This is a genomic window from Lysobacterales bacterium (assembly GCA_019634735.1).
In the GTDB taxonomy this organism is placed as follows: Bacteria; Pseudomonadota; Gammaproteobacteria; order Xanthomonadales; family UBA2363; genus Pseudofulvimonas.
In genome coordinates this window covers 1-57,671 of record JAHCAT010000001.1, presented here as the reverse complement: position 1 = coordinate 57,671, position 57,671 = coordinate 1, and the positions used below count along the sequence as shown (strand labels likewise).

The 57,671-nt window shown below is 71.1% G+C and carries 45 protein-coding genes and 1 pseudogene (1 of these 46 running past the window's edge); 22 read left to right on the top strand and 24 right to left on the bottom strand.

The window, feature by feature from the left end; all coding sequences use genetic code 11:
* Positions 1–174, top strand: partial view of a hypothetical protein gene (locus KF823_00230; protein ID MBX3724329.1) — the end only. It extends 1,329 nt beyond the left edge of the window; the window shows 174 of its 1,503 coding nt (coding positions 1,330–1,503); its start codon lies beyond the left edge, outside the window; its stop codon occupies positions 172–174.
* A gap of 44 nt (positions 175–218) precedes the next feature.
* Positions 219–722, top strand: a complete 504-nt coding sequence (locus KF823_00225) for a hypothetical protein (GenBank protein MBX3724328.1) — start codon at positions 219–221, stop codon at positions 720–722.
* Positions 723–997: 275 nt separating this feature from the next.
* Here the strand turns inward: KF823_00225 and KF823_00220 are convergent, their stop codons facing one another.
* Positions 998–1,363, bottom strand: coding sequence for a TfoX/Sxy family protein (locus tag KF823_00220; GenBank protein MBX3724327.1), 366 nt, complete (start codon positions 1,361–1,363; stop codon positions 998–1,000).
* A 26-nt stretch (positions 1,364–1,389) separates the two neighbouring features.
* Complete coding sequence (locus tag KF823_00215; GenBank protein ID MBX3724326.1) at positions 1,390–1,875, bottom strand: GAF domain-containing protein; 486 nt, start codon at positions 1,873–1,875, stop codon at positions 1,390–1,392.
* A gap of 363 nt (positions 1,876–2,238) precedes the next feature.
* Between KF823_00215 and KF823_00210 the strand changes: the two genes are divergently transcribed.
* The 7 genes from KF823_00210 (at position 2,239) to KF823_00180 (ending at position 10,035) form a co-directional block, all read left to right on the top strand.
* Complete coding sequence (locus KF823_00210; GenBank protein MBX3724325.1) at positions 2,239–3,906, top strand: diguanylate cyclase; 1,668 nt, start codon at positions 2,239–2,241, stop codon at positions 3,904–3,906.
* Positions 3,903–5,558, top strand: coding sequence for a diguanylate cyclase (locus KF823_00205; protein ID MBX3724324.1), 1,656 nt, complete (start codon positions 3,903–3,905; stop codon positions 5,556–5,558). The genes KF823_00210 and KF823_00205 overlap by 4 nt, the downstream gene beginning before the upstream one ends.
* A gap of 303 nt (positions 5,559–5,861) precedes the next feature.
* Complete coding sequence (locus KF823_00200) at positions 5,862–6,605, top strand: DUF1211 domain-containing protein (protein MBX3724323.1); 744 nt, start codon at positions 5,862–5,864, stop codon at positions 6,603–6,605.
* Entirely contained in the window at positions 6,602–7,321 is a 720-nt protein-coding gene (gene bioD, locus KF823_00195; GenBank protein ID MBX3724322.1) for a dethiobiotin synthase, read from the top strand. Before KF823_00200 ends, bioD begins: the two co-directional genes overlap by 4 nt.
* 277 nt (positions 7,322–7,598) lie before the next feature.
* The gene (locus KF823_00190; protein ID MBX3724321.1) at positions 7,599–7,934 is read left to right on the top strand and encodes a hypothetical protein; all 336 of its coding nucleotides are present in this window, start codon (positions 7,599–7,601) and stop codon (positions 7,932–7,934) included.
* A gap of 910 nt (positions 7,935–8,844) precedes the next feature.
* Positions 8,845–9,138, top strand: a complete 294-nt coding sequence (locus KF823_00185; protein MBX3724320.1) for a hypothetical protein — start codon at positions 8,845–8,847, stop codon at positions 9,136–9,138.
* 30 nt (positions 9,139–9,168) lie between these two features.
* Positions 9,169–10,035 (top strand): hypothetical protein, encoded by an 867-nt coding sequence (locus KF823_00180; GenBank protein MBX3724319.1) that lies wholly within the window; start codon positions 9,169–9,171, stop codon positions 10,033–10,035.
* Positions 10,036–10,282: 247 nt separating this feature from the next.
* Here KF823_00180 and KF823_00175 read toward each other — a convergent pair whose 3' ends face one another.
* The 10 genes from KF823_00175 to KF823_00130 form a co-directional block, all read right to left on the bottom strand.
* Positions 10,283–13,042: a protein kinase gene (locus tag KF823_00175; protein ID MBX3724318.1), complete on the bottom strand. Its 2,760-nt coding sequence runs from the start codon at positions 13,040–13,042 to the stop codon at positions 10,283–10,285.
* The gene (locus KF823_00170) at positions 13,017–13,604 is read right to left on the bottom strand and encodes a sigma-70 family RNA polymerase sigma factor (protein MBX3724317.1); all 588 of its coding nucleotides are present in this window, start codon (positions 13,602–13,604) and stop codon (positions 13,017–13,019) included. The genes KF823_00175 and KF823_00170 overlap by 26 nt, the downstream gene beginning before the upstream one ends.
* Positions 13,605–13,686: 82 nt before the next feature.
* Positions 13,687–14,277: a hypothetical protein gene (locus tag KF823_00165; protein ID MBX3724316.1), complete on the bottom strand. Its 591-nt coding sequence runs from the start codon at positions 14,275–14,277 to the stop codon at positions 13,687–13,689.
* Positions 14,278–14,358: 81 nt separating this feature from the next.
* Positions 14,359–17,106 (bottom strand): phosphoenolpyruvate carboxylase, encoded by a 2,748-nt coding sequence (gene ppc, locus KF823_00160; GenBank protein ID MBX3724315.1) that lies wholly within the window; start codon positions 17,104–17,106, stop codon positions 14,359–14,361.
* Between the two features lie 140 nt (positions 17,107–17,246).
* Positions 17,247–18,017, bottom strand: a complete 771-nt coding sequence (locus tag KF823_00155; GenBank protein ID MBX3724314.1) for a YecA family protein — start codon at positions 18,015–18,017, stop codon at positions 17,247–17,249.
* 53 nt (positions 18,018–18,070) lie between these two features.
* Positions 18,071–19,429 carry a glutamate--cysteine ligase gene (locus KF823_00150; protein MBX3724313.1) on the bottom strand — a complete coding sequence of 453 codons (1,359 nt, stop codon included), beginning with the start codon at positions 19,427–19,429 and terminating at the stop codon, positions 18,071–18,073.
* A gap of 127 nt (positions 19,430–19,556) precedes the next feature.
* On the bottom strand, positions 19,557–22,490 hold the full coding sequence (locus KF823_00145) for a S8 family serine peptidase (GenBank protein ID MBX3724312.1): 2,934 nt from the start codon (positions 22,488–22,490) through the stop codon (positions 19,557–19,559).
* Between the two features lie 445 nt (positions 22,491–22,935).
* On the bottom strand, positions 22,936–24,060 hold the full coding sequence (locus tag KF823_00140; protein MBX3724311.1) for a hypothetical protein: 1,125 nt from the start codon (positions 24,058–24,060) through the stop codon (positions 22,936–22,938).
* A 213-nt stretch (positions 24,061–24,273) separates the two neighbouring features.
* Positions 24,274–27,423, bottom strand: coding sequence for an efflux RND transporter permease subunit (locus KF823_00135; GenBank protein MBX3724310.1), 3,150 nt, complete (start codon positions 27,421–27,423; stop codon positions 24,274–24,276).
* Between the two features lie 5 nt (positions 27,424–27,428).
* Positions 27,429–28,715 carry an efflux RND transporter periplasmic adaptor subunit gene (locus KF823_00130; GenBank protein MBX3724309.1) on the bottom strand — a complete coding sequence of 429 codons (1,287 nt, stop codon included), beginning with the start codon at positions 28,713–28,715 and terminating at the stop codon, positions 27,429–27,431.
* 158 nt (positions 28,716–28,873) lie between these two features.
* Here KF823_00130 and mnmE point away from each other — a divergent pair, with 158 nt between their 5' ends.
* Positions 28,874–30,232, top strand: a complete 1,359-nt coding sequence (gene mnmE / locus KF823_00125; protein MBX3724308.1) for a tRNA uridine-5-carboxymethylaminomethyl(34) synthesis GTPase MnmE — start codon at positions 28,874–28,876, stop codon at positions 30,230–30,232.
* Positions 30,233–30,308: 76 nt separating this feature from the next.
* On the opposite strand, the pseudogene KF823_00120 reads toward mnmE, so the two are convergent.
* A pseudogene (locus KF823_00120) lies at positions 30,309–30,383 on the bottom strand (VIT family protein).
* 84 nt (positions 30,384–30,467) lie between these two features.
* On the opposite strand from KF823_00120, the gene KF823_00115 reads away from it, so the two are divergent.
* The 3 genes from KF823_00115 (at position 30,468) to KF823_00105 (ending at position 32,666) form a co-directional block, all read left to right on the top strand.
* The gene (locus KF823_00115; GenBank protein MBX3724307.1) at positions 30,468–31,151 is read left to right on the top strand and encodes a Crp/Fnr family transcriptional regulator; all 684 of its coding nucleotides are present in this window, start codon (positions 30,468–30,470) and stop codon (positions 31,149–31,151) included.
* A gap of 92 nt (positions 31,152–31,243) precedes the next feature.
* Positions 31,244–31,432 carry a DUF2892 domain-containing protein gene (locus KF823_00110; GenBank protein ID MBX3724306.1) on the top strand — a complete coding sequence of 63 codons (189 nt, stop codon included), beginning with the start codon at positions 31,244–31,246 and terminating at the stop codon, positions 31,430–31,432.
* Between the two features lie 13 nt (positions 31,433–31,445).
* A complete protein-coding gene (locus tag KF823_00105; protein MBX3724305.1) occupies positions 31,446–32,666 on the top strand; it encodes a hypothetical protein in 1,221 nt (406 codons plus the stop codon).
* A 44-nt stretch (positions 32,667–32,710) separates the two neighbouring features.
* Here the strand turns inward: KF823_00105 and KF823_00100 are convergent, their stop codons facing one another.
* A complete protein-coding gene (locus KF823_00100; protein ID MBX3724304.1) occupies positions 32,711–32,881 on the bottom strand; it encodes a hypothetical protein in 171 nt (56 codons plus the stop codon).
* Between the two features lie 235 nt (positions 32,882–33,116).
* Between KF823_00100 and KF823_00095 the strand changes: the two genes are divergently transcribed.
* Positions 33,117–34,790: a hypothetical protein gene (locus KF823_00095; protein MBX3724303.1), complete on the top strand. Its 1,674-nt coding sequence runs from the start codon at positions 33,117–33,119 to the stop codon at positions 34,788–34,790.
* A 105-nt stretch (positions 34,791–34,895) separates the two neighbouring features.
* Here KF823_00095 and KF823_00090 read toward each other — a convergent pair whose 3' ends face one another.
* The 5 genes from KF823_00090 to KF823_00070 form a co-directional block, all read right to left on the bottom strand.
* On the bottom strand, positions 34,896–36,077 hold the full coding sequence (locus tag KF823_00090) for an ABC transporter permease (protein ID MBX3724302.1): 1,182 nt from the start codon (positions 36,075–36,077) through the stop codon (positions 34,896–34,898).
* Positions 36,074–36,805: an ATP-binding cassette domain-containing protein gene (locus tag KF823_00085; GenBank protein ID MBX3724301.1), complete on the bottom strand. Its 732-nt coding sequence runs from the start codon at positions 36,803–36,805 to the stop codon at positions 36,074–36,076. The genes KF823_00090 and KF823_00085 overlap by 4 nt, the downstream gene beginning before the upstream one ends.
* A gap of 16 nt (positions 36,806–36,821) precedes the next feature.
* A complete protein-coding gene (locus KF823_00080) occupies positions 36,822–38,282 on the bottom strand; it encodes an alpha/beta hydrolase (GenBank protein ID MBX3724300.1) in 1,461 nt (486 codons plus the stop codon).
* A gap of 13 nt (positions 38,283–38,295) precedes the next feature.
* Positions 38,296–39,471, bottom strand: coding sequence for a hypothetical protein (locus KF823_00075; protein ID MBX3724299.1), 1,176 nt, complete (start codon positions 39,469–39,471; stop codon positions 38,296–38,298).
* 298 nt (positions 39,472–39,769) lie between these two features.
* A complete protein-coding gene (locus KF823_00070; protein MBX3724298.1) occupies positions 39,770–40,543 on the bottom strand; it encodes a ferredoxin--NADP reductase in 774 nt (257 codons plus the stop codon).
* Between the two features lie 119 nt (positions 40,544–40,662).
* On the opposite strand from KF823_00070, the gene KF823_00065 reads away from it, so the two are divergent.
* On the top strand, positions 40,663–41,610 hold the full coding sequence (locus KF823_00065; protein MBX3724297.1) for an ABC transporter ATP-binding protein: 948 nt from the start codon (positions 40,663–40,665) through the stop codon (positions 41,608–41,610).
* Positions 41,607–42,410: an ABC transporter permease gene (locus KF823_00060; GenBank protein MBX3724296.1), complete on the top strand. Its 804-nt coding sequence runs from the start codon at positions 41,607–41,609 to the stop codon at positions 42,408–42,410. The genes KF823_00065 and KF823_00060 overlap by 4 nt, the downstream gene beginning before the upstream one ends.
* Before the next feature lie 45 nt (positions 42,411–42,455).
* Here the strand turns inward: KF823_00060 and KF823_00055 are convergent, their stop codons facing one another.
* Complete coding sequence (locus tag KF823_00055; protein MBX3724295.1) at positions 42,456–43,997, bottom strand: TerC family protein; 1,542 nt, start codon at positions 43,995–43,997, stop codon at positions 42,456–42,458.
* A 74-nt stretch (positions 43,998–44,071) separates the two neighbouring features.
* Positions 44,072–44,881: a TatD family hydrolase gene (locus tag KF823_00050; GenBank protein ID MBX3724294.1), complete on the bottom strand. Its 810-nt coding sequence runs from the start codon at positions 44,879–44,881 to the stop codon at positions 44,072–44,074.
* Between the two features lie 112 nt (positions 44,882–44,993).
* On the opposite strand from KF823_00050, the gene KF823_00045 reads away from it, so the two are divergent.
* Positions 44,994–46,043, top strand: a complete 1,050-nt coding sequence (locus tag KF823_00045) for a hypothetical protein (GenBank protein ID MBX3724293.1) — start codon at positions 44,994–44,996, stop codon at positions 46,041–46,043.
* A 219-nt stretch (positions 46,044–46,262) separates the two neighbouring features.
* On the top strand, positions 46,263–48,767 hold the full coding sequence (gene hrpB, locus KF823_00040; GenBank protein ID MBX3724292.1) for an ATP-dependent helicase HrpB: 2,505 nt from the start codon (positions 46,263–46,265) through the stop codon (positions 48,765–48,767).
* A 51-nt stretch (positions 48,768–48,818) separates the two neighbouring features.
* On the opposite strand, the gene yidC is transcribed toward hrpB, so the two are convergent.
* From yidC to rpmH, 3 genes are all read right to left on the bottom strand, one after another.
* Positions 48,819–50,507 carry a membrane protein insertase YidC gene (gene yidC, locus KF823_00035; protein ID MBX3724291.1) on the bottom strand — a complete coding sequence of 563 codons (1,689 nt, stop codon included), beginning with the start codon at positions 50,505–50,507 and terminating at the stop codon, positions 48,819–48,821.
* A gap of 88 nt (positions 50,508–50,595) precedes the next feature.
* Positions 50,596–50,946: a ribonuclease P protein component gene (gene rnpA / locus KF823_00030; protein ID MBX3724290.1), complete on the bottom strand. Its 351-nt coding sequence runs from the start codon at positions 50,944–50,946 to the stop codon at positions 50,596–50,598.
* Between the two features lie 14 nt (positions 50,947–50,960).
* Entirely contained in the window at positions 50,961–51,095 is a 135-nt protein-coding gene (rpmH, locus tag KF823_00025) for a 50S ribosomal protein L34 (protein MBX3724289.1), read from the bottom strand.
* A 142-nt stretch (positions 51,096–51,237) separates the two neighbouring features.
* Here rpmH and dnaA point away from each other — a divergent pair, with 142 nt between their 5' ends.
* From dnaA to gyrB, 4 genes are all read left to right on the top strand, one after another.
* Positions 51,238–52,581 (top strand): chromosomal replication initiator protein DnaA, encoded by a 1,344-nt coding sequence (gene dnaA / locus KF823_00020; GenBank protein ID MBX3724288.1) that lies wholly within the window; start codon positions 51,238–51,240, stop codon positions 52,579–52,581.
* Positions 52,582–52,787: 206 nt separating this feature from the next.
* Positions 52,788–53,888, top strand: a complete 1,101-nt coding sequence (dnaN, locus tag KF823_00015) for a DNA polymerase III subunit beta (GenBank protein ID MBX3724287.1) — start codon at positions 52,788–52,790, stop codon at positions 53,886–53,888.
* Between the two features lie 37 nt (positions 53,889–53,925).
* A complete protein-coding gene (recF, locus tag KF823_00010) occupies positions 53,926–55,038 on the top strand; it encodes a DNA replication/repair protein RecF (protein MBX3724286.1) in 1,113 nt (370 codons plus the stop codon).
* 211 nt (positions 55,039–55,249) lie between these two features.
* The gene (gene gyrB / locus KF823_00005) at positions 55,250–57,658 is read left to right on the top strand and encodes a DNA topoisomerase (ATP-hydrolyzing) subunit B (GenBank protein MBX3724285.1); all 2,409 of its coding nucleotides are present in this window, start codon (positions 55,250–55,252) and stop codon (positions 57,656–57,658) included.
* The last annotated feature ends 13 nt before the right edge of the window (positions 57,659–57,671 follow it).

The window sequence follows — 57,671 nt, the reverse complement described above, 5'->3', positions numbered from 1 at the left end:
GAACGGCCGACCAACCTGATGGGCGCGAGCCGGCTGGCGGCCGGTCGCTACCTGCTGGCCGGCACCACGCGTTTCCCTGATGACGCCTGGGTGTCGCCGCTGCTGCGCGGCCGCTACCAGTACGCGACCCTGCAGGTGCGCGCCGACCGTCTGCATGGCGATGGCTTCGATTGACGCGCCGGTTGGCGTTCAGACGCCACCTCGATGGGAGAACCACCATGGACATGAAACCCCGGGCGGCCTGGTGCCGTGCCCTGTTCCCCGCCACCGTGATGGCGCTGACCTGCGACGGCACCGCGTCGGCGCAGTCCTGCCAGACGCCACTGCCGATCATCACCGGCATCGTCCAAGGCCTCGACACCTGCCAGTCGGCCAACCACCTGCCCGCCTTCGGTCCGGTGCCCAGCCCGCATCCGGACATCGTCCATGTGTTCGAGGCCTCACGGGGGCTGCAGGGCGGCATCCAGGTCTGGAGCCAGGCGGGTGCCCCGCCCCTGGCGGTGGTGCTGCTGGCCGGCACCTGCAGTGCAGCAACGGCGCCGCTGGCCGCCTGGGACCTGGCAGGTGGACCGGCGCAGATTCCCGCATCCGGCTGGCCAGCCGGCCCGGTCTATCTGGTGGTGACGGGTGATCCCGGCCTGCCGGGGTCAGTCTGCGGGGCCTACCAGCTCACCGCCGAAGGGCTGCTGGTGGACCGCATCTTCCGCACGCGTTTCGAGTAGCGACGCGACTCGTGGGCTGGCGTGCTGGCCGACCTTCATGCGCTGGAACGGCGACCCTCTCCCCCGCCCCTCCCCCGCCTGCGGGGGAGGGGAGAAGTGGCGTGTCCCGGCAAGCAGCCACGTTCTTCGCACACGTGCCGGCTCGCTTTGTCCGGTCTGCTTCACCCCGATCCCCGATCCCCGATCCCGATCCCGATCCCGCTTCCTGCTTCCCGCTTCCCGGGTCCCGCGTCCCGGGTCCCGGGTCCCGGCTCCCGGCTCCCGGCTCCCAAGACTCAATCGTCGAAGCGCAGCGGACTGGGCTCATCGTCTTCCGGCGGCGGGCCATCGTAGTCCTCGCCGGCGATGGTGGTCACCGGGCGCGGCGGGCCACCCCACTTCGGCTTGCCAGCGATGCCCAGGGATTCCTCGGTGGCGTGCAGTTCGGCGACCAGGGCCTCGCGCTTCTCGGTGCCGAGCTGCTGCCAGTGGCAGTCCTCCAGCGCACCAGCCAGGGCGTAGAGCAGGTTCAGGCTGGGCTTGAAGCCGGCCTTCCTGACCTTGAGGAAGGCACCGATCGCGCCATGCTGCTGCAGGTCGGCCAGGGTGCGGATGCCGACCTGGCGCAGCCAGGCCGCCGACTTGCCGCCGACGTTGCGCATCTTGCCGTCGTCGCTCTTCGCGTCGCTCATGAGATCGTCTCCAGGTAGACCGCGCACAGCGCCTCCAGGCCGGCGCGGTCCTCGTCGTCGAAGCGGCCGGGCGAGGGCGAGTCGACGTCGAACACCCCAAGCAGGCTGCCGTCGCCGCGCAACAGGGGCACCACGATTTCCGAGCGCGAGGCGGCATCGCAGGCGATGTGCCCGGGAAAGGCGTGCACATCGGGGACCACCTGGGTGGCGCCGGTCGCCGCGGCGGTGCCGCACACACCCCGGCCGATCGGGATACGCACGCAGGCCGGCAGACCCTGGAACGGACCGACCACCAGTTCGCGGCCGTCGTGGAAGTAGAAGCCCGCCCAGTTCAGGTCGGGCAGGCCGTGGAAGACCAGGGCCGAGAAGTTGGCGGCATTGGCGATGCGGTCCGGCTCGCCGGCCAGCAGGCCGCGGGCCTGCTCGACCAGGGCACTGTAGACCTCCGCCTTGCTGCCGGAGGGGACGGTTGCTGTGAACATGCGCACAGTCTAGCGGGCCCGGCGCGCCGGGGGAGTCGCCGGCATGGCCGGCCTCGCGCCCCTTTCCGGCCGGGGACTTCCCGGGCGATGATGGCCGGGACTGCCGTCGGAAACCCCCATGCGTCACCGCCCCGCTGATGCCGACGACGGGATCCTGCCCGACCGTTTTCGCCACCGCGGCCGCGGGAGGACACACGTGGAGGGATTCGTTTACACCCCCTTACGCCTGCGCGGTCACGCAGCCGGTGTCCGGACCGTGCCGCATCGATCACCTGCCGGGCCAGTGAGCACTGCGTCTTTCGCGGCCGGATCCGACAGCCCCGGTGGTCTTTGCTGGTTGCGCCAACGAGAACGATGGAGACCATGAACCGGCAACACGCAGTGCTCGTTGTTCTCCTGCTGCTGGCCTTCCTGGGCGCCGGACGCGCGCAGGCCCAGGCCGCAGGGTGGACAATCGAGTTCCATGCCGCCGCGGATCTCGACTGCACCAGCCTCGACGCGGCGCAGCAGCGCGCCGTGTGGGACGCACGCGAGGCGGATGCGTCAGGCCTGGCCGCGTCCCGGAGCTTGTGGATGCGCTTGATGCCCCATGCCCCCGGGGCGCCGGCCGTCGTCGTCGCTCGCAAGCAGATCCGGTCGGAGTGGTACGACTATCGCGACCCGACCCGGCCGCGGCGCAGCAATGTGCGCATCGATCCGGACGGATCCGCGCCGGGCCTGCAGGGCCTGCTGCTTCCGGAAGCGGGAGAGTGGTGGGCGATCGGTCGTCCGTTGTACCTGTGCCTCCACGAGCGACTGCTGACCGCCAAGGCGCTGCATCCCTCCGCCATCACGGTGCTTCCGGCCGAGCAGTTCCGGGCGGCCCAGCACCGGAGCCTGGCCTCGCTGGCCATCGCGATCGGCACCATGCTGGCGATGGCGGCGCTCGCGCTCGCCTTCCGAGTGGGACTGCGCGAGCGCATGTTCCTGGACTACAGCATCTACGTGGTCGGCTTTGCCGCCTATGCCCTGCAGATCACCGATGTCCTGGCCTGGTTGCTGCCGATGGACTGGCGGGAGGGCCCGGCGCCACGTCTGCTGGCGAACCTGGCCATGCTGCTGATGCTGCACTTCGGCCTGCGCTTCACCCTGAGCTACACCGATGTGGCCACCGCCTGGCCACGCCTGGCCCGCCGCAGCCTCCAGCTCGCTTGGATCGCATCCGCCGCGATGCTGGTCAGTGCCCTGGCCTTCCTGCTGGGCGACGGCTGGAGCGCGATACGACGCCTGGCCGACGTCGGCTTCAACGCGCTGGTGGGCCTGATCATCGTGATGTGCACCTTCGCGGTGATCAGCCAGGCGCTGCAGGGACGTCGGGAAGCCCGCATCTACCTGCTGGGCTGGCTGGCGCCGATGGTTCTGCTGCTGGCTTCCATCCTGCGCTTCCTGGGCATCACGCCAGACTCCCTGCGGCCGTCTCCGGTGTTCCTTGCCTACGCCGCTGCGCTGGAGTCGCTGGTGCTGGGCTGGGGTATCGCCGAGCGCGCGCACCAGTATCGCCGGTCGCGGGACGAGGCCCTGCACGTCGCCGAACATGATGCGCTGACCGGCGTGCTGAATCGGGATGCGCTGAGCCCCCGGCTGAGCTCGGCGATGGCACATCCCGGGCCCTCGACGCTGCTGTATCTGGATGTCGACCACTTCAAGTCGATCAACGACCAGCACGGCCATGGCGTCGGCGACCAGGTCCTGCGGCGCCTGGCGGAGCGCTGCCGCGGGGAACTGCGCGGCGTGGACACCCTGGCCCGGTTGGGCGGCGAGGAATTCGTCGCCTTGCTGAGCGGCCTGCGCGCCGATGAGGCACAGGTCGTGGCCGAACGCATCCGCCTGGCGATCGAGGGCGATCCGGCGGCCGTGGTGCCGGTCACGATCAGCATCGGCGTCGCGGTACGCGAGGCGGGCGAGTCGATCGATGCCTGGATGCAGCGCGCCGACCAGGCGCTGTACGCCGCGAAGCATGCCGGTCGCAATCGGGTGGTGCTGGCATCATGACTCGACCTCCGCTGCCGACCCTCGCCACCGCCGGATGGCCGCATGGGCTGCTATGGCTGGTGCTGGTGCTGTTGAGCCCGGCCGGGGCGGCCGCGTCCGGCTGGGTCATGGATTTCCATGTCGAGGGTGGCGTCGGATGCCGGGACCTCGACGGGGCGCAGGCGCTGCCTGAGGCGGCCTGGCGCCCGCGGGTCGCGATTCCCGGCACACGGACGCGGGTGGCCGGACGCGTGCTCTGGGTGCGACTGCAGGCGCAGTCGCCGCCGCCGTTGCCACCGACGAGGCTGGTGCTGCGTTGGGAGCACAACGCCCGGCTGTTCGACTGGCAGGACCCGACGCAGGCCCGGCTCCAGCACGAGCCGGGGCATGCCCCGGGCTTCACCGTGGTGCGACTGCCGCAGCTGCGCGACGTGCCCCTGTACCTGTGTCTGGTCGCGCCGGCCCCGCGCGTCGAGGCCTTCGAGCTGATGTCGCCGCCACAGTTGCAGGCGGCCGAGCGCGCGGTGGTCATGTGGATGTCCTTGCTGATCGGGCTGGTGCTGGCGGTCAGCGTGCTGGGCGTTGCACTGAATCTGCGGCTGCGCGAGCCGATGTTCGGCTGGTATTCGCTGTTCTCGCTCAGCCTGCTCGGCTTCCTGCTCGGTGGGCTGGGCGTCCTGGACGGATGGCTGCCGACAGCCGTGCAGGCCTCGAACCTGGGATACGCCTTGACGGTCGCGCTCGGCGGCTTCAGCACCGCTGCGGGGGTGCACTTCTCGCTGCGCTATACCCGGATCGGGGAGTCGCGACCGCGGGTGGCCCGGATCCTGAGGGGGCTGGCAGTGTGGACCCTGTTGAGCGTCGCGCTGATCCTGCTCAACGTCGCTCCGCTGGCACTGTGGCCTTCGGTCGGACATACGGTTCTGGTGGCACACAACCTGGGGATTGCGGCGGTCATCCTGTTGTTGCTTCCGACCGTTGGCCTGGCGGCCTGGCAGGGCCAGCGCGAAGCCCGGAGCTTCCTGCTCGGCTGGTTGCCCCTGATGTCGCTGCTGGTGGTCTCGGTGCTGGTCACGCTGGGCGTGCTGCCCACCCACCTGCGGCCCTCGCCGCTGTGGCTGCTGGGGGGCACGGCACTGGCCAGCCTGGTGCTGGCCTGGGGCTTGATCGACCGGGCCCGCCGCGACCGGATGGAGCGTGACGCGGCCACCGCGCGCGCCCGGCGCGATCCGCTCACTGGCGCCTGCAGCCGGGCGGCCGTCGCACCGCGCCTGGAGGCTGCCGGAGCGGGCAGCGTGCTGCTCTACCTGGATATCGACCATTTCAAGACGATCAACGACCGCTACGGCCATGCCGTCGGCGATCGCTGCCTGCAGCGCTTCGCGCGGCTGTGCCGGGAACAGCTGCGCGGTGTGGATGTCTTCGCCCGCCAGGGTGGCGAGGAGTTTCTGGCCCTGCTGCCGGAGATCACGCTGCCGGAGGCGCTGCGCGTCGCCGAGCGCATTCGCATCGCGGTGGCCATGGCAGCCGGGGAGGAGCCTGTCTTCACGGTCAGCATCGGGGTGGCGCGACGCGGCGAGGGCGAGCCCGTATCGGCGTGGATATCGCGCGCCGACCAGGCGCTGTACCGCGCCAAGGCGGGTGGCCGGGATCGGGTCGACGTTGGCGACTGATCGGACTGGGGCCCGCCGGCCTGGTGGATGCCACCCGTCCGTGACAGGCTTCCTGGAGCTCGCCAAGCCGGATCGGGATGCGACGCGGGCGCCGCTCGATCGGCACCGCCATGTTCGACCCGGACGTTCGAGGCGGACGCGAAGTCCTCCGGCCTGCTGCAAGTGCGGTCGCTCGCTGTGACCCTGTGCGCGGGCTTGCAGGCCCGGCGCTGGCGGACCGTCGCATGTGGCAGCCGCGCCGCACCCCTTCCCGCCCGGCGAGCTCCCGGGCGATGATGGCCGGGACCGCTCAAGGGAATCCCCATGCGCCACCGCAACGCCGATGCCGATGCCGAAGTCCTGCCGGATGGCTTCCGCCACCGCGGCCGGGAGATGACGCGCCTGGAGGCCTTCGTGGACGCCGCCTTCGCCTTCGCGGTCACCCTGCTGGTGATCTCGATCGACGCCATCCCGGACAGCATCGACGGCCTGGTCGACGCGCTGAAGGGCATCCCGGCGTTCGCCACCAGCTTTGCCATGGTCGCGCTGTTCTGGTCGGCCCATGCCCGCTGGAGCCGGCGCTACGGACTGGACGACGCCACCACCACGGTGCTCAGCCTCGTGCTGGTGTTCCTGGTGCTGATCTATGTGTATCCGTTGAAGCTGCTGTTCGGTTCTTTCTTCGCCAGCATCACCGGCGGCTGGCTGCCCTGGCCGCTGGCGCGGATCTCGAGCTACGACGATATCCGCTTCATGTTCGCGGTCTATGCGCTGGCGTTCGCGACCCTGTCGCTGGTGTTGATGGCCCTGTACGGCCATGCCTGGCGTCGCCGCGCGCTGCTCGGGCTGTCGACCGACGAACAGGCCCTGACCGCCGGGCACATCGCCATCTTCGCGTTGTTCGTCGCCGTCGGCCTGCTCTCGCTGCTGGCCAGCGCGCTGGTTCCCGAGCGGCCCTCGCACTGGCTGGGCTCGTTGCCGGGCTGGCTCTATTTCCTGCTGTTCCTGACCGGCCCTGCCGAAGTCTGGGCACGGCGCCGGGTGCTGCGGCGGGCCGGTCTGCCGTGAGCCGGGGGCTGTTCGTCACCGGCACCGATACCGGCATCGGCAAGACCGTGGTCACCGCCGCCCTGGTGCGCGCGCTGCGCGCCGAGGGCATGGCCGCCGGCGCCATGAAGCCGGTCGCCAGCGGCTGCGCGGCCGGTGCCGAGGGCCTGCGCAACGACGACGCGTTGGCGCTGCTGTCGGCCGCGGGTCTGGACCTGGACCACTATGACCTGGTGAATCCGCTGGCCCTGGCGACACCGGCCTCGCCGCACATCGCGGCCGCGCGCGAGCGTCGCCGCATTGCCCTGGGGCCCGTGCTGGCCGCGCAGCGGACGCTGGCCGCGCGCTTCGATCCGCTGCTGGTCGAGGGCGTCGGCGGCTGGATGGTGCCGCTGGCGACCCCTGAGCAACGCGACGACGGCGGGGACGGCTGGCTGCTGCAGGCCGACCTGGTGCGCGCGCTGGGCCTGCCGGTGGTGCTGGTGGTCGGGTTGCGGCTGGGCGGCATCAGCCACGCCCTGCTCACCGCCCGCGCGGTGCAGGCGGACGGCTGCGCGCTGCTCGGCTGGATCGCCAACCACCTGGCGCCGGACTGGGACCAGGCCGGAGAGATGCAGGCCACGCTGGAGGCACTGCTGCCCGCACCGCTGCTGGGCTGGGTCGGGTACGGAGGCCGTCCCTCGCCCGGCATTGGCGGACACCTGCTGGCAGTCCTGGGGGCGCCGCCATCGGGCTGACCCGGAGATTTCATGGGGATGCGTAGCGAGGTCGTCTGGCTCGCACCACGGTGCAGGCAGCGGACCGTTGGACCGCGACGGCCCAGCCGACGTCACGTCGAACCGGCGAACGGGGACAGCCCGCGCCCCGGCGCGACGATCGGCGCCCGCAACAGCGGCTACAGGAAACATCCGGGCTAAGCTTCATCCACGCGCTTCCCCGTTGCAGGACCGTTGGGGAAGCGCAGGGCACCCTGACAGCAGTCCCGCCCACCCCACGCTCCGGAGGTACCCGACCATGCCGACCTACCTGCTCACCCTCCCGGATGCCGAAAAGGCCCGGGCGCACGACTCGGCGTTCGCCTTCACCAGCGCCAGTCCGGATGGCCTCGCCGCCGAGCTGGAGCACGCCCTGCGAGGCGATGCCCTCTACCAGCGCTGGCTGGCCACCCAGGACGACCCGGACGCGGTGCCGCCGGCCTACGCCCAGGTCGACCCGGGCGCCACCGTCGCCGGCAGCCAGCGCAACCTGAAGGTGCTGCTGGAGGCGCGCACGACCCTGTCCGCCGAAGTGCTGCGCCATCGGCTGAACCTGCTGGCCGGTCACCACTGGACGCTCAACGACGTCCGCTGAGAACGTTCCGCTCGACAGCGACGGTTGCCGGAGCGTTGCGGGACTGTGCCCGGATGATCTGACTTGTGCCGTCTCTCAGCCGTTCCCATAGCCAGGCCACCCCGCCGCCAGACGCGTGCCGCCGGTGCGACGCTCCCGCACCTCTCCGCTCTCCCGCGTGGCTGCGTGGCTGCGTGGCTGCGTGGCTGCGTGGCTGCGTGGGCCAGCGCGCACCTGGACCGGCAACCGGGCAGGTCATGGCAAGCGCCGGCCCTACCTGGGAGCCTCCATGCATACAATGGCCAATCGTCGCTTTTGGGGGGCTGCAGATGTCGCTCCCGGACGTGATTGGTGTCGGGACCCAACCCGCTGCCAGGCGGCGTGTCGCCAGTGCGACGGCACAGCACCTCTCCCCCGCTCGCGGAGGAGGGGGAAAGGGAGCACAGCGCGCTCCGCTCATCGAACACCGAGTCCCGGCCCTTGGTCCCCGATTCGGAGCTGACCGGACGCCAATCAGCTCTCCCGGAGGAAGCGGGGGGCTGATCGTCCTCCGCTCACCGGGCTCCGATCCCCGCGCCGCGCTCCCTGCTTGCCCCTTAATTCTCCCTGGTCCTCTTTCCCCGATCCCTGGCCCCGGATCATCTGGGTTTCAAAGCTGATCAGGCGCCGATGAGGGACGCATGCGCCTGAGCTGGGAGGCCGAGAGGGGAACTGTGGCCGACGTCGAGGCACCGATTCGGGCCACGTTCGGGCTGAACCGTCGCCAGCCCGGGCTGGGCGCCTGACCATCCGGCAGTGGGGTACCCGCGTGGGACGGTGTGACCGCGCCGGGGGATGTTCGGATTCCCGCTTGTGCTGCGTTCAAGACTGAGAGGGTGCCCCGATCCGGGGCATCCGGCCCAGACCGTGCCGGTCCCTCCTGGAGCCCCACATGAGCGCATCTCTTGCCCTGCTGCTGGTGTCCCTCAACGCCCCGTTGCTTGCGGCCGGCGAGACGGCCGGGGCGCCGCGCTTCGCACTGCTCAAGGAGGCCATCGGCGCGGGCAGCGACAGCGTGGGCGGCAGTGCCCGCTTCCGATTGCTCGCGACCGTGGCCGAGGTCGGCGCTTCGTCATCGGCATCCGGCCGCTTCACGCTGACCGGTGGCTTCCATCCGACCCGGCATGGTCTTGGGCAGGTCGATGTCATCTTTTGCAACGGCTTCGAAGCCCTTGCCTGTCCCTGAGTCCAGGTCCGCCCAACGGGAGTCCCGACCATGACCGCGATCCGCCTGCTGACCGCACTCGGCCTGCTTCTGGCCGCCCTGCTCACCGCCCCCGTTGCCCGCGCCATGGGCAGCGCCTTCAGCTACCAAGGAACCCTGGAGGACGGCGGCCAGCCCGCCCACGGTCTGTACGACTTCCGGTTCCGGTTGGTGAACTCGGACTTCAACGGGATCGGCACGGTCACCCTGGATGCCGTGCCGGTCAGCGCCGGGGTGTTCACCGTCGAGCTGGATTTCGGTCCCAGCCCATCGCTCTACCCCGGCACCTTCGTTCGCTATCTGGAGATCGGCATCCGGGACGCCGGCTCCACCGATCCGTTCGAGATCCTCGCGCCGATAACGCAGTTGCACCCGGTGCCCTACGCCCGTCGCGCGCAGACCGTAGTCCCCAATGCGATCAACGATGCCGCGCTGGCCGATTCCGCGGTAAACAACCGGGTACTCGCCATCAATGCCGTGCAGACAGTCAACATCCAGAACGGCGCCGTCAGCGCCGCAAAGCTCGCTGCCAATGCTGTGCAGAATGCCAGCATTCAGAACGGCGCCGTCGACAATGCCAAGATCGCCAGCAACACCATCACCCTGACGCGAATGGCGGGGGCCCGTGTGGCGGGGGTCCTCGGCAACCTCACGCTCCCGGGCAACACCTGTCACGATTTCAACGTCGGCATTGCCGGCGCAGAGCTCGACGATGCGCCCTTCGTCGCCGTGCGCAGCAGCGCGACGCTGCCGGCAGACATGAGCCTGACGGCGGTGCGGGTGGTCAGTGTCGGCGTCGTGCAGCTCCGAGCCTGCAACCACAGCAGCTTCACCCGAAGCTGGAGCAGCCTGCCGACGGTCTTCTTCACCTTGCGCTAGCGCGGACGCCCGTCAGGGCTGTAACGGCAGCCACCGGCCCTCGCAGGGACGACGGGACGCCGCATGTGCTGCGCGTGGGCCGGGTGCCACCGCAGCGCAGTTGCCAGTCGGCCATGCCGGTCGTCGGTCGCGTCCCCGCGGGTGGACTGGCCTCAGCAGTGGGTCGGACCGGGGGAGGGCGGGCGAGGAGAAGGGACCTTGGCCGGGTACGCGGGTGCATGGCAACCACCCCCTCGACAGCGGCCGCTCAGTCGTCGCCCAGCGCCAGGCGAGCCGCCTCCCTGTGGCGCTGCTCGCGCGCGAAGCCCGAGGCCGGCAGCGCCGCAAGCTGGCGCAGGTGCGAGGATCGGCGTGCGGCATCGCCCAGCCGGGCGGCCAGCGCGGCCTGGTGCCACAGCAGGTCGTAGCGCGAGAGCTCCCCGGCTTCGCCATAGCCTTCCAGCAAGGCGCCCACCGCCGCGAGATCCTCACCGGCCCGGGCCAGGTCGTCGTCGTGTCCGCGCGCAATGCGCAGCTCGGCCTCGGTCATCGCCGCGGCCAGGGTGGCCGGGCTGTCGGGGCCATAGATGCCGGCCAGGGTGGACCGGCAGCGCGCGATCCAGGCCACCGCGTCATCCAGGTCGCCGGCCAGCTCGGCGATCCGCGCCTGGGTGAACTGCGCCACCGCCAGGTCGAGATGGCGGCCCTCGTTGTGGGCCTGCAGGCGCGGCAGCAGCGGCTGCAACACCTGGTTGGCGGCATCGCCGTCGCCCGCCTCGGCCAGGGTCCGGGCCAGGGCGACGCCGGCATTGAGGGTCATGGCACCCTCCTCGCCCCAGGCCTGACGGGCATGGGCCAGACCTTGCCGATGCAGTTCGATCGCCGCCGGCCAATCCTCGCGGGCACGTGCGACGCGACCCCGGAAGGCGAGGATCTGGGCCAGCTGGTCGATGCGGTCGGCGGCGCCCGCGAGTGCCGCTGCGGTCTCCAGCACCCGGTCGGCCTCATCCAGCCGGCCGAGTCGGCGCAGCATGTCGGCCTGGCGGGCGTAGACACCGGCGAGCAGGGGATGGTCGGGGCCGAGGTGGCCGAGCGCGAGATCGAGCGATCGCTGGTAGGCGGTGACCGCGCCCTGATAGTCGCGCAGACGGCGCAGCAGGTCGCCGCGCGTGGTCTCGATGGAGAACAGCGCCGGATGCCCTTCGCCCAGCGCGGCGATCAGCGCGGTACGGGCCTGTTCGATGGCCTGCAGGGCCGGTTGCACGCGATCGGCGTGTTCCAGTGCCACCGCCAGTTCCTGCCAGCGGCGCGCCGTATCGACGTGGGCCGGACCGGTCAGTGCCTGCTGGCGCTCGACCAGGCCGCGGGCCAGGGCGATCGCCTCGTCGATGCCGCCGGCGTGCAGCATCGGCAGCACCCGCATCGCCTGGGCGCGCAGGCTGTCGGGGTGGTCGGGGCCCAGTGCCTCGAGCAGGGCTGCGGCCGCCTCGTCGGCAAGCGCGCCTGCTGCCTGATGGCGGCCGCGCAAGCGCGCCAGATGCGCGGCGACCATCGCCGAACGCGCCAGATCCGGATGCCCGGGCGGCAGCTGGCCCCGACGCAGCGACAAGGCTTCCTGGACCAGGTGCTCGGCGCGATCCAGGTCGCCGAGATTGGCCAGCAGCTCGGCGAGGTCGGTGTAGGTACGTGCGAGCTGCGCCGGGTCGCCCGCCATCTGCGTGGCGGCGCGTTCGGCGGCCTCGACCAGAAGTTGCGCCGGTCGCGCCTGCTCCAGACGGGCCCGACTGAGCGGATCGTGGTCGCGGTACAGCGACAGCAGCAACTGGTAGGCCTGTTCCGCCCGCTGCGCCTGCACGCGGGCCTGCTGCGCCTGCGAAAGGGCCAGTACGACACCGGTGACCAGGGCGCAGAGCACCAGGGCGGCGGCAACCACGCCGAGGCGGTGGCGCCGAAGGAACTTGGCCAGCCGATAGGCACGGCTGTCCGGACGGGCGCGGATCGGCTGCCCCTCCAGGTGGCGACGCAGGTCCTCCGCCAGCGCGGCGGCGGAGGCGTAGCGCCGGTCCGGTTCGCGTCGCAGCGCGGTCAGAACGATGGTGTCCAGGTCGCCGCGCAACAGCCGCGGCAGGCGGCGATCGCCGGGGCGGTCGGCCGCGCCGGCCTGGCTGCGCGCCAGTGCCTCGCTGGGCAAGGTCGGCTGCTCGGTATCCACGGCGCTGGCCAGCGCCGGCAGGCTGCGGCCCTCGCGCAGGTGCGGACGGGTCCCTGTCAGCAGCTCGTGCAACAGCACGCCCAAGGCGTAGACGTCGGTCGCCGTCGACACCGGTTCGCCCAGGATCTGCTCGGGTGCGGCATAGGCCACGGTCATCGGCAGCAACTCGGTGCGGGTCAGCGTGGCGTCCTCGTTGCCGGTGTGTTCAAGCAGCTTGCCGATGCCGAAGTCCAGCAGGCGCACCCGGCCCGATTCGTCGACCAGGATGTTCGACGGCTTGAGGTCGCGGTGCACGACCAGGTTCCGGTGCGCGCAGGCCACGGCGTCGCAGACGGCGATGAACAGCCGCAGCCGGGTGGCGAGGTCCAGGCGCCGGGCGCGGGCGTGGCTCAGCAGGTCGGTGCCGTCGACCAGTTCCATGGCCAGGTACGGCAGGCCGTCCTCGCTGCTGCCGCCGTCGATCAGGCGCGCGATGCCGGGATGCTCGAGCCTGGCCAGGATCTGGCGCTCGCGCCGGAAGCGCTGCGCCAGCGCCGCGCCGTCGATGCCGGCGCGCAGCAGCTTGACGGCGACCTGCGCCTGATAGCCCCCGTCGGCCCGCTCTGCCCGGTAGACCTCGCCCATGCCGCCACGGCCGATCCGTGCCAGCAGGCGCCAGGGTCCGATCCGCTGGCCGGCCAGGTCGCGGTCGGACGCCCCAGGAACCGCGTCGGCGGCGGCGTCGCCACCGGCCTCGCGATAGGCACGGGCGATGCGCTCGACCAGCGCCCGGCCGTCGCCCGGATCCGTCTCAGTCCGCCTGTCCGTCCTGCCCATGGCCGATCTCCGCAGCCAGCATCGCCAACGCCCGGTTGACCATCATCCGAACAGCGTCGGGGCTGCTGCCGGTCTCCGCGGCGATCTCGGGAAAGCTCATCCCGAACTCGACACGCAGGATCAGCAGCTGTTGCTGTCGTTCCGGCAAGGCGGCGAGCGCCGCCTCGTATCGGGCCAGATCCTCGGCACCGACCAGCCGTTCGACGACGCCGGCGGACGGATCGGCGACCGGATGGTCGTCCAGGGCCTCGCGCAGGCCCCGACGCCGGCTGCGGCGGACCTCGTCCTTGACGGCGTTCAGCAGGATGTGCCGGAGGTAGGCGAGGAAGGCGCCCGTGCCCTCGGCCTGGAACGACGCCAGGCGGTTCATCGCCCGGACCAGGGTGACCTGGACCAGGTCGTTGGTCTCGTTGAGGTCGCGCGCACAGGTCGGCAGGCGGCCGTGCGCCCAGCGCCGCAGCAGGGGAAGCACGCGTGCGAACAGCGCCTCGCGGGCGGCGGCGTCGCCGTCGCGCGCGCGCTGCAGCAGGAAAACCGTGGTCTGCCCCTGCGCCACGTCCATGGCATCGGATGATACGTAAAGTCGCGCGGGCTCGCACCCCCGCGACACCTGCCGCGCACCCCGCAACGGCGTTCGCCCGGGATCAGTCCTGCCAGCCCCACGGTGGCTGCGGCGCCTCGACCGGTTGGCTCAGGTCGAAATCGACCTGGAAGCCGCGCATCGTGCCGACCCTGTTCGCCGCGTACACGAATCGTTCGCCGGGGTGTATCTCGACCAGCCAGACGCTGCGCAGGCCACTGCCGGGGATCGCAGCCAGGGTCAGGTCGTCGGCCGGGAACATCTGGGTGTCGGCACTGCCGGCGTTCACCGTGTAGCCGCCGTACCGGGTGACCGCAGCCGGCGAGCCGTCCTCGTGCCGGTGGTCGTGGCGCAGTTCGATGCGACCGCCCTCGCGCCGGAACACCCAGGTCCGCGAGCGGTCGTCGTCGATCACCAGGGGGATGCGCACCTGCTGCGCGGAGCAGTCGCGCACGTGCATCACCGCGCGCCGGCCGCGGAAGGTCGTGTCGTCGTCCGGCGCGCGCACGAGGCGCCCTTCGAACGCCTGCCCGCACAGGTCCTGCAGGCGGCCCCACCAGTCCGTCTGGCCGGGGGCGGCCTCACCCCCGGCATTCACCCGGCTGCAGGCAGCCACGGCCAGCAGCGTCATCAAAGTGGCGAAGATCCTTGCCATGTTCGCGCGCTCCTTCCGGTCCGATCGCCCCCGAGGATAGCCGCTGGTGCGCGTGCCACCCGGGCCTGGCGTGGTGACCGCTCAGCCGGTGTTCTGCACGCCGGCGGCGATGCCGTTGACGGTGGTGACCAGGGCGTGGAACAGGGACTCGTCGACGCGTCCGCCGTCGCGCCAGCGGCGCAGCAGATCGACCTGCAGCAGGCTGATCGGGTCGACGTAGGGGTTGCGCAACCGGATCGACAGGCGCAGGCGGCGGTCGCCGGCCAGCAGTTCGTCGGCCGCCTTGATCGCCAGCACCTGGCTGCGGGTCCGCTCGAACTCCGCGGCGATCGCCGGATACATCGCCGCGTGCAGGGGTCCGGCCAGGCGCGAGTAGCGCTCGAAGATCGCCAGGTCGGACTTCGCCAGCACCATCTCGACGTCGTCGATGAAGGTCTGGAAGAACGGCCAGTCGCACGCCATCGCACGGACGTCGTCCAGCCCGAAGCGGGCGACGGCATGGGCCAGGCCGCTGCCGACGCCGTACCAGGCGGTGAGGCCGGCGCGGTTCTGCGACCAGGCGAACACCCAGGGGATGGCGCGCAGCGATTCCACGCCAGCCGGCCGGCCGTCGCCGCCGGGACGCTTGGACGGCCGCGAGCCGATGCGCAGGCGCTCGATCACGTCGATCGGCGTGGCGGCGCGGAAGTAGGCGGGAAAGTCCGGATGCTCGTGGACCAGCCCGCGGTAGGCGGCGCGCGCATTGCCGGCCAGGTCTTCCATCACCGTGCGCCAATGCGCCTCGCGCGGCTCCGCCGGGCGCGGCCGCAGGCTGGCGCGCAGCACCGCACCGGTGGTCTGCTCAAGGTTGCGCAGGGCCAACGAACGGATGCCGTACTTGCGATGGATCACCTCGCCCTGCTCGGTGACCCGCAGCGCGCCGTCGACCGAACCGCGCGGCGCGGCGATCACCGCCCGTTCGGTCTTGCCGCCGCCGCGGCTGATCGAGCCGCCGCGACCATGGAAGAACTCGACGTGGACGCCCTCGGCGCGGCCCAGCTCGGACAGCTCCACCTGGGCGCGCTGCAAGGCCCAGCGGGCGGCCGCCAGGCCGCCGTCCTTGGCGCTGTCGGAGTAGCCCAGCATCACCATCTGGCGCTGGCCGCGGCGCGCCAGATGGGCGCGATAGGCGGTATCTGCCAGCAGCGCCTGCAAGACCGCCGGCGCACCGGCGAGGTCGTGCACGGTCTCGAACAGCGGCGCGACGTCCAGCGGGACCGAGCCGTGGTCGTCGACGCAACCGCCGGCGCGGGCGAGCGCCAGCACGGCCAGGGCATCGGCCGCGCAGCGGCTCATGCTGATGATGTAGGGGCCGACCGCGGCCTCGCCGTAGCGGACCCGGGCCTGCGCCAGGGTCCGGAACACCGCCAGGCTGGCGCGCGCGGGCTGCGGACCCTCGCCGGCCACCGCGGCCGCACTGCCTGCCAGCAACGGTGCCAGGCTGCGGGCACGCTCGCCGGCGCTGCGCGCCGGCCAGTCCGGGTCGCCCAGCAGCGCCGCCACCGCCACGGCGTGCACGCCGGAATCCTGACGGACATCGAGACCGGCCAGGTGGAACCCGAAGGTCTGCACCTTGCGCTGCATCCGCTGCACCGCGAACAGGCCGGCGTGTTCGCCCCGATTGCCGGCCAGGCTGGTGGCCAGCAGCGCCAGGTCGTCGAGCAGGGCGCCCGGCCCGGGGTAGGCGGCCTCGCCGTCGCGCGCCGTATCCGCCAGCCTGGCGGCCATCAGGCCGAGCAACTGGCGGTACGGCATGTCGGCATGGCGCGGGCGCAATCGGGCGGCAGCCTCCGGCAGCATCTCCCGGTAGCGCGCCAGGCGCGCCAGCACCGCGGCATCGATGCCGATCCGCGACGGGGTCTGGCTGAGCAGGTCGCCGAGATGGCGCAGGTCGTGGCGGTAGGCCTCGAGCACCAGCGCCCGCTGCACGCCCAGGGCACCGGCGATTGTGGTGGCGCCGACGTTGGGGTTGCCATCCATGTCGCCGCCCACCCAGGTGCCGAAGCGCAGCACCGGCGGCACGGCGGGCAACGCGCCCCAGGCCTGCACGATGGCGTCCTCGAGCACTTCGTAGAACACCGGCACCACGCGGTACAGGACTTCGGTGAGGTAGAAGCTGACGTGCTCGAATTCGTCGCTGACCCGCGGCTTCTCGGGCGCCGCATCGGCGGTCTGCCAGGCGCTGGTCAGGGCCATGCGCATGCGCGCCTCGTCGGTGCGGCGTTCGTCCGGCGTGCGGCCGCCATCGATGTCGCCGACCAGGCAGGCGACCAGGGTGCGTTCCTTCTCGAGCAGGGCGCGCCGCACCGCCTCGGTCGGGTGGGCGGTGAACACCGGTTCGATGCGCAGCCTGGGCAGCAGTTCGCCCAGCTCACCGAGCGTGACGCCGGCCTCCCGGAGCGCCAGCATCACCGCATGCAGGCCGCCGGGTTGCGGTGCGGCGCCGGCACGCTGGTAATCCCGCCGGCGACGGATGCGATGCACGCGCTCGGCGAGGTTGGCGGCCTGGAAGAAGGCGGCGAAGGCGCGCACGGTGGGCTCCACCCGGTCGTCGGGCACCCTCGACAGCAGCGCGCCCAGCTCGTCGACCGGGGCATCGGTCTCGCGGCGCCGGATCGACGCCTGCCGGATCGCCTCGATCGCCTCCAGGAAGGCGACGTCGACCTGGTCCGCCAGCAACTCGCCGACCAGCGCCCCCAGCCGGCGCACGTCGCCGCGCAGGGGGCCGTCGGAGGGCACGAAGTCGCTGGCGCGGGCCGCTTCGAAGGCGTCTTCGGATCTCTTGTCCATCGGCGAAGCCTACATGGCGGGCGCGGGCGGCAGGAACGCAGATGCTGAGGCGCGACGGGCCACCGTGGCGACCGCAAATCGCGGCGCAGACGCGGCCGCGCGCGATCGATGGCGCGCGCCGGGCGACGCGTGGCGCGCGGTCAGTGGCGGCGCGTCGAGCCGGCCGGGCGCGCGGCCCGCACCGCCGCGAGCAGGCCGGGCAGGCCGGCCAGGATCGACATGCGGTCGTCCAGGCTGGGCAGCTCGCCTTCCGGGTCGCCGATCTCCTGGAGCTGCTCGGGCTCGCACAGGGTCAGCTCCATGGCCTGGTCGAGCAGTTCGGCGACCCGCTCGTCGGCTTCCGCCCAGCGGTCCCAGCCGTCCTCGTCGAGGCCGACGCCGGCCATGAAGCCGATGCCCCAGCCCAGGCCGGCAGGGAAATCCGCCGGCAGCGCCGCCATCGGGTCGTCGTCCTCGTCGAGGTCGTCGAGGTCGATGTCCTCGGGAAAGGCGATCAGCGGCATCTGCCGTTCCAGGCTGGCCGGATCGTCGGGATCGCCGGTCTCCGCCAGACGCTGCGCGATGCGCACCTCGAACCTGGCCAGCAGGCCGGTGAACACGGCCTCGTCGCCCTCCTGCCAGGCCGGTGCACGGCCCATCACCTCGTCGGCCTGGCTGGTCAGGTCGAGCGGTTGCGGCGCCAGGGCGATGGCGCAGGCGAAGCCGTCGAGCATCTCCAGGTCCATGCGCTCGTCGGCGTCGCCGTAGGTCTCCAGCAGCTGGTCGAGCTGCTGCAGTTCGTCGTCCTGCAGGGCACGCGCTTCGATCTGGCTCATCTCGGATTCTCGGAAGTGGGCGAATGCATGGCTGGGGTAGTTCACTGGCCGGATCGCCGGCGCCACCGACCAGGGCAGGCCTGCCGCCCGGCCCATGCCTGTATCGTCCCGGATTCTGGCACACCGCGGCGGCCGCGCCCGGATCGGCGTCAGTAGGCGAACTCCCTGAACAGGGGATCGACGCTGTGCTTCCAGTCGCCCTCGTACAGCTCGAGCTTGCGCTCGGCCGGGCAGCTGCCGCTGGCCACGAACTCCAGCAGCGGCTCCAGGAAGACGCGTTCGTCGGCACCGTGGCGGTTGCGGCGCGCGCGCCGGGCCAGGCCGTGCGCGGCGATCGTCAGCGCCTCGCGCGCCAGGTCGTTGAGGGTGCCGGTGCGGAACGGCGTCTTCAGCGCCTGGCGCGGCACGCCGTCGCGAAGGCCGTGGCGCTCGGCGGGACTGAAGTCCTTGACCAGGTCCCAGGCGGCATCCAGCGCGGTCTGGTCGTACAGCAGTCCGACCCAGAACGCCGGCAGGGCGCACAGACGGTTCCAGGGCCCGCCGTCGGCGCCGCGCATCTCCAGGTAGCGCTTCAGGCGCACCTCCGGGAAGGCGGTGGTGGCATGGTCGGCCCAGTCCTTCAGGGTCGGCCGCTCGCCGGGCAGGGCCGGCAGGCGGCCGGCCAGGAAGTCGCGGAAGCTCTGGCCGCTGGCGTCGATGTAGCGGCCGTGCCGGTACACGAAGTACATCGGCACGTCGAGCAGGTAGTCGGCGTAGCGCTCGAAGCCGAAGCCGTCCTCGAAGACGAAGTCCAGCATGCCGGTGCGGTCAGGATCGGTGTCGGTCCAGATGTGCGAGCGGTAACTCAGGAAGCCGTTCGGCCGGCCATTGCTGAACGGCGAGTCGGCGAACAGCGCGGTGGCCACCGGCTGCAGGGCGAGCGCGACGCGGAACTTGCGCACCATGTCGGCTTCGCTGGAAAAGTCCAGGTTCACCTGCACCGTGCAGGTGCGGGTCATCATGTCCAGGCCCAGGCCGCCGACCTTGGGCATGTACTCGCGCATGATGCGGTAGCGGCCCTTGGGCATCCAGGGCATCTCCTCGCGCGGCCATTTCGGCTGGAAGCCCATGCCCAGGAAGCCGATGCCGAGCGGGTCGGCGACTGCCTTGACCTGGGCCAGGTGGGCGTTGACCTCCCTGCAGGTCTGGTGCAGGTGCTCGAGCTGGGCACCGGACAGCTCGAGCTGGCCGGCCGGTTCCAGGGTGATGCTGGCGCCGGTATCGTCGACCAGGGCGATCAGGGTCTCGCCCTCGTGCACGCCGTGCCAGCCGTAGCGCTCGCGCAGGCCCTCGAGGACGGCCCGGATCGAGCGCTCGCCCTCGTAGGGCAAGGGTCGCAGGTCGTCCCAGATGAAGCCGAACTTCTCGTGTTCGGTGCCGATCCGCCAGTCGGCGGGTTTGCGGCAGCCGCCCGCCAGCCAGTCGGCCAGTTCGCTGGTGTCGTCGATCGGGGGAAGGGCGTCGGCCACGGTGCGCTCCGGAGGGAACAGGCACAGTAGGGGCGGCCCCGGGCAAAGACAATGGCGCCCGGCGGCGCCGAGCGGCGTCCGGGCGCAGGCGGCCGGACGGGGCGCCAGGCCCCCGTCCGACGCAGCCTTACCAGGTCTCGAAGCCGTCGTTGAACAGCGACGAAGGCTTGACCTGCAGGTAGAACTCCGCGGCGCTGTTGTAGGTCTTGTTGAACACCGCCAGACCCAGCCAGTCGCTGCTGGTGCCGTCGTAGCGGTAGCGGATCGCCTCGCCCGCGCCGACGCCGCCGGTGTCGGACTGGGCGACCGCCTGGCCCCTGCGCCGCGTCCATGTGGTGGCGTCGGTGCCGGTCGAGCGGAACAGCGCCAGGCCGAAGTCGTCGTTGCTGCCGGCCGCCGGGATCAGCCGTATGCGGCGCATGGAGTCGGCGCTGAAGCTGATGTCGGCGATGAACAGCGACTGCACCGCGTTGAGCGTGTACGGGCCGAGCAGGCCCCCGGTGTTCGCGCCGATCAACGTGCCGTGCTTGCCGGCGCTGAGCTGGTAGGCCCCGGTGCCGCTGAAGTTGCGTACCCGCCAGAACTGCCGGTTGCCGCTGGGCCAGTGGTTGCCGTCGACCAGCACGAAGTCCAGCGCCGAGCCGGCCAACGCCGAGCTGTTCAGCATCTGCCGGCCGGCCGGGTCGTCGAACCAGCTGCGGTCGTAGAGCTGCAGGTCGTAGTCGGCGGTGTTGGGTCGCACGGCGACGCCATGCCAGTAGTTGCTGGGGGTCGCCTCGGTCGGACGCAGCTCGTAGTGATGGCCCATCGGCCCCGGCGTCGAGCCGCTCTGCCAGTAGCCGTTCGACAGCCGGTCGACGCCCCGCCACCAGCCGCCACCGAACCAGGTGCCGCCGCCCGACCAGCTGCCGAACAGGCTGACGCGGATCTGGAAGATGTCGGTCTCCGGGGCCACGAAGTCGACGATCTCGAAGGGGTTGTTCACGCTGGTCGAGCTGGCGACCAGGGTGGTGCCGTCGCCCCGGTACACGCGCAGGTCGATGTCGGCAGGCAGGGGATCGGTGGTGTAGGCAGCGTTTGGATTGGACTGCCAGTGGATCGCCACCCGCACCCGCTCGCCGGCCTTGGCCAGCATGAAGAGGTTGAACGGCAGGTCGGCGGCAGCCAGGGAACGGAAGTCGAAGTGGCCGCGCTCCACCGTCACCAGGTTGGTGGCGGCGACCAGGGCGCCGGCGCCGTCGCGGTCGGACAGCCGGGCGGCACCCTCGATGTTGTGCAGGGCACCGGCCATCAGGATCGGCTTCAGCGCCTGCGGATGCGGGCCCAGGCTGGTGTCGGCCTGGATCATGTTGGCCGCGGTGGCGGCGACCTGCGGCGCCGAGTAGCTGGTGCCGCCGCCGACGCCGCCCACCGCGGTGGCGCTGTTGGTGCTGACCAGGGTGCCCTGCATGTTGGTGCCGACCGCGACCATTTCCGGCTTCTGGTGGGAACCGCTGGCGCTGTCGCCGGTGGGGTTGCCGAAGCTGGAGCAGTTGGCCATGGCGTCGTCGCCCCAGCCCTGGGTGTTGAGGTCGTTGAAGTTGCCCACCGTCATCGTGTTGTAGCCCTTGCCGGGCGAGGTCACGAAGTTCGACGAGAAGCCGTTCGAGACGCAACCGTTGCCGACGTTGCCGGAGGACTTGACCGGAAAGTCCGCGAGCACGCGCGCGATGTAGTCCAGCCTGCGGTCCAGGGCGTTGAAGCTGCCGCTGCCGGGGTTGTTCTCCGTGAAGAAGCTGTGGTTGAGCACGCGGGCGTTGCTGGCGCCCCAGTCGACCCGGGTCTCGACCGAGGCCGCGCAATTGGCGCTGCGCAGGGTGACGTTGCGCGCCAGGCCACGGTGGGTGGCATGGGTGCTGGCGATGAAGCCCGCCACGGCGGTGGCGTGGTCGCTGCCGGCGGCGCCGGCGTTGCAGTAGCTGTCGACGGTCAGGAAGGGATTCTCGCCGAACACGCGGCCGCTCTCGGTGACCGCAACGGCCACCCCGGTGCCGGTGTAGGCGCCGGCCGAGGCGCCGGCATCGGTGACCAGGTTGGCGTTCTGGGTGACCCGGGCATTGCCCAGTTCGGGCTGCTCCTCCGGCGAGCGCGGATACATGGCGTCGACCCCCGCCAGGCGGGCGACCCTGAACAAAGTCGCCTTGTCGGCGCGGATGATCACCGACGGCACGATGTCGCTGGTTTCCAGGATTTCGGCACCGGCGCCGGCCAGGGCATCGAGCACCGGCATGCGCACGGCAACCAGGGCGGCGCCCAGCTCGGCCAGGTAGTCCGCGTCGCGGGCATCCTGCTCGGCCAGCGCGGCGCGCGCCGCCGTCTCCTGTGCTTCGGAGACATCCGGGCGGGCCTGCTCGTCCGCGGACTTCTCGGTTGCCGCAGGCGCGCCGGTGCCGGCCACCGGTGCCGCATCGGCCAGCACGGCCGCCGCGTCGGTTCCGGACAGCGGGACGTCCGCCTCGGTCTTGCCCGGATCCCGGGTCGCGGCCCACAGCGCCGCGTCCGCCTCTGCCGCCAGTGCGGCGGCCAGCTCGGCCTGCATATCGGCAGGCGGCTCGTCGTGCAGCGGCTTTGCGGGTCCGCGCAGGGCCAGCGCCTCGGGCGGGTCGAAACCGAACCAGACATCGACCTCGACCGGCGCATCGGCGGCCGTACGGCCGAGCAGCTCCAGCAGGGCCGGGGTCAGGGCGCCGTTCACGGCACGCCAGGCGGCGCCGGCACGGGCGATTTCCTCGCGTCGGTCGACCGCCCGGTCGCCGGCCAGGGTGACGCCGACGATGTCGCCGGTGGCGGTATCGACGGCTTTCAGGGTGAGCAGTTCGGTGCCATCCAGCAGTCTTTCCGGGGCGACCACCAGCTGGGACAGACGCTGCGCGGGCAGGCCCAGGTGGCTGGCAAGTCGCGTTGCCGGGTCGGTCGAGGAGGCGACTACCGGCGTCGTGGCTGTCCAGCCGGCCAGGCCGGCGGCGAGGGTGACCAGGGCCGCGGCGGCGACCATCGGTCCGGGACGGGAGGGCGTGCGCATTATTTTCCCCTGGGTGTGATGAGGTACTCACTCCCTACGTAGGAACGTCCGTGGAGGGGACAGGCGAACACCGGCGACCCGGCTGCGCGCTCAGCACCAGCCGGCCAAGCGCCCGGACCTGTCGCGGTCTCCGGCGGAGGGGGCCAACTCGATGCCGGCAAAGGCCGCCTGCGGGCCATTGCGCAAGCGTTCGGCTCGCCGTGCCGCCTTGGATGCCGTGACGGTGACGGACAGCGCCTTTCAGGTGCGGGACATCGCTGTCGCCGGCACAGCCCGGATGCGCAGGTGTTTGTCGGGAATGCCTGTGGTCCCCTGCCGGTGGGCCATGTGGCCGTCGACCCGGGGTGGACGCCTGTGCTGCGCCACTGCGCGAACGCCCGACCAGGCGAGCGCGCTGGCCTTCGACGCGTCGGGATCGTGTACCCCGGTTCCTGGCTGCGACGGCTCAGGGCCCCGCGAAGCTGCTGGCGAAGATGGCGTCGTGGGGAAGGCGGCGCAGCAGCACGGCCCGGGTGCCTGGCGTCGACCCGAAGCGGGCGGTCGCGGCGATGTCGCCCGGCGTGTTGATCGCGTTGGCGGCAAGGATCAGCCAGGGCGAGCCGGCAGGCAGCAGGTCGTTGAGGTCCTGAAGGGTACCGCCCTCCAGCAGCCAGCCCCGGCTGCCCAGGGGCGAGTCGTCGAGCTGGGCGGTGCCAACCACGCTGCCGGCGTCGTTGACGTCGTTGGCGAGCGTGCTGATCGCCCCCGACAGAGCAGGCAGGACCTCGCCCGGTTGCGCCGGATCGTCGACATGCCAGCGCAGCGCGAAGAAGCCGCCAGGGCCGTTGCCCGGTCCGCGCTCGACACCGACCACACGACCGCTGTCGCTGATCGCTGTCGGTCGCCGATTGCGGCCCGGCGGGCCGAGGACGCGGATCCCCGCGTCGGTCCAGAGCAGGGCTTGCTGCTGGGCGCCGACCGCGTTCAGGGTGGCGAAGCCGGCGATCCGGCCGAGGTTGTCGATCGCCTGGGCCGAGGTGTTGAAGGTTTCCTCGTACAGCCCCAGTCCCTGGAACAGGAAGTTGCCCTGGCCATCGACACGGGCGCGGTAGGCCTCGAAGCGGAAGCCGCCGCCCGGCAAGGCCAGGGCGCGCTGACCGACGATCTCGCCCGACTCGTTGACGTCGTTGCCGATGCTGGCCAGGTACAGGGCGGCCGCCCCGCAGCCGTTGGGCGTGGGAATGCATTGCAGCGCATTGCCGACCCGCGCCCAGCCGATGCTGCTGCCCGGGAGCTGGCCGACGATGAGTCCATTGCCGTTGCCGGCGCGCAGGAAGTGTTCGTCGTAGAAGCCGCCGTCGAACACCTCGACATCGCCCTCGACGTGCCCGCGCCAGACCACCGGCTTCCAGCGCGAGCCGCTGCCCAGCAGCATGCCGCTGGCGGTCCCGTTGTCGCGCAGGTCGACGAGCTGGCTGCCGCCGTTGGCCGGCAGCAGGGCGCTCAGGTCGACGACCTCGAAGCGCGGGTCTGCGTGCGCCGACAGCAGTGGAGCCAGCGCCAGGGTTGCGATGATGACTGGGCGGAACATGGCCCTCTCCCTGCTCTGGCCGCCAGTGGACCCCCGTCATCATCAAGACGGCGTGCAGGAATCGTGAGGGGCCGCTGATGACGCCAGCCGGGGTGCCGGTTGTTCCGGCCAACGACGGGCAGCGGGTCCGGGACGCAGGCCGGCCCGGCCATCGGGTGGCCAGCCCCGGCGGCTGGAGGGATGCCGCCGGGGCCCGGCCGTGCCGGGGGAGGGTCAGCCCGGCACGGAGGCCGCCGTGGCCGGAAGGCCACGACGGCGGCGCACACGCTCGCGCAGGTTGTAGAGCATCAGGTACAGGGTCGGGATCAGGAACAGGGTGATCACCGTCGCGAACAGGATGCCGAACGCCAGCGAGGTCGCCATCGGGATGATGAACTGGGCCTGCAGGCTGCGCTCCATGAGGATCGGCACCAGGCCGAAAAACGTCGTCAGCGAGGTCAGCAGCACGGCGCGGAAACGCTGGGTGCCGGACTGCACGACCGCCTCCTCGACCGGCAGGCCGTCCTCGCGGCGGGCGCGGTTGATGAAGTCGGTCATCACCAGCGAGTCGTTGACCACCACGCCGGCCAGCGCGATCACGCCGAACAGGCTCATCATCGAGAAGCTGACGCCGGTGATCCAGTGGCCGAACACCGCGCCGATCACGCCGAACGGGATCACCGACATGATGATCAGCGGCTGCGCGTAGGACTTCAGCGGGATCGCCAGCAGCGCGTAGATCAGGAACATCGACATGATCAGCGCGTTGTTCATCTGCTTCTGCATCTTCTCGCGCTCGGCCTGCGAACCGCCGGCCAGCTCGCGCACGCCGGGGTGGTCGCGCAGCAGCTGCGGCAGGAAGTCGCGGCGCAGTTCCGGCAGGACCTTCTCGGCGCTGGTGATCGAGGTGTCGATGTCGGCCTGGATGCGCACCGTGCGGTTGCGGTCGACCCGGTTGATGCGCGAGTAGCTGGTGCCGATCTCGACCTCGGCGACCTGCGCGAACGGCACCAGCTCGCCGGCCGGCGTGCGGATGCGCATCTGCTCCAGGTTGGCCAGCGACTGCCGCTCGGCGCGCGGGTAACGCACCATCACGCGCACCTCGTCCTTGCCGCGCTGGATGCGCTGCGCTTCCTCGCCGTAGAAGGCCTGACGCACCTGGCGGCCGAGGTCGATCTGGCTCAGGCCAAGGGCCTGCGCTGCCGGCTTGATCTTCAGGCGGATCTCCTGGGCACCGGTGTTGATGGTCGAGACAACGTCATAGACGCCCTCATAGGCGCGCAGCCGCTGCACCAGTGCGTCGGCAGCCCGCTCGAGCTGGTCGTTGTCCTCGCCGGTCAGCCGGAAGTCGATCGGCCGTCCGCCGGGATTGGTGCTGGCGAAGATGCGCAGCTCGCGGGCGCCGGCGATCTCGCCGACCTTCTCGCGCCAGCGGTTGCTGATCTCGTAGGCGTCCCATTCGCGGGTCTCGCCCTTGGTGAGCTCGAGTACCAGGGTGCCGCCGGTATCGCCGTTGGTGAACACCAGGGCGTGGTTGACCAGGGTGCCTTCGGCGTCCGGGAACTCGCCCTTGTAGTCGGCCTCGACCGCGTCGATCGCGGACTGCATGCGCTCGAGGGCGGCGTCTCGGGCGCTGGGCGCGCTGCCGTCGGCCAGGCGCAGGCTGGCGTTGATGAAGTCGCTGGGCACGTCGGGGAAGAAGATGAAGCGGACCTTGTCGCCGCCGAGCAGGCCAAAGGCCAGGATCACGCAGGCCAGGAACAGCGACAGCGTCACGCCGCGCCAGGCCAGGGCGCGCTCGAGCAGGGGCCGGTAGACCCGCTCGATGAAGGTCTCGAGCCCCCCGGAGAAGCGCCGTTGCATGCGCGCCAGCCGTCCCGGCTGTGCCGACAGCGGCTTCATGCCCGCCAGATGCGCGGGCAGGATCAGCTTGGACTCGACCAGCGAGAAGAACAGGCACAGGATCACCACCCACGACACCGAGGTCAGGAACACCGCGGCGTTGCCCTCGACGAACATCAGCGGGCCGAACGCGGCCATCGTGGTGAGCACGCCGAAGGTCGCCGGCAGCGCCACCTTCTTGGCGCCACGGATCACATTGTCGACGCTTTGCCCGTGGCGCTGGGTTTCCGTGTAGGCGCTTTCGCCGATCACGATGGCGTCGTCGACGACGATGCCGAGCACCAGCAGGAAGCCGAACAGGCTGAGCAGGTTGATGTTGGTGGCGAACGGCCCGACCGGCATCAGCCACAGGGCGCCCAGGAAGCAGATCGGGATGCCCAGGGCGACCCAGAAGGCCAGCTTGAGGCGCAGGAACAGCGCCAGGCACAGGAACACCAGCAGGGTGCCGGCCAGCATGTTGCGGACCATCATGTTGAGACGGTCCTTCAGGTAGAAGGAGCTGTCGCCCCAGACCGCCAGTTCGGCGCCGGGCGGCATCTGGCCGCGCTTTTCCGCGACGTACCTGTTGACCGCGTCGCTGATCGCGATGTCGTTGCCGCCGTCCGAGGCGATCACCGACATGCTCAGCGAGGGCTTGCCGGCGAACAGCGCGTAGTTCTCGGTCTCGGCGAAGTCGTCGCGGATCGTGGCGACGTCGGACAGGCGCAGACGGGTGCCGTCCGGATCGGTGCGCAGCACGATGTCGGCGAACTCGTTGCCGCTGTAGACCTGGCCGATGGTGCGCAGCAGGATGTCGCCGGCCTCGGTCTTCACCGAGCCGCCGGGCAGGTCCAGCGAGGACCGGCGCACCGCCAGGGCGACCTCCTCGAAGGTCATCCCGAACTTGCGCAGGTTGGCCTCGGAGACCTCGATGGCGATCTCGTAGTTGCGGTCGCCGACCAGGTTGACCTTGCGCACGCCGGGCAGCAGCTGCAGCTCGTCCCTGACCTGCCGGGCCAGCGACTTGCGGGCGCGGTCGTCGAGGTCGCCGTACACGGTGACCCAGATGACCTGCTGCTCGAACAGCATCTCCGAGACGATCGGCCGCTCGGTCTCGGCCGGCAGGGTCGAGATGCCGTCGACGCGCATCTTGATGTCGGCCAGCGCCTTGGCGATGTCCTGGCCGGTCAGCAGCTCGATCTGCACCGTGCCCGAGCCCTCGACCGCGAAGCTGCGGATCTCCTTGATGCCCTCGACGTCGGCGATCGCCTCCTCGACCTTGATCAGCACGCCATCCTCGACCTCGGCCGGTGCGGCGCCGAGGTAGGGGACGGTGACCTGCACCATGTTGCTCTCGAACTCCGGGAAGGTGCGCTTCTGGATGCCGAAATAGGACACCAGGCCGGAGACCATGATGACCATCATCAGCAGGTTCGCCGCGACCGGGTTGCGGGCGAACCAGGCGATAAGGCCGGTGGGCGGTTGCCGCGGATCGGCGGACATGGCCATCACTCCCCGTCGTTTTCGCCGCCGTCGCCGGAGCGCAGGTCGGCTTCTTCATCGGCGGCGAGGGCGTCGTCGACACCGAACTCGTCGAGCGTGTTGCGGTTGGCCGGCACCTGGGCGACCGCGGTGTCCAGGCCGAGGCCAGGGTCGCGGGTGCGCACTGCCATGCCGTCGACCGGCGCATCCAGGGTCGACACCACGACCCGCTCGCCCGGCTCCAGTCCGCCGTCGATGAAGGCGTGGCTGGTGTCGGCGCGGACGATCACCACCTCGCGCAGGCGCAGGCGGCCGTCGGCGTCGACGGTCATCAGCTGGTTGCTGCCGCGCACGGCATGGCGCGGCACGCCGACCACCTGGTGGCCGATGGTGGCCGGCAGGTCGACTTCGACGAAGGTGCCGAACGGCAGCGGCGGGCCGTTGCGACGGCCCAGCACGCCATACGGATCGTCGACCGAGACCACCGCGTACAGCACCCGCGAGCGCTCGTCGATGACGTTCTCCGAGCGCACCAGGCGGGCCGGCCAGCGCTGCTGTTCGCCGCCGACGCTGGCACGCAGGGTCACCGGGTGCGGCTCGTCGCCGGGGCCGGGCAGGGGCAGGAAGGCGGCATCGAGGCTGGTCAGCGGCACGCGCACCTCGGCGCGGTCGATGGCATTGACGACCGCAACCGCGGTGCCGGTACCCAGGTACTGGCCGAGGTCGACGCGCTTCTCGCGCAGCAGGCCGTCGTAGGGGGCCCGGATCACGGTGCGCTCGAGATTGATGCGCGCCTGCTGCAGGTCGGCCTCGGCGGAACGCAGGTTGGCCTGCGCCTCGGCGACGTAGGGCACGCGCAGCACCAGGTCGCTGGGCATGCCCGGGCGACGCAGGTTTTCCCAGTCGCGGCGCGCCTGGTCGGCACGGGCCTGTTCCTGGGCCAGCAGGGCCTGGCGGTTGGCGACCTGGGCCTCGGCGCGGCGCAGGGCCGCCTGGTAGTCCTTGGCGTCGATCCGCAGCAGCACCTCGCCGCGCCGGAAGAAGTTGCCGACCTGGAAGGAATCGGAGACCTCGACCACCGCGCCGTTCACCTCGGACACCAGGGTGGTGCCGGTGTGCGGCGCCACCGTGCCCTGCGCGGTCAGGATGAACTCGCCGGCGAACGGCCGTGCCGGCTCGACCTCGACCAGCGGCTGCGTCGGCGGCGTGTCCTTCTTGGGGGGCTCGGGCCGGCTCTTGATCAGGCCGGCGGCGACGAACACGGCGACGCCGATGATGGCGACCGGCAGCAGCCAGCGAGCGCGCTTGGACATGGGGTTCTCCCGGGGGGCAAAGGTACGGCTGCAATTGTCCGGTTGCGGACAGCCGCGGACAGGGCCGGAAGTCACCTCGTGCGGCAGCCGGAAGTCATGGTCCGGCAGCCGGTGGCCCGGGTCGGCCAGGTGCCCGGGGGCCGTTATCCTTCCAGACCATGTGTGAACGGGACACCATTGCCGCCCTTGCCAGCGGTGCCGGGCGGGCCGGCATCGGCGTGGTCCGGGTGTCCGGACCGGACGCCCTGGACCTGGGCCGGCGCCTGACCGGCCGGGTCCTGGTGCCCCGCCGGGCGCAGTTCGTGCGTTTCCGGGATGGCGACGGTCAGGTCCTGGACGACGGCCTGGCGATCGCCTTCCCCGGCCCGGCCTCGTTCACCGGCGAGGATGTCGTGGAACTGCACGGCCACGGCAACCCGGTGCTGCTGCAGGCCCTGCTCGACCGCCTGTACGCCCTGGGCGCCCGTCCGGCCCGGCCCGGCGAGTTCAGCGAACGGGCGTTCCTGGCCGGCCGCCTGGACCTGGCCCAGGCCGAGGCGGTCGCCGACCTGGTCGCCGCCGGCAGCCTGGCCGCCGCGCGCGCCGCGCGCCGCTCGCTGGACGGCGTGTTTTCCCGCCAGGTGCACGAACTGCTCGACGCCCTGGTCGCCCTGCGCGTCGAGGTCGAGGCCGGCATCGACTTCCCCGAGGAGGAACTGGAACTGCTCGCCGGCGGCGCCCTGGCCGGCCGGCTGGACGCCGCGCGCCGGCGCCTGGCGGCCCTGCTGGCGGCCGCCCGCCACGGCCAGCGCCTGCGCGACGGCCAGGTGGTGGTGCTGGCCGGCCGCCCGAACGCCGGCAAGTCGTCTCTGCTGAACCGCCTGGCCGGCAGCGAGCGCGCCATCGTCACCCCGGTGCCGGGCACCACCCGCGACGTGCTGCGCGAGGAGATCCGCCTGGGCGAGGTCGGCCTGACCCTGGTCGACACCGCCGGCCTGCGCGAGGCCGGCGACGCCATCGAGGCCGAGGGCGTGCGCCGCGCCCGTGCCGAGCTGGCCCGCGCCGACCACGTCCTGCACGTGCGCGACGCCGCCGATCCCGAGGCCGACCCCGGCCCGGTCGCCGCCCTGCCGGACGGCGCCGGCCTGACCGCGGTGCTGAACAAGATCGACCTGCTGGCCGCCGACACCCGCGCCGCGGCGCTGGCGCGCGCCGCCGGCGGCGGCGGCACCGTGCTGGCGGTCTCGGCGCAGACCGGCGAGGGCATCGACGCCTTGGTCGACCACCTGGCCCGCCTGGCCGGCGCCACCGGCGCCGGCGAAGGCGCCTTCAGCGCCCGCGCCCGCCATGTCGAGGCCCTGCAGCGCACCGCCACCCGCCTCGACGACGCCTACCGCCACCTGACCGACGAACAGGCCTTCGAGCTGTGCGCCGAGGCCCTGCGCCTGGCCCACCTGGCGCTGGGCGAGATCACCGGCTCGCACACCCCCGACGACCTGCTGGGGGCGATCTTCTCGAGCTTCTGCATCGGCAAGTAGGGAGCCGGGCGGCTACCGGGGGCGGGCCTTTGGTGCTCCCGCGAACGTTGCCGCTGGCGGTTCGATGCCGACGCCTTCAGGCCGCCACCCCGAACAGCGCGCCCACCCCGGCGGTGAGCGCCATCGCCAGGGCGCCCCAGAAGGTCACACGCAGGACCGCCCGGCGCGGGCCCGCTGGCTCCAGATGCCCCATGTTTGTGCTTAGATCGGGCGATCGCGGCGAGGGGAGGCGGGCATGGTCGCTGTGCAGTCCGAACACCTGCTGACGCTGTATCCCTGCCTGAGGGGGCTGCCCGGCCATCTCTCGCTGGCGCACTCCGCGCTTCGCACGCTGAATCTTGCGGCCGGCAGCACGCTGTTCGACGAGGGGTCCGCCTGCACGGGCTTCCCGCTGGTCATGGCCGGCGAGGTGCGCGTGCTCAAGACCTCCGCCGGTGGCCGGAGCCTGTACCTGTACAGCGTGCTCGCCGGTGGCTCCTGCGTGCTGACCCAGGGCTGCCTGCTGGGCGAGCGGCCGTACAACGCGCGCGGCGTGGCGCGCACGGACCTGGTGCTGCGCGTGCTGCCGCGCGCCCTGTTCGAGGCGCTCCTGGCCAGCCATCCGCCGTTCCGGCAGTTCGTGTTCGCACTGTTCGCCGAACGCTTCTCCGGGCTGGTCGCGCTGATCGAGGAGGTCGCCTTCAAGCGCGTCGACCAGCGCCTTGCGCGCTTGCTGGTGGCGCGCGCCCCGGTGCTGCACGTCACCCACCAGGCGCTGGCCGACGACCTGGGCAGCGTGCGGGAGATCGTCACCCGGCTGCTGCACCATTTCTCCGAGGACGGCTGGGTGGACCTGGCGCGCGAGCGCATCCGGGTGCTGGCGCCGGACCCCCTGGCGAGGTTCGCGCAGGTGGGTCCGGAGGGTCCCGGGGAGGGGTGAGCCGACGTACCGGGTGCTCGGTAACCTGGGTCACCGACACGGCAGCCGGACCGGCGCAGGATGGAAACACCCCGCCACCGGAGCACCCACCCATGAAAGCCAATGCCGGAACCGTCGACCGCACGCTGCGCATCCTGGTCGGCCTGGCCGTGCTCAGCCTGACCGTGCTGGGCCCCCGGACGCCCTGGGGGCTGCTGGGCATCGTGCCGCTGCTGACCGGACTGACCGGGGTCTGTCCGGCCTATGCGCTGCTGGGCATCAGCACCTGCCCGAAGCGCTGAGGACGAACCGGCCATGAGGACCGTTCTCGCCACCCTGGCCCTTGCCCTGGCCGCCGACGCCGTGCCCGCACAGACCACCGCCTGGATCAACGAGCCTGGTGGGGTCGCCGTGGCCCGCGACGCCGACGACAACGTGTTCACTGCGCGCTGGGACTACAACCCCGCCGGCGACATCCATGTCGCCCGGCGCGATGCCGCCGGCACGGTGATCTGGGAGGCGCGCTTCGACAACCTCGACAGCAGCCGCCACGAGGTCGCCACCTTCGTCGCCGCCGACAGTGGCGGCAACGTGCTGGTGTCGGGCACCGTGCGCTCCGGCTTCGCCAACCCGGCCAACGCCGCCAGCGTGCTGATGAAGTTCGCCCCCAACGGCGCACTGCTGTGGCGACGCGTCTATGGCAGCGACTTCGACGGCTCGTCGACGCGCCGCCTGGTGGTCGACCCCGAAGACCGCGCCCATGTCCTCGGCCTTGGGGTCTGCCCGGCCCGCCTGATGGCCACGGTGCGCCGGTTCGATGCCGACGGCAGCCCGGGCTGGATCTGGTGCGACCAGGCCGGCATCGGCCAGCCGACCATGATCAAGCGGACGCCCGATGGCCAGTTCGTCATCGCCGGCCGCGGCCTGATCGGCGCGGTCCAGGGTTTCGCGCGCATCGACGCGCAGGGCCAGACCGTCTGGTCCCTGGTCGGCATTCCCAGCCTGACCGCGGGCGACATCGCCGGCGATGCCCAGGGCAACAGCTACGTGGTGTTCGCCGAACCCGCCGGCCCGGGCACCCGCCTGCGCAAGCTGTCGCCCGTCGGCGAGATCCTGTGGGAGCGCAGCCACCCGATGAGCGCGTTCCGGGTCGAGGTCGCGCCGGATGGCTCGCCGGTACTCGGCGGCTTCCCCAGCGCCAACGCGGGCGGTGCCACGTTCGCCCGGTTCAGCGCGGCAGGCGACCTGCTCTGGACCAATCCCGATGCCAGCGGCGTCGGGCTGCTGCTGCACTCGGCGATGCTCGTCGACGCCGAGGGCAGCGCCTATCTCAGCGGCTCGACCCTGGTTGCCATGGGCGTGGCCAAGGTTGCTGCCGACGGCAGCACCGCCTGGTCGGTCCTGCTGCCGGGCGGCACCACCACCGGCATGGCGCTGGGCAGTGCGAACCAGGTGTACGTTTCCGGCGGCATCTACGCGGCCCGCATCGACCAGGCGCCGGTCGACGCCGTGTTCGCCGACGGCTTCGAGTCCTGAGGCTCAAGCCGGGGCCGCAACGATCCCCGCATTCGGGGTGCGGCTCAGGCGCGCCTGCCCTTGACCAGCAGGCCGACGCCGACGGCGATCAGGACCAGCGGCCACCAGGTGGCGACCAGGCGGCCCAGGCCGACATTGGTCCAGCCCAGGTTGTTGGCCAGGAACAGGACGCCGACGGCGATCAGGATCAGGGCGGGGATGAGGTTGCGGGTCATGGCAGTCCTCCCGGGACGGTGCGGTGCGGTGCGGTGCGGTGCGGTGCCCCGATGATGCCGCCCCGGGCCCGGTCCGGCCAGTGGCCGGCACGGCCTGGCCCGGGCTTCGGCGGGTCCCGGAGGGCGCCCGGGAGGCTTGCTGTCTGTCGGCGCCCGCTTCCTGCGTAGCAATCCTGTGGCACGCCCTGCCCCGGCGGGCCTTGCCGCCTCCTTCCCCTGCACAGGCTTGCCGCCCATGAAACGTCTGTTCTTCGCGCCGCTCCTGGCCAGCGTGCTGCTGGCCGGCTGCGGCGCCACGCCCGATTCCGGGGCCAGTTCCCGCCCGACCGCAACAAGCACCGGGCCGGTGCTATTCGACGACCTCGGCAGCTACAGCCGCCCGCTGTCCGGCGCCGCGCCGGCCGTGCAGCGCTGGTTCGACCAGGGCATGCGCCTGGTCTACGCCTTCAATCACCAGGCCGCCGCCGAGGCCTTCGCCGAGGCGGCCCGGCTGGACCCGGCCTGCGCCATGTGCCTGTGGGGCCAGGCGCTGGCGCTGGGTCCGAACATCAACGCGCCGATGCTGCCCGAGGCACTGGTGCCGGCCCATGATCTCAGCCGGCGGGCGCTGGCCCTGGCCGGCTCCGCCGCGCCGGCCGACCGCGCGCTGATCGAGGCGCTGGCGCAGCGCTACGTGGCCGATCCACCGGACGATCGCAGCGCGCTCGACCACGCCTATGCGCAGGCGATGGCGCAGGTGGTGCGGGCGCACCCGGACGACCTCGACGCCGCGGTGCTGTATGCCGAGGCCCTGATGGACCTGTCGCCCTGGTCCTACTGGGGCCGCGACGGCGAGCCGCTGGAACATACGCAGGCCCTGGTCGCGGCGCTGGAATCGGTGCTGGCGCGCGATCCGCGCCACATCGGCGCCATCCACTACTACATCCACGCGGTCGAGGCCTCGCCGGACCCGGGGCGCGCGGAACCCCATGCCGACACCCTGGAAGCGCTGGCGCCCGGCGCCGGCCACCTGGTGCACATGCCGGCGCACATCTACATCCGGGTCGGCCGCTACCACGACGCCACCTTGAACAACCTGCGCGCGACCGAGGCCGACGACCGCTTCCTGGCGATCTGCGGCAGCGGCAGCGGCAGCAACGGCGTCTATCCGCTCGGCTACGTGCCGCACAACTGGCACTTCATGGCGATGAGCGCCGGCCTGGAGGGCAACGCCCGGATGAGCCTGCACGCGGCGCGGCAGACCGCGGCCAGGGTCGATGCCGCCCTGCTCGACGAGCTGACCTTCCTGCAGGCCTTCCTGGTCACGCCGCTGCAGGCGCAGGTGCGCTTCGGGCGCTGGGACGAGATTCTGGCGACCGCGCAGGCGCCGGATGCCCGACCCTATCCGCGGGCGATCTGGCACTACGCGCGCGGCCTGGCCTGGCTGGCACGCGGCGACACGGCGGCGGCCGCCGCCGAGCTGGCGCGCCTGGAGGCGATCGCCGGCGACCCGGCGCTGGCGCAGGTGTGGGTGTCGACGCCGAACACCGCGGTGCCGGTGGTGGCGATCGCCACCGACGTGCTGCGCGGCGAGCTGGCCGCGGCCCACGGCCGGTTCGACGAGGCGGCCGACCTGCTGCGCCGCGCCGCCGATGCCGAGGCGGCGCTGGGCTACATGGAACCGCCGGACTGGGCGCTGCCGGTGCGGCAGACCCTGGGCGCGGTGCTGCTGGCCGGCGGGCGTGCCGCCGATGCCGAGGCGGCGTTCCGAGCCGACCTGGCGCGCTGGCCGGAGAACGGCTGGTCGCTGCGCGGCCTGGAGGCAGCGCTGCGCGCCCAGCAGCGTGGTGACGAGGCGGACGCCGTGCAGGCGCGCTTCGCCGCCGCCTGGCAGTGGGCCGATACCGCGCTGGACGGTCCGCGCCTGTAGTCCGCGGGCCATGGCGGCCGCCCGCCCGACGGGTGGCGGCCTCGCTCTCCCGGCGGCCACCCGGCCGCCGCAGGGCGATGCCGGGCAGGTGGCCGCAGCCGCCGCTCAGCTCGAGATCGCCAGCCGCTCGCGGTGGTACAGGCGCACGGTGACGGCGGCCAGCAGCAGGCCCAGCACCAGGGTGCCGGCGATGCTCATCGCGAACTGCTGGCCGGTCACCGTCTCGCCACGCACCAGGTGGCTGATCACCACGTGCTGGCTGACCAGGGGCGCCGCGTACATCCACTCGACCGGCTTGATCGGATTGATCGCCATCATCAGCGACGGCAGGGCCGGCACGATCATGATCATCGACAGCCAGGTCTGCGCCTCGCGGAAGCTCTTGCTGAAGGCGGCGACCAGGGTCTGGGCGCTGGCCGCCAGCAGGGCCAGCGGCGCGATCGCCATCAGGGCGAGCGCGGCGGTGCGCAGGTCCAGGCCCAGCGAGAAGCCCAGCGAGGCGCCGACCGGCATCAGACGCAGGAACAGCGCGAAACCGAAGATCGAGATGACCAGCGCAGCGAACGCGAACACGGTGGTGGCCAGCAGCTTGCCGGCCAGGATCTGGCTGCGCGGCACCGGGTTGATCAGCAGGGCCTCCAGCGACTGCCGCTCGCGCTCGCCGGCGGTGGTGTCGATGGCCAGGTACATGCCGCCCAGGAAGGCGCCCAGGATCAGCATGTAGGGCAGGAAGGCCAGCAGCATGCCGGCGCGGCTCTGCGGGCTGGACTGGTCGCGCTCGACCACCGCAACCGGGCGGACCAGCTCGGGATTGACGCCGCGGGCGGTCAGCCGCAGCGCGGCGTGGGTGGCGCCGTAGCCTTCCAGCAGGCGGCTTAGGCGGCGCACCGAGGCGGCGGTGAACTGCCGGGAATCGTCGTAGACCAGCTCGACCGGGGCCGGGCGGCCCTCGCGCCAGCGCTCGCCGTAGTTGTCCGGGATGCGCAGCACCAGCTCCTCGTCCTGGTCGCGCACCGCGGCTTCGGGATCGGCCGGGGCGTCCTTGATCACGACGTTCTGGCTGCGCAGCCAGGCGACCAGGGCCGGGGCGTTCTCCTGGCCGGCGACCGGCAGGTCCAGGGGGCGCTCGGCGCGCTCGCTGGCCTTGTTCATCATGAAGCCGATCAGCACCACGAACAGCAACGGGCCGAACAGCGGGCCGAACACCAGGGAGTTGAGCACGGTGCGGCGGTCGCGCAGGTTCTCGCTCGCCTCCTTTCGGAACACGGTCAGCCAGGGTGCGCTCACGACAGGCCCTCCTCGCTGCCGATGATGTCGACGAAGGCGTCCTCGAGGTTGTCGCGGCCGGTGCCCTGGCGCAGCTCTTCCGGGCTGCCGTCGGCGACCACGCGGCCGTGCGCGATCACCACGATGCGGTCGCACAGCGCCGCGACCTCCTGCATGATGTGGCTGGAGAACAGCACGCAGTGGCCAGCCGCGCGCAGGCCCAGCAGGAAGCGGCGCATCGCGCGCGTCGACATCACGTCCAGGCCGTTGGTGGGTTCGTCGAGCAGGACGTTCTGCGGTGCGTGGATCAGGGCGCGGGCGATCGCGGTCTTGACGCGCTGGCCCTGGGAATAGCCTTCGGCCTTGCGGTCGGCGATCTCGACCAGGTCGAGCGCGCGCACCAGCTCGTCGGTGCGGCTGGCCAGGGTCGCCTCGTCCAGGCCCTGCAGGCGGCCGAAATAGGCGATGTTCTCGCGGCAGGTCAGGCGCTTGTACAGGCCCTTGGCGTCGGGCAGCACGCCCATCCGGCGGCGCGCCTCCAGCGGCTGGGTCAGCGCGTCGATGCCGTCGACGTGGATGCCGCCGGCGTCAGGCCTGGCCAGGGTGTACAGCATGCGCAGGGTGGTGGTCTTGCCGGCGCCGTTCGGACCGAGCAGGCCGGTGATCTGGCCGTCGGGCGCGCTGAAGCTGACGCCGTCGACCGCCTGCACCTTGCCGAAGGCCTTGCGCAGGCCACTCACCTCAAGCATCGCGGGTACCCTTTGGTCACGGCGCGGAGCCGTTGAAATCGAGATAGAACGGCCACGGCGCCAGCGTGTCCAGGCAACCGGCGTCGCCGATCGCGCCGACCTCGCCGGCGCGCACGAAGCGCGCCACCAGCGTCGGCATGCAGCCGCGGGCCATGACGATGTGGCCCTGGCCCGGCGCCACCAGGTGGCGGGCATTGCCGAGCGTGGCCAGGGCGCGCTCGGCGTAGGCCGGCGGCGTGACCGGGTCGTACTCGCCCGACAGCAGCAGCACCGGCAGTTCGGAATCGACCGGCTGCTTGAAGGCGCCGGGCGCCCGCGGCACCGGCCAGGCGCTGCACTGCGCACGCATGAAACCGACCAGGTCGGCACCGATCAGGCTGTCGTCGCCGGGCAGCGGGTTCAGCCAGGGCGCGTCCTCGCTGCAGCCGACCGACAGCTGCATGCCGTGCGCGATCATGTCCTCCAGGTCGGCGAACAGGATGCGCGCCTGTGCCAGCAGCGGCTGCGGATCGCCCTCACGAGCCTGGTGCAGCAGCAGCGGCAGCAGCGCCGTGTACTCGGGGCTGTAGGCGAACATCCGGACCGTGCCCGCCAGGGTCTCGTGGTTGAGCGCCACCTCGATCGGCCGATGGCTGCGCGGGTCGGGGATGATCACCGTGGTCGGCGTCTCCCGGTAGCGTCGGCGCAGCTCGGCCAGGGTCGCGGCCGGGTCCCCGAAGGCCGCGGCGCAGGCGGGGTCGGCGCGGCAGCGACCGAACTGCGCGGCCAGGGCGGCGTCCAGGAAGGCGCCGTGGTCCTGGCCCAGCGCGACATCCTGCGGCACCACGCCATCGAGAACCGCGCTGCGCACGCGCTCGGGGTGGGCCTGCATGTAGCTGAGCGCCACCCGGGTGCCGTAGGAGCCGCCGACCAGGTTCCACTGGCGCACGCCCAGGGCCTCGCGCACCGTTTCCAGATCGGCCAGGTAGTCTCGGGTGGTGTAGTGGGCGACCTCGGCGTCGAGGCTGGCCAGGCAGTCGCGGGCCAGCGCCGCCAGGGCCTCGGCGTCGGGCATCGGTGCGGCGGGGTCGCTGGCGTCCGGCAGTTCGCAGCGCAACGGATGCGAGCGCCCGGTGCCGCGCTGGTCGACCAGGACCACGGCCCGGTCGGCGAGCAGTTCGCGGAACGCCGGCGCCACCTGGCCGTAGCTCTCCAGGGCCGACTGGCCGGGACCGCCGGCCAGGAACAGCACCGGATCCGGATGCGCGGGGCGCCGACGGGCCTCGATCCGGGCGATCGCCAGCTCGATCTGCCGCCCTTCCGGACGGGCGCGGTCCTCGGGCACGGCAAGGGTCGCGCACTGTGCCTTCGGGCCGGCCACGCCGCCCGGCGGCAGCAGTTCGCAGGGCGCGAAGGCCAGGGCGAACAGCGCGGGCGAGGCGGCAAGGCCGCACGTGGCGAGCGCGGCGCGCAGGATTCGGCGGGTCGGGGTGCTCATGTCGGGCGCAAGCCTACGCGAATGCGCACAGGTTCGTCATGCGACCGACGTCTTCCAGCAGTGCGTGCAACTGGTCGGCGGTGGCCTGGGCGGCGCCGGCATCGCTGGCGCCCGGCAGAGCCGCCAGCCCGGCGCGGGCCCGTTCCCCGGCAAGCCGGGGCTCGCCGGCCAGCAGCGCGATCGCCGCCTCCGCGGCCTCGCGCCGGCCAGGCTCCACGACACCGCCGCGACCCCGCTGCAGCCATTGCCTGGCACCGTCCAGATCGCCCTGGTACCGGGCCCGGTACCAGGCCACTTCCAGGGCGAGGGCCTGGCGGAAGCCATCCGGGAAGGCGTCGTACTCGCCGGCGACCGCTTCGAGATGGCGGCAGGCCGCCTCCGTCGCGCCCCCGTCCAGGGCATGCCCGTAGGCGTACAGGTGGACGGCGACCCGGCGCAGCGGCAGGTCCGCCGCCGCGTTGGCCAGCAGCCGCGCCAGCGCGTCCTGGTCGAGCTCGCGCGGGCGGATGCCGGAAAGGCTCTGCGCCATCAGCACCGTGAGGTCGAAGCGCTGGGCCACGGCAGTGCCGCCCCGACGCAGTTCCAGGTACTGCGCCCCATCGGACATGAAGCCGCCACGGCCCTGGAGGGGCAACGCCGTGGCCAGGAAGATGAACAGGGACATCACCGCCAGCAGAAGGGCCCAGGCGGCCGGGCGACCGTCGGCCAGCCAGGCGACGGCCAGGCCGGCAAGGGCCAGCAGGGCGCTGGCCAGCGGACCGCCCAGCACCAGAGCGCGGAACTGTGGCGCCAGCGGGCGACTGGTGTCGGGGAGGGCAGCGGCCAGGCCGCCGAAGGTGGCGAGCGAAAAGAACCAGTCGAAGCGGATACCGCGCGCGGTCCGGGTCCAGCGCAGCGGTCCGACGATCAGCAACAGGAAGCGCATGCCGCGGCGCAGACCCCCGGCCAGGTGGCCGAGCTCGTGCACGCCGATCGCCAGCCCGACAAGCAGAACGAGAACGGGCAGGTCCCAGGCCGAGAGCGGCGCGAGGGTGTCGACCAGCCAGTCCGAACGCTTGCCGAGGCGGGCCAGACCGGCACCGACCACGGCGCCGCCACCGGCCAGGGCCAGGGTCGCCAGGACACCGCGCCAGCGTGGGCGGCGCGCCGGTGGGCCCGGATCGGGGGCAGGGACAGGGGGGTGGCTCATGACCGCACCCCCGTCGGACCGACGTGTCGGGACCGCTGCGCGCCGGCTCGGGGCCTGAGGTCGGCCGGGTTCAGCCGCGGCGCGGAGCCCTTGCCCCGACGCCCAGTGCCGCGCTGTTCGGGCGACACGCCGGCGACGCAGGGTGGGGCCCATCGCGGCAGGCGGCAGTCGCAAAGGCGCGATCCGGTTGCGTGACGCATGCCGGCATTCGACCACCCGCCCCCGGGAGGCGGCGTGATTGTTCGATGACAGCGCGGCTTGCCCCCGGCCCGCCGCCGGCGACAGCGCAGCGACTGACTCAGCCTGGCGCCAGGGGGGGCGCCGGGGCCCGGGGTGCCGGCGGCGAGATGTATTTCTCGCGGCGGATCGCCGGGATCGGCAGTCCGGCTTCCTTCAACACCGCAAAGGTGGCGTCGACCATGTTCGGGTTGCCGCACAGGTAGGCGACATCGCCGGCCGGGTCGGGCGCCAGCGCGGCAAGCTGGTCCTGGACATGGCCGCGACGGTCGAATACCGCGGGCTGCGCCCGCCCTTCCCGCGAGAAGCACGGATGGAAATCGAAGCCCGGATGCTCGCGCGCGAACGCCTCGAACTCCTCGCCGTACAGCAATTCCTCGGGAGTGCGCACGCCGAACAGCAGGACGAAGCGCTGGCCACGGCTGGCGATGCGCTCGCGGATCAGCGGCAGCATGGAGCGGTAGGGGGTGACGCCGGTTCCCGTGGCGATCAGCAGGTAGCGGCGCACCGCGGGATCGTCCTGCAGCACGAAGCGCCCGTACGGACCGCTGGCCTCGATCTCGTCGCCGGCATCCAGCCCTTCGAACAAGGCGGTGGCGGCGCCGCCCGGCACGTAGGACACCGCCATCTCCACCAGCCCGGTGCTGCTGCCCTCGGACACGGTGGCGATCGAGTAGCTGCGCTTCAGGGCGACGCCCTGGTGCTGGAAATGCACCTGCACGAACTGGCCTGGCAGGAACGCCATCGGCGCCCCGTCGGCGCGGGCGAAACTGAAATGCCGTACGGCCGGGGCCAGCATGCGGCTGGACACCAGCCTCAGCGCGAAGTGTTCCATCGGCGAGGTCTTGCTCGGGAGTGGTCGGCCGGCGGGTGCCGCTGGCCGGAGGGTCCGGCCGGCAGCGCCGGCGGACGGGACGGCGCCTATACTAGCGGCCGTTCCCCCCTGGCCCAAGCATGAACACCGGACCGTCCCAGCCGCCGGCTCTGGCCGTGCGCGACCTGCGCAAGACCTACGGCAATGGCGTCGAGGCGCTCAAGGGCGTGTCCCTGGAAGTCGCCGCCGGCGATTTCTTCGCCCTGCTCGGCCCCAACGGCGCCGGCAAGTCGACCCTGATCGGCATCCTGTCGTCGCTGGTCAACGCCAGCTCCGGCGAGGCCGAGGTGTTCGGGGTGAGCGTGCGCGCCGAGCGCAGCCGGGCGATGAGCCTGATCGGCCTGGTCCCCCAGGAGCTCAACTTCAACCAGTTCGAGAAGCCGATCGAGATCCTGGTCAACCAGGCCGGCTTCTACGGCGTGCCGCGCGGCATCGCACTGGAGCGCGCCGAGCGCTACCTCAAGGCCCTGTCGCTGTGGGACAAGCGCCATGCCGTGTCGCGCACCCTGTCCGGCGGCATGAAGCGGCGTCTGATGATCGCCCGGGCGATGATGAACGAGCCGCGGCTGCTGGTGCTGGACGAGCCCACCGCCGGCGTCGACATCGAGATCCGCCGTTCGATGTGGACCTTCGTGCGCGAGATCAACGCCGCCGGCACCACGGTCATCCTCACCACGCACTACCTGGAGGAGGCCGAACAGCTCTGCCGCAACATCGCGATCATCGACCACGGCCGCATCATCGAGCACAGCCCGATGCGCGCGCTGCTGGCCAAGCTGGATGTCGAGGGCTTCGTGCTCGACGTCGAGGGCGGCGAGCAGGCCCTGCCGGAGCTGCCCGGCGTGCGTCTTTCCCGCCTGGACGCCCACACCATCGAGGCCGAGGTGCCGAAGACGGTCGACCTCAGCCAGGTGTTCGCCGCGCTCGACGGTCGCGGCATCCGCGTCAAGTCGATGCGCAACAAGTCCAACCGCCTGGAGGAGCTGTTCATGCGCCTGGTCGAACGGCCCGCCGGAGCCGCGGCATGAACGGCGCCGAAGCCGCCGGATCCCGCTACGGGACCCGCGAGCGCCTGGTGTCGCTGTACACCATCCTGCGCCGCGAGGTGACCCGCATTCTGCGCATCTGGGGCCAGACGCTGGTGCCGCCGGCGATCACCATGACGCTGTACTTCCTGATCTTCGGCAAGCTGATCGGCGCCCGGATCGGCGAGATGGACGGCGTGCCGTACATCGACTTCATCGTGCCCGGGCTGATCATGATGAGCGTGATCACCAACAGCTACGGCAACATCGTGTCCAGCTTCTTCGGCGCCAAGTTCGGCAAGCACGTCGAGGAGATGCTGGTCTCGCCGATGCCGCCCTGGGTGATCCTGGCCGGCTACGTCGGCGGCGGCGTGCTGCGCGGCCTGATGGTCGGCGCGATCGTGCTGGGCATCGCCATGTGCTTCACCACCGTGCGCCTGGCGCACCCGCTGCTGACCCTGACCAGCGTGCTGCTGACCGCCGTGGTGTTCTCGCTGGCCGGCTTCCTGAACGCGATGTACGCGCGCAAGTTCGACGACATCGCGATCATCCCGACCTTCATCCTGACCCCGCTCAGCTACCTGGGCGGGGTGTTCTACTCGATCTCGATGCTGCCGGCGTTCTGGGAGCAGGCCTCCCGCGGCAACCCGATCCTCTACATGGTCAACGCCTTCCGCTACGGCGTGCTGGGCGTTTCCGACATACCGCTGGCCACCGCCTACGCGGTGATGGTCGCGGCCGCCGTGCTCCTCGGCGCTTTGGCGATCACCCTGCTGCGCCGGGGCGTCGGCCTGCGTTCCTGACCGGGGCCGCCGCGGCGGCCCGGTTCGGCGGTCCGCTGCCGCCGGTCAGTCTCCGGCGTCCTGCACCTGCGCCGCGCGCAGCCGGTCGATGCGGTTGCCGTCCATCGCCTCGACCCGGAACAGCCAGTCGCCGATGCGCGCCTCGTCGCCGATCTCGGGGATCCGGCCGAGGGCTTCCAGGACCAGGCCCGCGGCGGTGTGGAAGTCGGGTTCTTCGGGCAGCGCGATGCCCAGGCGCCCGGCCAGCTCGTCGAGGTCGGTGCGACCGTCGACCGCCCAGCTGCCGTCGTCGGCGCGCTGCATCATCGCGGTCACCGGCTCGTGCTCGTCCGGCATCTCGCCGGCGATCGCCTCCATCACGTCGGTCGCGGTGACCAGGCCGGTGAAAGAGCCGAACTCGTCGACCACGAAGGCCAGCTGCATGGGCTCGCGCTTGAAGCGTTCCAGCGCCGCCAGCACCGTGGCGAACTCCGGCAGCACCGGCGGCTTGCGCACCTGCGCCTCGATGTCCAGCGCCTGGCCGGCGATCAGGCCGGGCAGCAGGTCCTTCTTCTGCACCACGCCCAGCGGTTCGTCGCTGTTGCCGTCGCGCACCACGACGATCCGCGAATAGGGCGTCTGCACCAGTTCGCTGCGGATCTGTTCGGGCGGATCGGCAAGGTCGATCCAGTGCACGTCGACGCGCGGCGTCATGATCGCGGTGACCTGCCGCTCGGCGAGATTGAGCACGCCGCGGATCATGGTGCGCTCGGCGGGCTGGAATGCCGTGTCCAGGGGATCGTCCTGGCCGGGACCGACGGCGATCGACGGACCTTCGGGGACGACTTCCTCGTACTCGATCCGGCCACCCAGCAGGCGCAGCACGGCATCGGCGGTCCGCTCGCGCAGCGGCCGCTTCAGTTCGGCGCGCTGGCGGTTCGCCAGGGCGATCTGGTTGAAGGTCTCGATCAGGATCGCGAAGCCGATCGCCGCGTACAGGTAGCCCTTCGGGATGGCGAAGCCCAGGCCCTCGGCGACCAGGGTGAAGCCGATCATCAGCAGCAGGGCAAGGCACAGGATGATCAGGGTCGGATGGGCGCTGACGAAGCGGGTCAGCGGCTTGCTGGCCAGGATCATGACGATCATCGCCACCACCACGGCGATCATCATCACCTCCAGGTGCTCGACCATGCCGACCGCGGTGATCACCGCGTCCAGGGAGAACACCGCGTCGAGGACCACGATCTGCGCGATCACCGCGCCGAAGCCGGCATAGACCAGGCGCCTGCCGCGGTTGTGGCCGGTTCCCTCCAGGCGTTCGTGCAGCTCGACGGTCGCCTTGAACAGGAGAAACAGGCCACCGGCCAGCAGGATCAGGTCGCGGCCAGCGAACTCGAAGCCGGCAACGCTGAACAGCGGCCGGGTCAGGGTGACCAGCCAGGCGATGCCGGCGAGCAGCCCGAGACGCATCGCCAGGGCCAGGCTCAGGCCGATCACCCGCGCCTTGTCGCGCTGGTGAGGCGGCAGCTTGTCGGCCAGGATGGCGATGAACACCAGGTTGTCGATGCCGAGCACCAGCTCGAGCACGATCAGGGTAGCCAGTCCCATCCACGCGGCCGGATCGGCCATCCATTCAAAGCCCATCTGGCACCCCGGCTCCCCCGTTCGGCGGTCGCGCCACTTTAGCCGGTGGCCGTGGCCGGTGCCGGCAGGCCGAAAAAGGCCCGGGCGGTCGCCGCTGTGGCCGCCGCGACCGCTGCCTGCGGCTCGCCCCGGTCGCGCGCCAGCTCCTCGACGATGTGGGCGAGGTACATCGGCTCGTTGCGGCGGTGCGATGGCATCGGTCGCAGGTTGCGCGGCAGCAGGTAGGGGGCGTCGGTCTCCACCATCAGCCGGTCGGCCGGGATCTCCCGGACCAGTTCGCGCAGGTGGCGGCCGCGGCGCTCGTCGCACAGCCAGCCAGTGATGCCGACGTGCCAGCCGGCCGCCAGGTAGTCGCGCAGCTCCTCGCCGGTGCCGGTGAAACAGTGCACCACCGCCGGGCCGATGCGCCCGGCGAAGTCCGCCATGATCGCCATGAAGTCGGCATGGGCGTCGCGCTGGTGCAGGAACAGCGGCTTGCCGGCGGCGACCGCCAGTTCCAGCTGGCGCTCGAAGGCGCGCCGCTGGGCCGGCCGGGGCGAATAGTCCCGGTGGTAGTCGAGCCCGCATTCGCCGACGGCCACCACCTCGGGCAGGCCGTGCAGCTCGCGCAGCACGCTGTCGGTGCTGCTGCTGTAGTCGGCGGCGTGATGCGGATGCACGCCGGCCGTGCAGGCCAGGCGGTCCGGGTGGCGGCGCGCCAGGGCCAGGGCGTCCAGGGCACCCTGTTCGCTGGCGCCGGTCACCACCATCTGGGCCACGCCGGCTGCCGCGGCCCGTTCCAGCACCGCCGGGAGGTCGTGCCGGAAGGACTCGTGGCCCAGGTTGGCACCGATGTCGACCAGGCCCATGGCGGACGTCCATTTGGGGAGGGGGCGGCAGTCTACGGGTTTGCCCGGGTTCATGCCGTCGGGTCGGCCAGTTGCTAGGCTGTCGGCTCCAATGAGATCAGGGGTTCCTGCCGTGTCCAGATTCGCCGCCCTCCTGTTGTCCCTGGCCGCCTTGCTGGCCAGCTCGCCGTCCCGTGCGTTCACCCCGGAAAGCGGCTGGTGGTGGAACCCCAACGAGCCCGGCTACGGCTTCTCGATCGAGATCCAGGACAAGTTCATCTTCATGGTGGCCTTCGCCTACGGGCCCCAGGGCGCGACCTGGTACGCCGCCGAGGGTCTGATGCCGAACCGCAGCACCTTCACGGCGCCGTTGTACCGGCGCGACACCGGCACCTGCCTGGGCTGTCCGTTCACGACACCCGGCCAGCCCTACGCGGTCGGCAGCCAGGTCACCATCAACTTCACCAGCGAGACCCGCGCCACCCTGACCTGGGGCGGGCGCACCATCCAGATCCAGCGCCACGACTACTATCTGAGCCGCACGCCCTCGATCCAGCCGCGCACCGAGCTGTGGCTCGGCGAGTGGCAGGCGGTGATGGACTGGCGCGCGCTCGGCGGCGAGTACGCCAATTACCCGTATGTCGGCGAGGTGTTGATCTTCGATCTGGTCGACACCGGCGGCCAGCGGCACTTCTTCGAGGGCTGCCGCCCGACCAACAGCCTGGTCGGTCTGTGCACGCAGCAGGCGCTCAACAACCACGACGCCGCGGGCTTCTACAGTCCGGCCGACGGCACCAACATCATCACGGTCAACGAAAACAGCACGACCTGGCTGGTCTTCGAGGTCGAGGTCGGCACCTACCAGTTCGACGGCTATGCCAAGCGCTGCCCGAAGAGCCTGTCCAACCTGCTGACCCAGTGCCTGGACAGCAACACTTATCCGGTGCTGCCGGTGCGCGGCTGGCGCAGCGCGAGCCGGGCCTATGTCCAGGGCGACGACAACGCGCCCAATGCCGTGCTCCCGCAGACCGAGGTCAAGACCGCCGCCAGCGCGCTGCGCGACCTGCCGGCGCAGACCGTCGAGCCCGGTCCGGACGCCCTCCAGGCGCCCCGCGAGCGGGCCGATCCCGCGGGCACGGCGGCGGCGCTGGAAGCGCTGCTGGCCCGTCTGGGCGAGCGCTGAGCAACGAGCGCCCTATCGTCCGGCGGCTATCGCCGCCGGCGGGCGCTGCAGTCCGCTCCGCCGTGACCGCGCGGTCCGCGACGCCTCAGGGAGCCTGACGCGGCCGGTTGGCCGCTGCCGTGCACCGACGACCATGGATCGCCGCCGCGCCTTCGGCGTGGCGGCGCCGGGCTGGGATCCGGCGCCAAGGCGGGGTCGCTTCCTACAATGGCCGCCGTCATGACCCCGCCGGCCCTGCCCATCGATGACCTGCTGCCCGACGTGCTGGCGTCGCTGGCCGACCACTCCCGCCTGGTCCTCGAGGCACCGCCGGGCGCCGGCAAGACCACCCGCGTGCCGCTCGCCCTGCTGTCGGCGCCCTGGCTGTGCGGGCGACGGTTGCTGATGCTCGAACCGCGCCGCCTGGCGGCGCGCGCCGCGGCACGCCATATGGCCGGGCTGCTCGGCGAAGCGGTCGGCGGCACGGTCGGCTATCGGGTCCGCTTCGAGTCCCGGGTGTCGGAACGGACCCGCATCGAGGTGGTCACCGAGGGCATCCTGACCCGCATGCTGCAGGACGACCCCGCGCTGGACGGCGTCGGCGCCGTGCTGTTCGACGAGTTCCACGAGCGCCACCTGGCCAGCGACCTGGGCCTGGCCCTGGCCCTGGACATCCAGGACGGCCTGCGGCCCGACCTGCGCATCGTGCTGATGTCGGCGACCCTGGACGGCGAACGGCTGGCCGCCTTCCTGGACGCCCCCAGGCTGCGCAGCGAGGGGCGCAGCTTCCCGGTGCGCGTCGCGCACCCCGCGCTGCGGCCCGGCGAGGACGCCCTGGCGGCGGCGCCGCGGGCGATCGCCGGTGCCCTGAGGGAGGCGGAGGGCGATGTCCTGGTGTTCCTGCCCGGCAAGCCCGAGATCGCCCGGCTGCAGCGCCGCCTGGCGGACGACCCCGCGCTGGACGGCACGCTGCTGACGGTCCTGCATGGCGAGCTGGACCTGGGCGCCCAGGCCGCCGCGCTGGCGCCGGACGTGCACGGCCGCCGGCGGGTCGTGCTGGCCACCAACGTCGCCGAGTCCAGCGTCACCCTGCCAGGCGTGCGCGCCGTGGTCGATACCGGCCTGGCCCGGGAGCCGCGCTTCGACCCCAACAGCGGCTTCACCCGGCTCGCCACCACCGCCATCACCGCGGCCTCGGCGGCCCAGCGGGCCGGCCGCGCCGGCCGGCTCGGACCGGGCCTGTGCCTGCGCCTGTGGCCGGAAAGCCTGCGCCTGGACCCTGCCACCCGGCCCGAGATCGGCCAGGTCGACCTGGCCGGGCTGGCGCTGGAGCTGGCCGCCTGGGGCAGCAGCGCGCTGCGCTTTCCCGACCCGCCGCCCGCTGGCGCCCTAGCCCAGGCACGCGACCTGCTCGCCCTGCTCGGCGCGCTTGGCGAGAATGGCCGGATCAGCCGCCGCGGCCGGGAGATGCTGGCGCTGGGCACCCATCCACGACTGGCGGCCATGGCCCTGGCCGGGCGGGCCGACGGGCAAGGTGGGCTGGCCGCCGACCTGATCGCGCTGGCCGAAGGAAGGGACCCTCTTCGCGGCGAGGCGGCCCGTGACGATCGCCTGGCCAGTCGCTGGCAGGCCCTGCTGGCGTTCCGGGACAGCGGCCGTGCCGGCGGCGAAGCCAGTCGTGAAGCCCTGGCCGGCCTCGACCAGCAGGCGCGGCAGTGGCGCCGTCGCCTGGCCGTGCCGGACGCCCCTGCACCAACGGACGCCCACGTCCTGGGCAACCTGCTCCTGGCCGCCTTTCCCGACCGCATCGGGCGCCGCGACGAGGCCGACAGCAGCCGCTACACGCTTGGCAACGGGCGGGGCGCCCGGCTGGCCCCGGACTCCGGGCTGCGCGGCGAACCCTGGCTGGTCGCCACCGAGTTGCGCGTCGAACGCGGCGACGCCCTGGTGCTGCGCGGGGTGCCGTTCGACGAGGACCGCCTCGCGGTCCTGTACCCGCAGCACCACCATCGCGTCGAGCAGGCCCGCTTCGATGTCGCCACCGGCTCGGTGGCGGTGTTCCGGGAGCGTCGCTTCATGGCCCTGGTCCTGGAGCGCGAGCGCGTGCCGGTGAGCGATCCGGCGCAGCGCGTCAGCGGCCTGCTGGACGGCATCGCCAGCCAGGGCCTTTCGGTATTGCCCTGGACCGAGGCGCAGCGACAGTGGCAGGCCCGCGTGCAGTCCCTGCGGCTGTGGCAGCCCGGCCTGGGCCTGCCGGCCATGGACGATGTCGCCCTGCTCGCCGACCTGCCGGACTGGCTGGGCCCGTGGCTGGCCGGCCTGCCGCGATTGGCGGCGCTGGACGCCAGCCTGCTGGGGCAGGCCCTGATGGCGCGTCTCGACCCTGTCCACCGGCAGGCCCTGGATCGCCTGGCACCCGCGGCGATCACGGTGCCCAGCGGCCGGCAGCTGCGCCTGGATTACGGGGTCGGGGAGGGCGAACCGCCGGTGCTGGCGGTCAAGTTGCAGGAGATGTTCGGGTGCGCGGACACGCCTGCGGTGTCGGGCGGCGCCGTCCAGGTGCGCCTGCACCTGCTGTCGCCGGCGCAACGGCCGATCCAGGTCACCACCGACCTGCGCGGCTTCTGGGAGCGCACCTATCCGGAGGTCAGGAAGGAGCTCAAGGGCCGCTACCCGCGCCACCCCTGGCCGGACGATCCCTGGAACGCGCCGCCCACGCACCGCGCCAAGCCGCGCGGCACCTGAGCGCAGCTTCGGCGGGACGGCTGGTCGGCCGGTCCCGCCTGCCGCGACCGATCAGGCCGGCTTCGCCTCGATGCGCTTGGTGATGACCCACTGCTGGAGCAGGCCGAGCGCACCGTTGGTGGTCCAGTACAGGACCAGGCCGGCGGGGAAGAAGGCGAACATCACCGAGAACATGATCGGCATGATCTGGAAGATGCGCTTCTGGATCGGATCCATGCCCGGGCTGGGCGACAGCTTCTGGGTCAGCCACATGGTCAGGCCGTTGAGCACCGGCAGAACGAAGTAGGGGTCGCGCGCCGACAGGTCCTGGATCCACAGGAAGAACGGCGCCTGGCGCAACTCCACCGATTCCAGCAGGACCCAGTACAGAGCGATGAACACGGGGATCTGCAGGAGGATCGGCAGGCAGCCGCCCAGCGGATTGATCTTCTCCTTCTTGTACAGCTCCATCATCGCCATGTTCATCTTCTGGCGATCGTCGCCGTAGCGCTCCTTGAGCTGCACCAGGCGCGGCTGCAGCTTGCGCATCTTGGCCATCGAGCGGTACTGGGCCTCGGAGAGCTTGTAGAACAGCAGCTTGATCAGCAGGGTGACCAGGATGATCGCCAGGCCCCAGTTGCCGACCAGCCGGTAGAACTTGTCCAGGGCCCAGAACAGCGGCTTGGCCAGGAAGGTGAAGATGCCGTAGTCGACGGTGAGTTCCAGACCGGGTGCGACCTCGGGCAGCACGTTCTGCAGCTTCGGCCCGACCCACAGGCGCGCGCTGTCGACATGCTCGCCGCCGGGGGGCACGCTGGCGGCCGCGGCCACCTGGCGGATCAGGAAGCGGTTCGGCGGCACCGGCTGGGTGCTGAAATCGTTGGCCTGCGCGGTATCGGGGATCCAGGCGGCGAAGAAGTAGTGCTGCAGCAGGCCGGTCCAGCCGCCGGTGACCGTGCGGTTCAGCGGCTTGCCGGCGAAATCGTCGAACTGCCGCTTCTCGAAGCGTTCTTCGGGGCTGTACCAGGCGGCGCCGTGGAAGGTGATGGCCGTGGCGTCGGTGAACGAGAAGCCGGTCGAGGTGCGCATCGGCACCCGCTGCAGCTGCCGGTAGACGCTGCCGGTCCAGGGCTCGCTGCCTTCGTTCCGGATCTCGTGGCGGACCTCGACGGCGTAGTCGCCCCGGCGCAGTACGAACAGCTTGGTGATTACCAGACCATTGTCGCCGCGCCAGGTCAGCGGCACAGTCACGTGGTCGCCCTGCATCGCGTAGCGGTCGCGCTCGATTTCCCACAACGCGGTGTGGTCGGGTGCCGGGCCGTTGGCGCTGACCAGGCCGGTCTGCGCGTGGAACAGCCGGGCGGGGTCGTCGCTGAGCAGCTCCACCGGCTGCGAGGACCGCAGCGTCTGCGGATAGGCCAGCAGTTCGGCCTTCACGATGGTGCCGCCGCGGGCATCGATCACCAGCCGCAGGACATCGGTTTCCACGGTGACCCGGCGGCTCGCGGCGGCTGCCGGCGTCTCCGCCGCCGGCGTCGGTACGGCGCTCATCGCGGCCGGCGCGAGCGGCGTGTCGGAGGCGGGTGCAGCGGGTGCCATTGGCACGGTCGGGTCCACCGGCAAGGCGCCGTCATCGAGGACGCCGGCGCTCGCGGCCGGTGCGGGCGACGGCGGCGGCGCGTTGAAGTCGTTCCAGGCCTGCCACAGCAGGTAGGCGCCTAGCAGCCAGGCGATGAAGAGCAGGGGACGGAAGTTCTGCATGGGTCTGAGGCAGCCGGCACGGTCCGGGCGGGCAGGCGCGGACGGGATGGACAAAGAATCGGGATTGTCGCGGTTCGCGCCGGGGGGATCAACGCACCTGTGTCTGCCACAGGGCGAGCAGGTCGGACCAGAGCGCCGCGCGCGTTGCGCGCGCCGCTTCCGGACGCGGCGTCACCACCAGGTCGACGCCTGGCAGCTCGGGCCAGTGCAGGCGGAAGGCTTCGCGGATCTGGCGGCGCAAGCGGTTGCGCACGACCGCGCGCCGGTCGATCCGGCGGCTGACGGCCATACCCAGCCGGGCGTGCCCGAGTCCATTCTCGGCCGCGATCAGTCTGAAGTAGCGGGAGCCGCGCCGGTGGCCTGCGGCGAAGACGCGGTCGAACTGGGCCTTGCCGCTCAGGCGGGCGGCGCGCGGCAGCGTGGTGGCGGCCGCGCCCATGATCCCGGCCGGGATCAGGGAATCAGGCGCTTGCGGCCCTTGGCACGACGGGCGGACAGGACCTTGCGGCCATCGGCCGTGGCCATCCGCGCACGAAAGCCGTGGGTGCGGGCACGCTTGAGGTTGCTGGGCTGGAAAGTGCGCTTCATCGCGGCATACCACTGGCTTGGAGCAAAGGGGGCGCATTCTAGCCGGAGCGGCGCTGCGCGGTCAAACGCCGTCCGCGACTGGGCGCGTGGCGGGGTACACTCGCGCTCCCCACCGACCCGCAAGCGAGCGATCTTCCCCGTCATGGCCGACCTTTGGCAACGCTGCCTGCGCCGACTCGAGGGGGAGATCAGCGCCGAGGACCTGCACACCTGGCTCTCGCCCCTGCAGGCGGACCTGTCGGGATCCACGCTGACCCTGTACGCGGCCAACGTCTATGTCGCCGAGCGGGTGGAAAAGCATTTCGCGGAACGCATCGGCGAGCTGGGCGGCGACCTGCGTGGCGGGCCCCTTGCCGTGCGAATCAAGGTCGGCATGCGGCCCAACCCGGCGGCAACCGCGGCCGGCAACGGTGGCGGAAACCCGGCTGCCGCCACCGCGCCATCGCAGCCCAGGGAACCCGGCCTGGAGAGCAACGTCGATCCGCGCTACACCTTCGACAACTTCGTCGAGGGCAAGTCGAACGAGCTCGGCAAGGCGGCGGCGCTGCAGATCGCCTTGCAGCCGGGCGAGGTGTACAACCCCCTTCTGCTCTACGGCGGCACCGGGCTGGGCAAGACGCACCTGCTGCACGCCGCCGGCAACCTCATAAGGCAGAACCGCCCGGACGCGAATGTCGTGTACCAGCGCTCGGAGCAGTTCGTGAGCGGCATGATCCGGGCGCTGCGCAGCAACCGGATGGACGAGTTCAAGCGGCAGTTCCGCAGCGTCGACGCCCTGCTGATCGACGACATCCAGTTCTTCGCCGGCAAGGACCGCACCCAGGAAGAGTTCTTCCACACCTTCAATGCCCTGTTCGAGAGCAAGCAGCAGATCGTCCTGACCTGCGACCGCTATCCGAAGGAGGTGGACGGGCTGGAGCCGCGACTCAAGAGCCGGTTCGGCTGGGGTCTCAACGTCGCCATCGAGCCGCCGGATTTCGAGACGCGGGTCAGCATCCTGATGGCCAAGGCGCAGTCGCTGCAGACGCAGCTTCCCGACGAGGTGGCGATGCTCATCGCCAGGCGGATGCGCTCCAACGTACGCGAGCTGGAGGGTGCCTTGCACACCCTGTCGGCCCGGGCCAACCTCAGCGGCCGACCGGTGACGCTGGAGTTTGCGCAGGAAGCCTTGCGCGACCATCTCAGCGTGCAGGAGCGCCTGGTCAGCATCGGCAACATCCAGAAGACGGTTGCCGACTACTATGGCCTGCGGCAAAGCGACATGACCTCGGAACGGCGGCAGCGCTCGGTGGTCCGGCCCCGACAGATGGCCATGGCGCTCGCCAAGGAGCTCACCGAGCACAGTCTGCCGGAGATCGGCGACGGGTTTGGCGGGCGCGACCACACGACCGTGCTGCATGCCTGCCGGGTCATGCGCAAGCTGGTGGAAACCGACGGCAAGATGCGCGAGGACTGGGATAAGCTGATCCGCACACTGACCGGTTGACGACCTGTGGATGGCCTGTGCTGGAATCGGCCGGCGTGATTCGTCCACAGGCTGGCCACAGCGCCGCACACCGGGCTGTGCACAGGGAAATGAAGATCTAACTTGCTGGTTTAGAAGGGTTTTTCTGGTGTTCTCCCGGTCCCGGGCGGACACCAACAACAACAGAACAGCACAAGCTATTTAGAAGCAGTCTCGAGGGCTACCCGATGCGATTCCAGATTCAGCGCGAAGCCATCCTCAAGCCGTTGCAAGCGGTGGTGGGGGTGGTCGAGAAGCGGCAGACATTGCCGGTCCTGTCGAACCTGCTGGTTTCGGTGTCTCGGGGGCAGGTGTCTTTCACCGGAACCGACCTGCAACTCGAGATGGTGGCCCAGGCCAGCGCAGAGGGTGGTCAGGATGGCGAGGTCACGGTCCCCGCAAGGAAACTGTTCGACATCTGCAAGGCGTTGCCGGACGGCGCTTCGGTGAGCGTCGAACAGCAGGGCGAGCGGGTTGTCGTGAAGGCGGGCCGCAGCCGTTTTGTGCTGGCGACCTTGCCGGCCAGCGAGTTCCCGGCACTCGAGAATCGCGAATCCATCGACACCCTGACGGTGGGCCAGGGAACGTTGAAGGACCTGATCGACCGGGTGGCATTCGCCATGGCTGTTCAGGACGTTCGGTTCTATCTGAATGGTATGTTGTTCGATGTGCGCGGTGGAAGCCTGCGGGCGGTGGCGACGGATGGCCACCGGTTGGCGATGTGCGAGACCGAGCTGCCCGCGCGGGAGGGGGCGGACCGGCAGATCCTGCTGCCCCGCAAGGCGGTTCTGGAGCTTCAGCGCCTTCTCGAAAACGTGGATGAGGCCGTGACGCTGGAACTGGGGCGCAGCCACGTTCGGGTGCGACGGCAGGACGTGGTTTTCACGTCGAACCTGATCGACGGGCGGTTTCCCGACTACGAGGCGGTGATGCCGGTCGGAGCGGACAAGCAGGTCACGGTCGATCGGGATGTGCTCCGCGATGCGCTGGGGCGTGCCGCGATCCTGTCGAACGAGAAGTACCGTGGGGTACGGCTTGAGGTTGGTGCCGGGCAGTTGCGGGTCGTTGCGCACAACGCCGAGCAGGAGGAGGCGGTTGAGGAGATCGAGGCGGAAGGCAACGCGGAGGGCCTGCAGATCTCCTTCAACGTCAATTATGTGCAGGAGGCCCTGGGTGCCCTGCGCGGTGAGCAGGTGGCCTTGCGGCTGCGCGATGGCAACTCCAGCTGCCTGATCTCGGATGCTGCCGATGAGCGTTCCCGGCACGTCATCATGCCCATGCGGATGTGAGTCCGGCAGGTCTTCGAGGACCTGACCCCGGCTTTCCGTGGCCGCCCTGGGCAGCGCTGCGCCCGTGATCGTCGAGTTGCTGCGGATCGATGGCCTGCGCAGTCTCGATGGCGTGGAACTGCTGCTGGGTCCGGGGTTCAACCTGCTGGTCGGCGGCAACGGTGCTGGGAAGAGCAGCATCGTGGAAGCCCTTCATCTCTGCGGGCACGGTCGTTCCTTTCGAAGCCCCAGCCCGGATGCGCTGATCGGGCATGACGCTGGGCGCTTCAGTGTGTTTGCGCGTTTCAAGGACGGACACGGACACCTCCGGCAATTGGGCCTGGGCAGGGAACCGGGTACCTGGGTGCTGCGATTGGACGGTGCGACGGCACAGTCTCTGTCCGAATGCCTGCAGTCGTTCACAGTGGTCTGCATCGAGCCGGAGGCCTGTGGACTGGTGTCCGGTTCGGGAGAGGGTCGGCGCCGGTTCCTGGACTGGATGCTGTTCCACGTGGAACCGGACTTCATCGGCGTGGCACGCCGGTACCAGCGCGCACTCCGTCAGCGCAATGCCGCCCTGCGGTCCGGCCTGGGAGATGCGCAGCTGGATATCTGGGAGCAGGAAATGTCCCTGGCCGGGGAGAGCATTGACGGCTGGCGACGCGGGATCCTGACCGCCCTTGAAGCCCCCATGATGCAGGCCCTGCAAATGTTGGTGCCGATGCTCGATGCCAGCGCATTGGGCTATCGCGGTGGCTGGCCGGCTGAGATGAGCCTGGCGGAGGCCTTGCGCGAGGGCAGGGCATCGGATCGTGAGCGGGGGTTCAGCCAGCGAGGCCCGCATCGCGGCGACTGGCGATTGCGTTTGCCGGGCAGGCTGGAACAACAGGACCTCTCCCGGGGACAGGCCAAGCTTGCCTCGATCTGTGCACACCTGGCGCAGGCGCAGGTGCTTCGCGATCAGCTGGGATCCTGGCCACTGTTCGCCTGTGATGACCTGGGCTCAGAACTGGATGCCGAGCACCTGGGTCGGGTTCTGGAGTGGCTGGCGGGCACCGGAGCCCAGGTCGTCCTGACCGCAACCCACCTGGACGAACGGTGGCAGGCCTGGCAATCACACGCAGGCGCGGTGTTCCACGTGGAACAGGGCCGGGTGCGGCCGCTGCTATAATCAGCGGGCACTCCACTTCTCCCGCCCCCGATCACGCAGGGCCGCCCCGGGTTCCGGTCCCGTCGCCCCCCGAGTCGCGGGTCGACCCCTCCCAGGTGCCCACGGTACTGACGGGATGGGCTGTGGAAAACAACCGGCCCAGACCAGACCCCAAGACCACGAGGCTGGGCTGGCAAGCTGCACCGATCAGGCGACCAGGACCCTCCACGGCATGACCGAGCATTACGATTCGAGCAAGATCAAGGTGTTGAAGGGCCTGGAGGCGGTCCGCAAACGCCCAGGCATGTACATCGGCGACACCGACGACGGCACCGGCCTGCACCACATGGTGTTCGAGGTGGTGGATAACTCGGTGGATGAATCTCTCGCCGGCCACTGCACGCGCATCACCGTCATCCTGCATGGCGATGGAACGGTATCGGTCGAGGACAACGGTCGCGGTATTCCGGTCGACCTGCACAAGGAAGAAAACCGCTCCGCGGCCGAGGTCATCCTTACCGTCCTGCATGCGGGCGGCAAGTTCGACGACAACAGCTACAAGGTGTCCGGCGGCCTGCACGGCGTCGGCGTGTCGGTGGTGAACGCCCTGTCCGAGTCCTTGTGGCTGCGCATCTGGCGCGACGGCTATGAGCACGAGCAGGAGTACGGTCATGGCGAGCCCCTGTATCCGCTGCGCCAGGTCAAGCCGACCGACAAGCGCGGCACGCTGATCCGATTCAAGCCCAGCGCGGCGACGTTCACCAACCTGGAGTTCCATTACGACATCCTGGCCAAGCGCCTGCGCGAGTTGGCCTTCCTCAATTCGGGCCTGCGCATCGAGCTGGTCGACGAACGCCACGAAGAGCGCCGGGACATTTTCGAGTACGAAGGTGGCATCCGCTCGTTCGTGCAGCATCTGGCGCAGCTTCGCACCCCATTGCACCCGACCGTGGCGTACTTCAGCGGCACCGAGCAGGACATCGGCGTCGAGGTCGCCCTGCAGTGGACCGACGCCTACGAAGAGCGGATGTTCTGCTTCACCAACAATATTCCGCAGAAGGATGGCGGCACCCACCTGACCGGCTTTCGTGCCGCGTTGACCCGGGCGCTGTCCGGCTACATCGAGCGCGAAGGGCTGGCCAAGAACGCCAAGGTCCAGTTCGCCGGCGACGACATGCGCGAGGGCATGATCGCCGTGCTGTCGGTCAAGGTGCCGGACCCCAAGTTCTCCGCCCAGACCAAGGACAAGCTGGTCAGCTCTGAGGTCAAGCCCGCGGTCGAATCGTTGGTCGCGCAGAAGCTCGTCGAGTTCCTCGACGAGCATCCGGCCGAGGCACGCGCGATCGCCGCCAAGATCGTCGACGCCGCGCGAGCCCGTGAGGCGGCCCGCAAGGCGCGCGAACTGACCCGCCGCAAGGGTGCCCTGGACATCGCCGGACTGCCCGGCAAGCTGGCGGACTGCCAGGAAAAGGATCCCGCCTTGTCCGAGCTGTTCATCGTCGAGGGCGACTCGGCAGGTGGTTCCGCGAAGCAGGGCCGCAATCGGCGCACGCAGGCGATCCTGCCGCTCAAGGGCAAGATCCTCAATGTGGAGAAAGCCCGTTTTGACAAGATGCTGTCGTCGGCGGAGGTCGGCACGCTGATCACAGCGCTCGGCTGCGGTATCGGCAAGGACGAGTTCAATCCCGACAAGGTGCGCTACCACCGCATCATCATCATGACCGACGCGGACGTCGACGGTTCGCACATCCGCACCCTGCTGCTCACCTTCTTCTACCGGCAGATGCCGGAGCTGATCGAGCGCGGTTACGTCTACATCGGACTGCCGCCGCTCTACAAGCTCAAGCAGGGTCGCAACGAGCTGTACATCAAGGACGATGGCGCACTGGATGCCTACCTGGTCGCCAATGCCGTGGAAGGCGCCGAGCTGGTCCACGACCCCGCAGCACCGTCCCTGCACGGTGTCGCGCTCGAAGGCCTGCTCAAGGAATGGCAATCCGCGCAGGCGGTGATCGACCGTCTTGCGGCGCGTTACGACCGCGCAGTGCTGGCGGCGCTGCTCGAGAGCCCGCCGATGTCCGCCGCCGGGTTGGACGATCCGGATGCAACCGGACCATGGCTTGCCGCGCTGCATGATCGCCTGAACGACGCGGCTCTGGGCCGCCCGCGCTACCGATTGTCGATCGGCCGGGCCGAGGCGGGTCCGGTGCTGCGCATCGAGCGTGAGCACCATGGCCTGACCACCCTGCAGCTGTGGCCGCAGTCGGCGTTCGCAAGCGGCGACTACCAGGTGCTGCGCCAGGTCGCGGTGCGCCTCGACGGCCTGCTGCAGCCAGGCGCCGAGGTGCGCCGGGGCGGGCGCAGCCTGGCTGTGACCAGCTTTGCCGCGACGGCGGCCTGGCTGATGGACGAGGCCAAGCGGGGTCGCACCATCCAGCGCTTCAAGGGTCTGGGCGAAATGAACCCGGACCAGCTCTGGGAGACCACGGTGAACCCGGAGACCCGACGCCTGCTTCAGGTGACCATCGAGGACGCGGTGGCGGCGGACCAGATGTTTGCGATGTTGATGGGGGAGGCGGTCGAGCCGCGCCGCAACTTCATCGAAGACAACGCCCTGCGGGTCGGCAACCTGGACGTCTGACGCCCCGGCATCC

Coding starts and splice junctions, on each gene's coding strand:
- KF823_00140 (MBX3724311.1), bottom strand. CDS start 24,060: ATGTTCCGCCCAGTCATCATCGCAACCCTGGCGCTGGCTCCACTGCTG.
- rpmH (MBX3724289.1), bottom strand. CDS start 51,095: ATGAAGCGCACTTTCCAGCCCAGCAACCTCAAGCGTGCCCGCACCCAC.
- dnaA (MBX3724288.1), top strand. CDS start 51,238: ATGGCCGACCTTTGGCAACGCTGCCTGCGCCGACTCGAGGGGGAGATC.
- KF823_00080 (MBX3724300.1), bottom strand. CDS start 38,282: ATGAGCACCCCGACCCGCCGAATCCTGCGCGCCGCGCTCGCCACGTGC.
- ppc (MBX3724315.1), bottom strand. CDS start 17,106: ATGGACAAGAGATCCGAAGACGCCTTCGAAGCGGCCCGCGCCAGCGAC.
- KF823_00070 (MBX3724298.1), bottom strand. CDS start 40,543: ATGGAACACTTCGCGCTGAGGCTGGTGTCCAGCCGCATGCTGGCCCCG.
- dnaN (MBX3724287.1), top strand. CDS start 52,788: ATGCGATTCCAGATTCAGCGCGAAGCCATCCTCAAGCCGTTGCAAGCG.
- KF823_00060 (MBX3724296.1), top strand. CDS start 41,607: ATGAACGGCGCCGAAGCCGCCGGATCCCGCTACGGGACCCGCGAGCGC.
- KF823_00155 (MBX3724314.1), bottom strand. CDS start 18,017: ATGGGCCGGGCGGCAGGCCTGCCCTGGTCGGTGGCGCCGGCGATCCGG.
- KF823_00220 (MBX3724327.1), bottom strand. CDS start 1,363: ATGCGCAACGTCGGCGGCAAGTCGGCGGCCTGGCTGCGCCAGGTCGGC.
- KF823_00055 (MBX3724295.1), bottom strand. CDS start 43,997: ATGGGACTGGCTACCCTGATCGTGCTCGAGCTGGTGCTCGGCATCGAC.
- KF823_00105 (MBX3724305.1), top strand. CDS start 31,446: ATGAGGACCGTTCTCGCCACCCTGGCCCTTGCCCTGGCCGCCGACGCC.
- KF823_00215 (MBX3724326.1), bottom strand. CDS start 1,875: ATGTTCACAGCAACCGTCCCCTCCGGCAGCAAGGCGGAGGTCTACAGT.
- KF823_00175 (MBX3724318.1), bottom strand. CDS start 13,042: ATGGGCAGGACGGACAGGCGGACTGAGACGGATCCGGGCGACGGCCGG.
- KF823_00095 (MBX3724303.1), top strand. CDS start 33,117: ATGAAACGTCTGTTCTTCGCGCCGCTCCTGGCCAGCGTGCTGCTGGCC.
- KF823_00085 (MBX3724301.1), bottom strand. CDS start 36,805: ATGCTTGAGGTGAGTGGCCTGCGCAAGGCCTTCGGCAAGGTGCAGGCG.
- KF823_00135 (MBX3724310.1), bottom strand. CDS start 27,423: ATGTCCGCCGATCCGCGGCAACCGCCCACCGGCCTTATCGCCTGGTTC.
- KF823_00130 (MBX3724309.1), bottom strand. CDS start 28,715: ATGTCCAAGCGCGCTCGCTGGCTGCTGCCGGTCGCCATCATCGGCGTC.
- KF823_00185 (MBX3724320.1), top strand. CDS start 8,845: ATGAGCGCATCTCTTGCCCTGCTGCTGGTGTCCCTCAACGCCCCGTTG.
- hrpB (MBX3724292.1), top strand. CDS start 46,263: ATGACCCCGCCGGCCCTGCCCATCGATGACCTGCTGCCCGACGTGCTG.
- KF823_00170 (MBX3724317.1), bottom strand. CDS start 13,604: ATGGACGTGGCGCAGGGGCAGACCACGGTTTTCCTGCTGCAGCGCGCG.
- KF823_00145 (MBX3724312.1), bottom strand. CDS start 22,490: ATGCGCACGCCCTCCCGTCCCGGACCGATGGTCGCCGCCGCGGCCCTG.
- KF823_00100 (MBX3724304.1), bottom strand. CDS start 32,881: ATGACCCGCAACCTCATCCCCGCCCTGATCCTGATCGCCGTCGGCGTC.
- gyrB (MBX3724285.1), top strand. CDS start 55,250: ATGACCGAGCATTACGATTCGAGCAAGATCAAGGTGTTGAAGGGCCTG.
- KF823_00190 (MBX3724321.1), top strand. CDS start 7,599: ATGCCGACCTACCTGCTCACCCTCCCGGATGCCGAAAAGGCCCGGGCG.
- KF823_00165 (MBX3724316.1), bottom strand. CDS start 14,277: ATGGCAAGGATCTTCGCCACTTTGATGACGCTGCTGGCCGTGGCTGCC.
- KF823_00110 (MBX3724306.1), top strand. CDS start 31,244: ATGAAAGCCAATGCCGGAACCGTCGACCGCACGCTGCGCATCCTGGTC.
- KF823_00180 (MBX3724319.1), top strand. CDS start 9,169: ATGACCGCGATCCGCCTGCTGACCGCACTCGGCCTGCTTCTGGCCGCC.
- KF823_00225 (MBX3724328.1), top strand. CDS start 219: ATGGACATGAAACCCCGGGCGGCCTGGTGCCGTGCCCTGTTCCCCGCC.
- rnpA (MBX3724290.1), bottom strand. CDS start 50,946: ATGGGCGCGGCCGCCACCACGCTGCCGCGCGCCGCCCGCCTGAGCGGC.
- KF823_00115 (MBX3724307.1), top strand. CDS start 30,468: ATGGTCGCTGTGCAGTCCGAACACCTGCTGACGCTGTATCCCTGCCTG.
- KF823_00210 (MBX3724325.1), top strand. CDS start 2,239: ATGAACCGGCAACACGCAGTGCTCGTTGTTCTCCTGCTGCTGGCCTTC.
- KF823_00075 (MBX3724299.1), bottom strand. CDS start 39,471: ATGAGCCACCCCCCTGTCCCTGCCCCCGATCCGGGCCCACCGGCGCGC.
- KF823_00065 (MBX3724297.1), top strand. CDS start 40,663: ATGAACACCGGACCGTCCCAGCCGCCGGCTCTGGCCGTGCGCGACCTG.
- mnmE (MBX3724308.1), top strand. CDS start 28,874: ATGTGTGAACGGGACACCATTGCCGCCCTTGCCAGCGGTGCCGGGCGG.
- KF823_00050 (MBX3724294.1), bottom strand. CDS start 44,881: ATGGGCCTGGTCGACATCGGTGCCAACCTGGGCCACGAGTCCTTCCGG.
- KF823_00200 (MBX3724323.1), top strand. CDS start 5,862: ATGCGCCACCGCAACGCCGATGCCGATGCCGAAGTCCTGCCGGATGGC.
- KF823_00205 (MBX3724324.1), top strand. CDS start 3,903: ATGACTCGACCTCCGCTGCCGACCCTCGCCACCGCCGGATGGCCGCAT.
- yidC (MBX3724291.1), bottom strand. CDS start 50,507: ATGCAGAACTTCCGTCCCCTGCTCTTCATCGCCTGGCTGCTAGGCGCC.